General features: G+C 62.7%; 48 protein-coding genes and 5 pseudogenes (1 of these 53 running past the window's edge). 10 read left to right on the top strand and 43 right to left on the bottom strand.

Translation table 11 applies throughout. The features are described from left to right. A protein-coding gene (locus ACOQFP_RS11965) for a DNA-directed RNA polymerase subunit beta' (RefSeq protein ID WP_206486676.1) crosses the window boundary here: on the bottom strand, positions 1–363 show its start. 3,594 nt of this gene lie to the left of the window's left edge; only the first 363 of its 3,957 coding nucleotides appear in the window; it begins with the start codon at positions 361–363; its stop codon lies off the left edge, out of view. 95 nt (positions 364–458) lie between these two features. Further along, positions 459–3,965 carry a DNA-directed RNA polymerase subunit beta gene (gene rpoB / locus ACOQFP_RS11960; protein WP_135041849.1) on the bottom strand — a complete coding sequence of 1,169 codons (3,507 nt, stop codon included), beginning with the start codon at positions 3,963–3,965 and terminating at the stop codon, positions 459–461. 656 nt (positions 3,966–4,621) lie between these two features. On the opposite strand from rpoB, the gene ACOQFP_RS11955 reads away from it, so the two are divergent. Beyond that, positions 4,622–6,793, top strand: a complete 2,172-nt coding sequence (locus tag ACOQFP_RS11955; protein ID WP_421584420.1) for an MMPL family transporter — start codon at positions 4,622–4,624, stop codon at positions 6,791–6,793. Here the strand turns inward: ACOQFP_RS11955 and ACOQFP_RS11950 are convergent. The 16 genes from ACOQFP_RS11950 to ACOQFP_RS11875 all read right to left on the bottom strand — a co-directional run bounded on the left by ACOQFP_RS11950 (position 6,787) and on the right by ACOQFP_RS11875 (position 24,650). Further along, complete coding sequence (locus ACOQFP_RS11950; RefSeq protein ID WP_421584419.1) at positions 6,787–9,363, bottom strand: aminotransferase class III-fold pyridoxal phosphate-dependent enzyme; 2,577 nt, start codon at positions 9,361–9,363, stop codon at positions 6,787–6,789. The genes ACOQFP_RS11955 and ACOQFP_RS11950 overlap by 7 nt on opposite strands. A 223-nt stretch (positions 9,364–9,586) precedes the next feature. Continuing rightward, positions 9,587–10,516: a hypothetical protein gene (locus ACOQFP_RS11945; RefSeq protein WP_341244421.1), complete on the bottom strand. Its 930-nt coding sequence runs from the start codon at positions 10,514–10,516 to the stop codon at positions 9,587–9,589. A gap of 58 nt (positions 10,517–10,574) precedes the next feature. After that, positions 10,575–11,264 carry a hypothetical protein gene (locus ACOQFP_RS11940; RefSeq protein ID WP_341244420.1) on the bottom strand — a complete coding sequence of 230 codons (690 nt, stop codon included), beginning with the start codon at positions 11,262–11,264 and terminating at the stop codon, positions 10,575–10,577. An 84-nt stretch (positions 11,265–11,348) separates the two neighbouring features. Next, positions 11,349–12,596 (bottom strand): MCE family protein, encoded by a 1,248-nt coding sequence (locus tag ACOQFP_RS11935; protein ID WP_341244419.1) that lies wholly within the window; start codon positions 12,594–12,596, stop codon positions 11,349–11,351. Beyond that, a complete protein-coding gene (locus ACOQFP_RS11930) occupies positions 12,593–13,861 on the bottom strand; it encodes an MCE family protein (RefSeq protein WP_027498220.1) in 1,269 nt (422 codons plus the stop codon). Before ACOQFP_RS11930 ends, ACOQFP_RS11935 begins: the two co-directional genes overlap by 4 nt. A 29-nt stretch (positions 13,862–13,890) precedes the next feature. After that, positions 13,891–15,174 (bottom strand): MCE family protein, encoded by a 1,284-nt coding sequence (locus ACOQFP_RS11925; protein ID WP_027498221.1) that lies wholly within the window; start codon positions 15,172–15,174, stop codon positions 13,891–13,893. Beyond that, positions 15,174–16,172 (bottom strand): MCE family protein, encoded by a 999-nt coding sequence (locus ACOQFP_RS11920; protein WP_008713869.1) that lies wholly within the window; start codon positions 16,170–16,172, stop codon positions 15,174–15,176. Before ACOQFP_RS11920 ends, ACOQFP_RS11925 begins: the two co-directional genes overlap by 1 nt. Next, the gene (locus tag ACOQFP_RS11915) at positions 16,169–17,236 is read right to left on the bottom strand and encodes an MCE family protein (protein ID WP_027498222.1); all 1,068 of its coding nucleotides are present in this window, start codon (positions 17,234–17,236) and stop codon (positions 16,169–16,171) included. The genes ACOQFP_RS11920 and ACOQFP_RS11915 overlap by 4 nt, the downstream gene beginning before the upstream one ends. Continuing rightward, positions 17,233–18,588, bottom strand: coding sequence for an MCE family protein (locus ACOQFP_RS11910; RefSeq protein ID WP_008713865.1), 1,356 nt, complete (start codon positions 18,586–18,588; stop codon positions 17,233–17,235). The genes ACOQFP_RS11915 and ACOQFP_RS11910 overlap by 4 nt, the downstream gene beginning before the upstream one ends. Beyond that, the gene (locus tag ACOQFP_RS11905; protein ID WP_027498223.1) at positions 18,585–19,445 is read right to left on the bottom strand and encodes an MlaE family ABC transporter permease; all 861 of its coding nucleotides are present in this window, start codon (positions 19,443–19,445) and stop codon (positions 18,585–18,587) included. Before ACOQFP_RS11905 ends, ACOQFP_RS11910 begins: the two co-directional genes overlap by 4 nt. 5 nt (positions 19,446–19,450) lie before the next feature. Further along, positions 19,451–20,245 (bottom strand): MlaE family ABC transporter permease, encoded by a 795-nt coding sequence (locus ACOQFP_RS11900; protein ID WP_027498224.1) that lies wholly within the window; start codon positions 20,243–20,245, stop codon positions 19,451–19,453. A 5-nt stretch (positions 20,246–20,250) separates the two neighbouring features. Then, complete coding sequence (locus tag ACOQFP_RS11895) at positions 20,251–21,411, bottom strand: ABC transporter ATP-binding protein (protein WP_421584418.1); 1,161 nt, start codon at positions 21,409–21,411, stop codon at positions 20,251–20,253. A 443-nt stretch (positions 21,412–21,854) separates the two neighbouring features. Next, positions 21,855–22,241, bottom strand: a complete 387-nt coding sequence (gene rplL / locus ACOQFP_RS11890) for a 50S ribosomal protein L7/L12 (RefSeq protein WP_008713856.1) — start codon at positions 22,239–22,241, stop codon at positions 21,855–21,857. A 90-nt stretch (positions 22,242–22,331) separates the two neighbouring features. Beyond that, positions 22,332–22,913, bottom strand: a complete 582-nt coding sequence (gene rplJ / locus ACOQFP_RS11885) for a 50S ribosomal protein L10 (RefSeq protein WP_008713855.1) — start codon at positions 22,911–22,913, stop codon at positions 22,332–22,334. A 328-nt stretch (positions 22,914–23,241) separates the two neighbouring features. Next, entirely contained in the window at positions 23,242–23,718 is a 477-nt protein-coding gene (locus ACOQFP_RS11880) for a class F sortase (RefSeq protein WP_228139272.1), read from the bottom strand. A 155-nt stretch (positions 23,719–23,873) separates the two neighbouring features. After that, the gene (locus ACOQFP_RS11875) at positions 23,874–24,650 is read right to left on the bottom strand and encodes a CHRD domain-containing protein (protein WP_027498227.1); all 777 of its coding nucleotides are present in this window, start codon (positions 24,648–24,650) and stop codon (positions 23,874–23,876) included. 144 nt (positions 24,651–24,794) lie between these two features. Between ACOQFP_RS11875 and ACOQFP_RS11870 the strand changes: the two genes are divergently transcribed. Next, positions 24,795–25,328, top strand: a complete 534-nt coding sequence (locus ACOQFP_RS11870) for an RNA polymerase sigma factor (RefSeq protein WP_045840763.1) — start codon at positions 24,795–24,797, stop codon at positions 25,326–25,328. After that, on the top strand, positions 25,325–26,041 hold the full coding sequence (locus ACOQFP_RS11865; RefSeq protein WP_027498229.1) for a hypothetical protein: 717 nt from the start codon (positions 25,325–25,327) through the stop codon (positions 26,039–26,041). Before ACOQFP_RS11870 ends, ACOQFP_RS11865 begins: the two co-directional genes overlap by 4 nt. Here the strand turns inward: ACOQFP_RS11865 and ACOQFP_RS11860 are convergent. The 6 genes from ACOQFP_RS11860 to ACOQFP_RS11835 form a co-directional block, all read right to left on the bottom strand. Continuing rightward, positions 26,023–28,242 (bottom strand): MMPL family transporter, encoded by a 2,220-nt coding sequence (locus ACOQFP_RS11860; protein WP_341244302.1) that lies wholly within the window; start codon positions 28,240–28,242, stop codon positions 26,023–26,025. The genes ACOQFP_RS11865 and ACOQFP_RS11860 overlap by 19 nt on opposite strands. After that, positions 28,243–29,397, bottom strand: a complete 1,155-nt coding sequence (locus tag ACOQFP_RS11855) for a hypothetical protein (protein WP_121873415.1) — start codon at positions 29,395–29,397, stop codon at positions 28,243–28,245. Beyond that, positions 29,394–30,098 carry a phosphatidylserine decarboxylase gene (locus tag ACOQFP_RS11850; RefSeq protein ID WP_228139274.1) on the bottom strand — a complete coding sequence of 235 codons (705 nt, stop codon included), beginning with the start codon at positions 30,096–30,098 and terminating at the stop codon, positions 29,394–29,396. Before ACOQFP_RS11850 ends, ACOQFP_RS11855 begins: the two co-directional genes overlap by 4 nt. A gap of 35 nt (positions 30,099–30,133) precedes the next feature. After that, complete coding sequence (locus ACOQFP_RS11845) at positions 30,134–30,331, bottom strand: hypothetical protein (protein ID WP_027498233.1); 198 nt, start codon at positions 30,329–30,331, stop codon at positions 30,134–30,136. A 1-nt stretch (position 30,332) separates the two neighbouring features. Next, on the bottom strand, positions 30,333–31,571 hold the full coding sequence (locus tag ACOQFP_RS11840; RefSeq protein ID WP_121873416.1) for an SDR family oxidoreductase: 1,239 nt from the start codon (positions 31,569–31,571) through the stop codon (positions 30,333–30,335). A gap of 344 nt (positions 31,572–31,915) precedes the next feature. Further along, on the bottom strand, positions 31,916–32,620 hold the full coding sequence (locus ACOQFP_RS11835; RefSeq protein WP_027498235.1) for a TetR/AcrR family transcriptional regulator: 705 nt from the start codon (positions 32,618–32,620) through the stop codon (positions 31,916–31,918). Between the two features lie 204 nt (positions 32,621–32,824). On the opposite strand from ACOQFP_RS11835, the gene ACOQFP_RS11830 reads away from it, so the two are divergent. Next, positions 32,825–34,300: an MFS transporter gene (locus ACOQFP_RS11830; protein ID WP_371827903.1), complete on the top strand. Its 1,476-nt coding sequence runs from the start codon at positions 32,825–32,827 to the stop codon at positions 34,298–34,300. Positions 34,301–34,316: 16 nt separating this feature from the next. On the opposite strand, the gene ACOQFP_RS11825 is transcribed toward ACOQFP_RS11830, so the two are convergent. After that, on the bottom strand, positions 34,317–34,871 hold the full coding sequence (locus ACOQFP_RS11825; RefSeq protein WP_027498237.1) for a PaaI family thioesterase: 555 nt from the start codon (positions 34,869–34,871) through the stop codon (positions 34,317–34,319). A 572-nt stretch (positions 34,872–35,443) separates the two neighbouring features. On the opposite strand from ACOQFP_RS11825, the pseudogene ACOQFP_RS11820 reads away from it, so the two are divergent. Continuing rightward, positions 35,444–35,959: pseudogene (locus ACOQFP_RS11820) on the top strand (transposase); the annotation flags it as partial. 31 nt (positions 35,960–35,990) lie between these two features. Here ACOQFP_RS11820 and ACOQFP_RS11815 read toward each other — a convergent pair. Continuing rightward, on the bottom strand, positions 35,991–36,743 hold the full coding sequence (locus ACOQFP_RS11815; RefSeq protein ID WP_068052725.1) for a TetR/AcrR family transcriptional regulator: 753 nt from the start codon (positions 36,741–36,743) through the stop codon (positions 35,991–35,993). 133 nt (positions 36,744–36,876) lie between these two features. Here ACOQFP_RS11815 and ACOQFP_RS11810 point away from each other — a divergent pair, with 133 nt between their 5' ends. Further along, the gene (locus tag ACOQFP_RS11810; protein WP_374222385.1) at positions 36,877–37,299 is read left to right on the top strand and encodes a hypothetical protein; all 423 of its coding nucleotides are present in this window, start codon (positions 36,877–36,879) and stop codon (positions 37,297–37,299) included. On the opposite strand, the gene ACOQFP_RS11805 is transcribed toward ACOQFP_RS11810, so the two are convergent. The 5 genes from ACOQFP_RS11805 to ACOQFP_RS11785 all read right to left on the bottom strand — a co-directional run bounded on the left by ACOQFP_RS11805 (position 37,247) and on the right by ACOQFP_RS11785 (position 42,777). Next, positions 37,247–38,170 (bottom strand): alpha/beta fold hydrolase, encoded by a 924-nt coding sequence (locus ACOQFP_RS11805; RefSeq protein ID WP_027498239.1) that lies wholly within the window; start codon positions 38,168–38,170, stop codon positions 37,247–37,249. The genes ACOQFP_RS11810 and ACOQFP_RS11805 overlap by 53 nt on opposite strands. Then, the gene (locus tag ACOQFP_RS11800; RefSeq protein WP_027498240.1) at positions 38,160–39,230 is read right to left on the bottom strand and encodes a ferredoxin--NADP reductase; all 1,071 of its coding nucleotides are present in this window, start codon (positions 39,228–39,230) and stop codon (positions 38,160–38,162) included. Before ACOQFP_RS11800 ends, ACOQFP_RS11805 begins: the two co-directional genes overlap by 11 nt. Continuing rightward, positions 39,227–40,096, bottom strand: coding sequence for an SDR family NAD(P)-dependent oxidoreductase (locus tag ACOQFP_RS11795; protein WP_027498241.1), 870 nt, complete (start codon positions 40,094–40,096; stop codon positions 39,227–39,229). Before ACOQFP_RS11795 ends, ACOQFP_RS11800 begins: the two co-directional genes overlap by 4 nt. Before the next feature lie 39 nt (positions 40,097–40,135). Further along, positions 40,136–41,650, bottom strand: coding sequence for a flavin-containing monooxygenase (locus ACOQFP_RS11790; protein ID WP_027498242.1), 1,515 nt, complete (start codon positions 41,648–41,650; stop codon positions 40,136–40,138). Positions 41,651–41,808: 158 nt separating this feature from the next. Next, positions 41,809–42,777: an AurF N-oxygenase family protein gene (locus tag ACOQFP_RS11785; protein WP_027498243.1), complete on the bottom strand. Its 969-nt coding sequence runs from the start codon at positions 42,775–42,777 to the stop codon at positions 41,809–41,811. A 132-nt stretch (positions 42,778–42,909) separates the two neighbouring features. Between ACOQFP_RS11785 and ACOQFP_RS11780 the strand changes: the two genes are divergently transcribed. Next, positions 42,910–43,251, top strand: coding sequence for a DUF4873 domain-containing protein (locus tag ACOQFP_RS11780; protein ID WP_027498244.1), 342 nt, complete (start codon positions 42,910–42,912; stop codon positions 43,249–43,251). A 215-nt stretch (positions 43,252–43,466) separates the two neighbouring features. On the opposite strand, the pseudogene ACOQFP_RS11775 reads toward ACOQFP_RS11780, so the two are convergent. Continuing rightward, positions 43,467–43,718: pseudogene (locus ACOQFP_RS11775) on the bottom strand (IS3 family transposase); the annotation flags it as partial. A gap of 29 nt (positions 43,719–43,747) precedes the next feature. Here ACOQFP_RS11775 and ACOQFP_RS11770 point away from each other — a divergent pair. The 3 genes and pseudogenes from ACOQFP_RS11770 to ACOQFP_RS11760 form a co-directional block, all read left to right on the top strand. Then, positions 43,748–44,764 (top strand): annotated as a pseudogene (locus tag ACOQFP_RS11770) (helix-turn-helix domain-containing protein); the annotation flags it as partial. A gap of 118 nt (positions 44,765–44,882) precedes the next feature. After that, entirely contained in the window at positions 44,883–46,658 is a 1,776-nt protein-coding gene (locus ACOQFP_RS11765; RefSeq protein ID WP_068052714.1) for an IS481 family transposase, read from the top strand. A gap of 63 nt (positions 46,659–46,721) precedes the next feature. Next, a pseudogene (locus ACOQFP_RS11760) lies at positions 46,722–47,076 on the top strand (IS30 family transposase); the annotation flags it as partial. A gap of 221 nt (positions 47,077–47,297) precedes the next feature. Here the strand turns inward: ACOQFP_RS11760 and ACOQFP_RS11755 are convergent. From ACOQFP_RS11755 to ACOQFP_RS11705, 11 genes and pseudogenes are all read right to left on the bottom strand, one after another. After that, a pseudogene (locus ACOQFP_RS11755) lies at positions 47,298–48,578 on the bottom strand (IS3 family transposase). Between the two features lie 49 nt (positions 48,579–48,627). After that, the gene (locus ACOQFP_RS11750; RefSeq protein ID WP_155288583.1) at positions 48,628–48,795 is read right to left on the bottom strand and encodes a hypothetical protein; all 168 of its coding nucleotides are present in this window, start codon (positions 48,793–48,795) and stop codon (positions 48,628–48,630) included. After that, a complete protein-coding gene (locus ACOQFP_RS11745) occupies positions 48,779–49,474 on the bottom strand; it encodes a hypothetical protein (RefSeq protein WP_027498250.1) in 696 nt (231 codons plus the stop codon). Before ACOQFP_RS11745 ends, ACOQFP_RS11750 begins: the two co-directional genes overlap by 17 nt. A 48-nt stretch (positions 49,475–49,522) precedes the next feature. Further along, positions 49,523–50,482 (bottom strand): MlaD family protein, encoded by a 960-nt coding sequence (locus ACOQFP_RS11740; RefSeq protein WP_027498251.1) that lies wholly within the window; start codon positions 50,480–50,482, stop codon positions 49,523–49,525. Continuing rightward, positions 50,479–51,516: an MlaD family protein gene (locus tag ACOQFP_RS11735; RefSeq protein WP_032370850.1), complete on the bottom strand. Its 1,038-nt coding sequence runs from the start codon at positions 51,514–51,516 to the stop codon at positions 50,479–50,481. Before ACOQFP_RS11735 ends, ACOQFP_RS11740 begins: the two co-directional genes overlap by 4 nt. After that, positions 51,516–52,565 (bottom strand): MlaD family protein, encoded by a 1,050-nt coding sequence (locus tag ACOQFP_RS11730; RefSeq protein ID WP_027498253.1) that lies wholly within the window; start codon positions 52,563–52,565, stop codon positions 51,516–51,518. The genes ACOQFP_RS11735 and ACOQFP_RS11730 overlap by 1 nt, the downstream gene beginning before the upstream one ends. Further along, positions 52,559–53,554, bottom strand: coding sequence for an MlaD family protein (locus ACOQFP_RS11725; RefSeq protein ID WP_027498254.1), 996 nt, complete (start codon positions 53,552–53,554; stop codon positions 52,559–52,561). The genes ACOQFP_RS11730 and ACOQFP_RS11725 overlap by 7 nt, the downstream gene beginning before the upstream one ends. After that, on the bottom strand, positions 53,551–54,558 hold the full coding sequence (locus ACOQFP_RS11720; RefSeq protein WP_027498255.1) for an MlaD family protein: 1,008 nt from the start codon (positions 54,556–54,558) through the stop codon (positions 53,551–53,553). The genes ACOQFP_RS11725 and ACOQFP_RS11720 overlap by 4 nt, the downstream gene beginning before the upstream one ends. Next, positions 54,555–55,592 (bottom strand): MlaD family protein, encoded by a 1,038-nt coding sequence (locus ACOQFP_RS11715; protein ID WP_068052708.1) that lies wholly within the window; start codon positions 55,590–55,592, stop codon positions 54,555–54,557. The genes ACOQFP_RS11720 and ACOQFP_RS11715 overlap by 4 nt, the downstream gene beginning before the upstream one ends. A gap of 8 nt (positions 55,593–55,600) precedes the next feature. After that, positions 55,601–56,464 (bottom strand): ABC transporter permease, encoded by an 864-nt coding sequence (locus ACOQFP_RS11710; protein WP_027498257.1) that lies wholly within the window; start codon positions 56,462–56,464, stop codon positions 55,601–55,603. Between the two features lie 10 nt (positions 56,465–56,474). Next, positions 56,475–57,233, bottom strand: a complete 759-nt coding sequence (locus ACOQFP_RS11705; RefSeq protein WP_027498258.1) for an MlaE family ABC transporter permease — start codon at positions 57,231–57,233, stop codon at positions 56,475–56,477. Positions 57,234–57,671 lie beyond the last annotated feature (438 nt).

The following is a 57,671-nucleotide window of genomic DNA, read 5'->3' as shown; positions in this document are numbered from 1 at the left end:
AGCCAGGTCGAGCAGGTAGCCCAGACGCGACGGCACACCCTTGAAGTACCAGATGTGCGTGACCGGAGCGGCCAGTTCGATGTGGCCCATGCGCTCACGACGCACCTTGGCGCGAGTGACCTCGACGCCACAACGCTCACAGATGATGCCCTTGAAGCGGACGCGCTTGTACTTGCCGCAGTAGCACTCCCAGTCCCGAGTGGGGCCGAAGATCTTCTCGCAGAAGAGGCCGTCCTTCTCGGGCTTGAGCGTGCGGTAGTTGATGGTCTCCGGCTTCTTGACCTCGCCGTAGGACCACTGACGGATGTCGTCCGCAGTGGCAAGGCCAATGCGAAGTTCATCGAAGAAGTTGACGTCGAGCACGTAACTTCCTTTCCCCGTTATGGGTGTTGTGCTGGAAGAGCAAATGAGAAGAACGCCTCCGGGCCTACAGTGACGCAGGCCCGGAGACCACTGAACTACTGAGCTAGGTCGTCGACCGTGGCAGCTTCGTTGCGGGAGAGATTGATTCCCAGGTTGGCTGCGGCACGCTCGAGGTCCTCGTCGTCACCGTCGGCCATCGTGATGGCAGCGCCGTCCGAGGACAGCACCTCCACGTTGAGGCACAGCGACTGGAGCTCCTTGAGGAGCACCTTGAAGGACTCGGGGATACCGGGCTCCGGGATGTTCTCGCCCTTGACGATCGCCTCGTACACCTTCACGCGGCCGACAACGTCGTCCGACTTGATGGTGAGAAGCTCCTGCAGCGTGTACGCCGCACCGTAGGCCTGCATGGCCCAGCACTCCATCTCACCGAAGCGCTGTCCACCGAACTGGGCCTTACCACCGAGGGGCTGCTGCGTGATCATCGAGTACGGCCCGGTCGAACGAGCGTGGATCTTGTCGTCGACCAAGTGGTGCAGCTTGATGATGTACATGTAGCCCACCGACACCGGGTACGGGAACGGCTCGCCGGAGCGGCCGTCGAACAACGTGGCCTTTCCGTCGGAGCCGACCATCTGCTCGCCGTCGCGGTTGGGAATCGTGCTCTCCAGCAGGCCGGCGAGCTGATTCTCCTTGGCACCGTCGAACACCGGGGTGGCGATGTTGCTGTCGGCCGGAGCCGCCAGCATCTCCTCGGGCAGGCGTTCGGCCCAATCGGGCTTGCTGCCGTCCGCGGCGATCTGCACGTTCCACCCGGTCTTGCCGATCCAACCGAGGTGGGTTTCGAGCACCTGACCGATGTTCATACGACGCGGAACACCGTGGGTGTTGAGGATGATGTCGATCGGGGTGCCGTCGGGCAGGAACGGCATGTCCTCCTGCGGGAGGATCTTGCCGATGACGCCCTTGTTGCCGTGACGGCCGGCGAGCTTGTCGCCGTCCTGGATCTTGCGCTTCTGAGCCACGTAGACGCGGACCAGCTCGTTGACGCCGGGAGGCAGATCGTCGTCGTCGTCGCGTGAGAAGACGCGGATGCCGATGACCTTTCCGTTCTCGCCGTGCGGAACCTTGAGCGAGGTGTCGCGAACTTCGCGAGCCTTCTCACCGAAGATGGCGCGCAGCAGGCGCTCTTCGGGGGTCAGCTCGGTCTCGCCCTTCGGCGTGACCTTTCCGACCAGCACGTCACCGTCACGAACCTCGGCACCGATACGGATGATGCCGCGCTCGTCGAGGTCTGCGAGGACCTCGTCGGAGACGTTCGGGATGTCGCGAGTGATCTCTTCGGCACCGAGCTTGGTGTCGCGAGCGTCGATCTCGTGCTCCTCGATGTGGATCGAGGTGAGAACGTCCTCTTCCACGAGGCGCTGCGACAGGATGATCGCGTCCTCGTAGTTGTGGCCCTCCCACGGCATGATCGCCAGCAGCAGGTTCTTGCCGAGTGCCATCTCACCGTTCTCGGTGCAGGGGCCGTCGGCGAGGACCTGGCCGGACTCCACGCGCTGGCCCTCGTCCACGATCGGACGCTGGTTGGCGCAGGTGCCCTGGTTGGAACGCGCGAACTTGCGCATCCGGTAGGTCTTGCGCGATCCGTCGTCGGCCATGACCGTGACGTAATCGGCGGAGACCTCTTCGACGACACCGGTCTTCTCGGTGATGACGACGTCACCGGCATCGACAGCTGCACGCAGCTCCATGCCGGTACCGACGATCGGAGCCTCGCTGCGCACCAGCGGGACAGCCTGACGCTGCATGTTCGCGCCCATCAGGGCACGGTTGGCATCGTCGTGCTCGAGGAACGGAATCATCGCGGTAGCGACGGACACCATCTGACGAGGCGAGACGTCCATGTAGTCGATGTCGTCGGACGAGACGAACTCGACCTCTCCACCCTTACGGCGGACGAGAATCTTGTCCTCGATGAAGTGACCCGAATCGTCGACCGGGGAGTTCGCCTGCGCGAGCGTGTGGCGATCCTCCTCGTCGGCGGTCAGGTAGTCGACATCGTCGGTGACCTTGCCGTCGACGACCTTGCGGTACGGGGTCTCGATGAAACCGAACGGGTTGACGCGTGCGTACACCGAGAGCGATCCGATCAGGCCGATGTTCGGGCCTTCCGGGGTCTCGATGGGGCACATGCGGCCGTAGTGCGAAGGGTGCACGTCGCGGACCTCGAGGCCGGCGCGCTCACGAGAGAGACCGCCGGGTCCCAGTGCCGACAGGCGACGCTTGTGCGTCAGACCCGACAGCGGGTTGTTCTGGTCCATGAACTGCGAGAGCTGGGAGGTTCCGAAGAACTCCTTGATCGCAGCGACGACGGGACGGATGTTGATCAGGGTCTGCGGCGTGATCGCCTCGACGTCCTGAGTCGTCATACGTTCGCGCACGACGCGCTCCATGCGGGACAGGCCCACGCGGATCTGGTTCTGGATCAGCTCGCCGACGGTACGCAGACGACGGTTGCCGAAGTGGTCGATGTCGTCGACCTCGACCGGAACCTCGACGCCGTCGGGTGCGGTCATCGAGGTCTCACCTGCGTGCAGGCGCACCAGGTACTCGATGGTCGCGACGATGTCTTCCTCGGTGAGGGTCGACGCCACGATCGGCTGACCCGAGTTGAGGCCGAGCTTCTTGTTGATCTTGTAGCGACCCACGCGAGCGAGGTCGTAGCGCTTGTCCTTGAAGAACAGGTTCTCCAGCAGGGTCTGCGCCGACTCCTTGGTCGGCGGCTCGCCCGGACGCAGCTTGCGGTAGATGTCGAGGAGAGCCTCGTCGGTACCTGCGGTGTTGTCCTTCTCCAGCGTGGCCATGAGGATCTCCGAGAAGCCGAAGCGCTCGGTGATCTGCTCGGTGGACCAACCCAGAGCCTTCAACAGCACCGTGACGGGCTGACGACGCTTGCGGTCGATACGGACGCCCACGGTGTCGCGCTTGTCGACGTCGAACTCGAGCCATGCACCACGTCCGGGGATGACCTTGACGCTGTGCAGATCCTTCTCGGTGGTCTTGTCGATCGAATGATCGAAGTAGACGCCCGGAGAACGCACCAGCTGCGAAACGACGACGCGCTCGGTGCCGTTGATGATGAAGGTGCCCTTGTCGGTCATCATCGGGAAATCACCCATGAAGACCGTCTGGCTCTTGATCTCACCGGTGTTGTTGTTGATGAACTCGGCCGTGACGAACAGCGGAGCTGCATACGTCATGTCCTTGTCCTTGCACTCATCGGTCGAGGCCTTGACCTCGTCGAATCGTGGGTCGGAGAAGGAGAGCGACATCGAGCCCGAGAAATCCTCGATCGGAGAGAGCTCGGTCAGGATGTCCTCGAGTCCGCCGGAGACACCACTGTCTCCGCGGGCGGCGGCACGGTCACGCCAACTCTGCGCACCTACCAGCCATTCGAACGAATCCGTCTGTACATCGAGGAGACCGGGTACCTCCAACGGCTCGCGAATATTCGCGAACGAAACCCTCCTCGGGGCTCCCGGTGTTCCGACAACTGCCTTGGTCTGGCTAGAGACTGCCAAGATGCGTCCTTCCAGCACCTCACGCGGGTCGCGCCGTTCCGCCGACTGACAGGAACTGTCAGCTGACACGACATGGCGACCGCCGCTGTATCTGTTTGCTATATGTGGGGCGAATTTCGGCTGGTCGCAACCAGACCGAATCCCCATCACAGCGGCCCGAAAACGTGCTTTCGGGTAACAGCGATCGAGAGGTGGACAGGAGGCAGCCAGCGCAACGTCCAAAGGTACCCCAAATGTGCGCACAGCGCAACGGGGGCATCAAAAGTAGCACCCGAGATCGGTTCACGCGCCGAGTCGGCAACAGCGTGTCGATCTTCGTCGTCGCAACCCACCACATCAGCAGCGGCGACGGAAAGCTGTGACGAACAACCGGTAACGGTCGGTCGCCACGGGGTGCTTCTTCACGACAAGAGTGACCCCTGCGCCTTCCTTCGTCAAGAGGTCCGAGGGAATCCGACGCTGCTATGGCGATCGACCGCGGCTTCTGATTGTATTTCCTTTGTCGCAACCGGGGGGTTGCGTCGTCATGCCATCGGGTGTTCCGCACGACAGCTTTTTCTGCCTGCCACGAACCTGTCACGCAGCTCTCACACCACGTCTCGCGGGGGGACAAACATGATCACGGTGGTACTGGTCGACGCCGGATGCAGGCGTCGAGCCTTCGGTAGTCCGGCGTGACCAGGGGTTCTTTCGTCGTAGATGTCGTGATCACCCGTGCGCGCTGGGTCCTGGCCGTCGTGATCGCGACAGTTCTGCTCGCCGGCACCTGGGGACTGGGCGTCGTCGACGAACTCAGTCTCGGTGGATACAGCGACCCCGGGAGCGAGTCGGCGAAAGTCGACGCTCTCGTCGAATCCCGATTCGGCCGCGACGTTCCGGATGTCGCAGTGGTCTACACCCCGACGGATGGGCGGACGGTCGACGACATCGAGAACGCGGTGGCGGCGAGCCTGGCCGGAATCGACGCGGGAGTTCTCGCCCGCGATCCGGTCACCTATTGGACGGTGCCCGACGCCGTGGCACCGGGGCTGCGATCGTCGGACGGGAAGTCCGCCCTCGCGGTGCTGACTCTGACCGGCGACGAGGACCGGCGCGTCAAGTCCTATCAGGACCTGCGTGAGAGGTTGACGATCGACGGTGTGACGGTGCAGTTCGGTGGGTTCTCGGCCGTCGTCGACGCGTACAACGAGCAGGCCCGAGCAGATCTGGTGCGTGCCGAGATCATCACCTTTCCCATCCTGCTGGTCTTGCTGCTGATCATTTTCGGCGGAGTCGTCGCCGCGGTGACTCCGTTGGTGATCGGTGGACTGAGCGTGCTGGCCTCCCTGGCCATCCTGAGAGCACTGACCAGCGTCTCCGAGGTGTCGGTGTTCGCGACCAACATCGCGTCCCTGGTCGGACTCGGAATGGCCGTCGACTACAGCCTGTTCGTGATCACGCGGTTTCGCGAGGAGCTGCGCGGAGGTCGCGGAACGGTGGATGCGGTGCGCCGCACGATGTCCACCGCCGGCCGAACCGTGGCGTTCTCGGCGCTGTTGTTGATCTGCGGGTTCGTCGGCATGCTCATCTTCCCGCAGGCGATGATCCGGTCACTGGGTTTCGGCGGCATGGCCGCTGTGGCCGTTGCCGCGACCATCTCGCTGACCGCACTCCCCGCCGCACTCGTCCTCCTCGGCCCGCGCATCGACGCACTGAGCTGGCGCAAGGGGGCGATCGACCGCGGCGAGGCACGGGCGCAGAAGTTCTGGGGCACCGTCGCAGACCGCGTCATGCGCAGGCCCGTGCTCGTCGCCGGTGCCATCCTCGGTGTCCTGGCCGTGCTCAGCGCGCCCATCTCCGGCCTGACTCTGGGCGACCTCGACCACACCGGCCTGCCCGCGGACTCGCCCGCCCGGATGGCCACCCAGAAATTGCTCACCGAATTCACGCTCGCCAACAGCGGCGTCACCATCGTCGTCGAATCGGCCACCGATGCCCCGCCGAGCCCTGCCGCGGTCGCAGAAGTCACGGATGCCCTCGGCCGCACGGACGGCGTCGCACTGGCCTACGTCACCGGCACCGTCGACGATCTGACCGTCGTCGACGCCATCATGACCTCGGCCGATCGCACTCCCGCCGCCCTCGCGACACTCGACGCCATTCGATCCATCCCCGCTCCCGCCGGAACCACGCTGAGAGTGGGCGGCAGCACCGCGCAGAGCGAGGACGGCATCGAGGCGATCTACGCCACCATTCCGTGGATGCTGGCCGTCATGGTTCTGGCCACCTTCGCGATGACGACGCTGGCATTCCGTTCGATCGTGCTCAGCGTCAAGGCCATTGCCATGGCGATGGTCTCCCTGGCAGCCACGTTCGGAGTCCTCACCTGGATCTTTCACGACGGCCACGGTTCCGGTCCGATCGGCGTCACAGCCGGACCGTTGCAGTCCACGATGAGCATCCTCATCATGGCCGTGGTGTTCGGCCTCTCCACCGATTACGAGATCTTCCTGCTCTCGCGCATCGTCGAGGCCTACGACAACGGAGCCACCACTCGTGACGCGGTCCGCATCGGTGCCGCTCGCACCGGACGCATCGTGACGGCCGCTGCACTGCTTCTCATCAGCGTCACCGCGTTCTTCTCGTTGTCCGAACTGTCGATGATGCGCCTGGTCGGCATCGGCATCATCGTGGGTCTGGTCATCGACGCCACGATCGTGCGCATGATGCTCGTGCCCGCCCTCGTCACGCTCATGGGCAACGCGAACTGGTGGGGCCATCCCACCCCGAAACGATCGACGCCGACACAGAAGGACGGGGCCGGAGTTCCCGAACTTCCGGGAACTCCGGCCCCCGCCGACTACTGACTACCTTCGCGCCACCGGGTGGCTTCGGCGAGCGCGAACCCATGGACGTCCGCCAGCTCACCCAACCGTTCGACGCTGTCACCGTCGAGAGTGGTGCCGATGCTGCGGAGGTCGAACTCACCCGACAGGGCGATCAACATCGTCTCCGCCATGCAGGCATACGTCAGACCCGGAGCCAACCCGTAGGTCAACCCGAAATCCGAACCCGACGGCACCCTGACGATGCCGCCGTCGAACACCGTCACGTCCGGCCGCTCACCGCGTACGTCTCGGCCGATGTTCGGCGGCTGCGCAACATCGCAGACGATGGCACCCTCCATCAGGTCCGTCGGATCGATCAACGCATGCGGCGCCGATGTTGCTGCGATAACGATCAACGAATCCTGCACCGCAGCAACGGGATCGGTGAAGAACTCGAGGTGCCGCGACTTGATCAGATCATCCATCTCGCCGTTCATCTCGTGTGCAGCAACGGCAAGATTCCCCGTGCCGGACCCGCCCGTCGCACTCGCCACCATCTCCTGCGCGGCCGCCCACAACTTCGGCGCGACGACCGTGCTCTCACCCCGCCGACCGACCAGGGCGATACTGCCGACCTCGCCGGCCAACTGCTTGCCGATGGTCCGACCGATGGCCCCGGCAGCACCGAGAATCGTCACTCGGGCCTGCGCTACGTCGATTCCGCGTTCCCGGCACACGCGTCGAACAGCCCGCAAACTCGCTGCGGCGGTGAACGTGTTGCCGGTGGTGATCGGACGCGACGTCGCGCCGAGGCCCAATCCATTACCGGTGATGACCGACGAATAGCCGCCCAACCCGACGACCGTCGCACCGCGCGAGATCGCGAGTTCGACGGCGCCGCCCACCACGCGCAGCGCCTGCTCGGTCGGCAAGTGCAGCAATTGTTCCGAGGTGTAGGGCAACCCGATCAGGTCGCCGTGTGCCGTGGCGTCCCCTCCCCCGACGACCCGGCCACTGCCGATGACGAACGAGGCAGGGTCGAGCTCGGATGTCGATGCAGCGAACCTCTCCAGCAGATCCTGTCGCTCCCCGTGATCGAAGACGTCGAGCGCCGGGTCGAAGGCGGCGAAGAACTCCAGATTCAAGGGGTGCGCGATGAACGCGAACCGCCGATCGGTACGGCGAACGGCGATATCGGGGATGCGGCCCGGGCGGAGCGCCGCGAGCGACGGTGGGGTACCGACGGTCGGACGGCCGAGAAGGTGCCCGAACAATCCGTCCATGTCCCCCATCGCCGCGTAACCCAGCGCCCGGTCCAGTGCTGCAATCAGCCGCGAGCACTGCACCGCCGACACGGTCAACGGCGGTTCGATCCGAATCACCCTGTTACCGAACAGAGTCGGAGCCACCCGGATTCCTTCGACGTCGAGCAGGTACGAACAGATGACCGCCGTCAGGTTGTGTTGCTGCGCAATCGAACCCAGTAGCGACTGACGTCCCACGAAGTTCACGTCGGCGGTGAGCTCGAGGCCGAGCAGGAGCCCGCGACCACGAACACCAGTGACCACGGACGGATACTTCTCGGCCAACGCATTCAAATCCTTCGACAATTGCCGGCCGAGCACGGCAGCGTTCGTCACCACTGCGCCGTCGTCCCGGGTCAACTCGTCGATCACCGCGATGCCCACCCGAGCCGCCAACGCGTTGCCCGCAAAAGTCGACGTGTGGCGCAGCGCAAAGCTCTCGTCCACCAACTTCGGTGCACACAACACCGCACCCACCGGCACGATCCCGCCACCGAGCGCTTTCGCGACGGTCAGAATGTCGGGCACCACCCCCTCGTGTTCCGACGCGAACATCCGGCCGGTCCGGCCGAGTCCCGTCTGCACCTCGTCGAGCGCCATCAGCACTCCGTGCCGATCACAGATCTCCCGCACTCGCCGCAGATAACCGTCGGGCGGACACACCACTCCGCCCTCACCCTGAATCGGCTCCAACAGGAACACCGCGTAATGGCCCGGCGCTGCCGACAGGGCCGCGTCGAGCGCGCCCGAATCACCGAACTCGATGTGATCGAAACCCTCGACCGGTGCGCCGAACCCGGCCTGATACTTGACGTTTCCGGTCGCAGACAGTGCTCCGAGCGTCTTGCCGTGGAAACTGTTCCCGGTGGTCAACACGCCCAACCGTCCGGTATGCGCCCGCGCGATCTTGAGCGCCACCTCCGTAGCCTCGGTACCGCTGTTGACGAACGTCGTTCGCGTCAACCCGTGAGGTGCGATGCGCCCCAACCGATCCGCCAGTTGCCCTGCCGCCGTCAATACCGAGGGCTGCACGAAAATTGGTTCCCCACTGCACCGAACATCATTGATCGCCTGCCAGATCGGCGTAGGTCCGTGCCCGAACGGCAGTGCGCCGTACGCCCCCGCGAAGTCCAGATAGCGCCGGCCGGAGGCGTCCAACAGGACTGTCCCGTCGCCGCGCACGTACTCGCGATCCAAATTCAGGGCCGACAACAATCGGTACAGTTCGGGATTGACGTTCTCGGCGAAGCCCGACCGACCGGACCTCGATTCCAGCACGGACAATTCGATAGTTGTGTCAGTCATGACCAGCATGCTCCGTATTCATCGGATCCATCCCTGGCTGTCGAGCGTCGAAATGGTTGTCCCGAACAACCAGGGCTCGTCCCAAGCCAGGACGCAATCGCGATGGTAATCCCGTCGTGCACCGGCGACAGATGAGCGCCGGACGCACGAAAAAGCCCCATCCGCGCAGCTCTGCTGCGTCGAATGGGGCTGATCCGAAAAGCGGGGCCAGCGAATCCCGGTATTACTGGTCGTCGATTGCCGACAGCTTCCAGGTGCCGTCGACCTTTTCCATGTTGACCGTCAACGGGCCCTCGGCACTACCCGAAGCAACGCCGTTCTGTGTGGCGCTGATGTTCACATTGGCGATCAACTCGGCCCTGCCGTCCTCCAACCGCGAGACACCGATGTCGGTCACCATGGCCTCGGTTCCCGTCATCGTCTGCACCACAGCAGATTTGGTGGTGTCGGCAGTGGAGTTGAACTCGTCGAGCATCGACTGATTGAGGACCGCACGGGCGGCATCGAAATCGGCATCGATCGTCTCGGCCTTGTACGTGTAGAGAGTCTGCAGCGCATCGGTCGCGGCAGAGGTGACTTCCTGAGTGGCTGCAGAATCCACCCAGGCTGCATTGTCGATCGTTGCGAATGGCTTGAACGACGCCACAGCAGCGAAGGCACCGAGCACCACGGCAACGGCCGCGACGACAAACACGTGCTTGTAGCCGATTCCCGAAGTCGACCTGCTTTGCGTGGTATCCGCAGAATTCGCGTCGGACGCTCCGGTTTTGGTGAGAGCAGGCTCCGAGTCGGCCTTGCCGGTTGCGGTCTTGCCTTCGGCCGACGTGTCGGTTGCGGTGTCGTCGACGGCGGGCTTGTCGGTTGCGGCCTCGTCGACAGCGGTCTCACCGGCGTCTGCCTTGCCGGTACCGGACTTCTCGAGCGAGGGTTTCGCAGCGGAGGACTCGTCGGCGACAGGCGTGCTCGATGCCGGTGTGCTCGATGCCGGTGTGGTGGGCGCGGGTGTGGTGGGCGCAGCGCTGTCGGTTGCATCCGAACCCTTCACGGCGCTCGAATCCGCGTCGGGCGCTGCCGACTTCCCGGCTCCGGCGACCTTGCGACGGACTTTGCTGGTGGTCGTGGGTGGAACGATCTTGCGACGCTGGGGAGGCACTACAGAACTCCTTCGAAACTCACTGCACTACAGACGGAAACGACACTGCCGGGCAACGTCAGTTACCGCCGGAATCCGGCTGTGGAGCCGGCGTTGCTTCCGCGCTGGGGGTGCCCGCATTCGGGTCTGCCGCATTCGGGTCGGTAGCACCAGGCTCCGTCGGGATGACGGGGTTGGTGTTCGGGTTGTCCAGCGAGATCCGTGAACCGATCGGGTCGACCTTGTTGGTCTTCCACACCCCGTCGATCTCTTCCATGGCCAATCGCATCGTCAGCTTGCTCCGCTCGACGCGATCGGGCCAGGTGGTCGTCGTCGCGATGACAACGAGCGCCTCGGCGGTGTTCTCGTCGGTACTGAGCTCGGTGATCGCTGCGTGCAGAACCTCTGCCTCACTCTTGGCACCGGACTGACGAACCTGGTCGGTAATGCCCGACCGCGTCTGCTCGAGGTCGTTGAGCATCAGGTCGCCGGTGATGGACGACTTCATGTTGTCGAACGACTGATCGATGGTGGCCGCGTCGACCGTGTTGAGGTTGACGGCCGCTTGCTGAGCGCCGGTGAGAGCCGCGTCGCGGGTGTCCGCCATGGGCTTCTGGCTGAACAACGCCTTGCCCCAGCCGTAACCGAAGAACACTGCCGCTGCGAGCGCAACCACGGCGATCACGGTCACGACCGCAAGCAGAATCTTCGCTGTCTTGTTCTGCCCCGGAGTCGCTGGGGACTCCGAGGCTTCGGTGCTCGAGTTCACACTTTCCACCCTACTACTCGGTAATATCCGGCCGAACCACTCTCGGCCCGACGACAGTGCTGAGCAGCAGTTCCACCGATCCCGCTACCTCGGCGTGACGCCGATGAGCGGTGCCAACTGGGTGGCGATGGGGTTGAGGTTGAGCTTCTCGGGATCGACCTTGGGATTGAGATCCCACGGCTGCGGCACGTCCGGATCGGCGAAGACGATTCGGTTCGCGCTACGAACACCCGTCACGCTGCCCTGCGGTGTCGCACAGTTCGCGTCGAGGTTGAGCGGGTAGTTCTCCCGAGTCTCGTCGAAGTTCGGGTTCTTCCGCTTCTCCTCGTCGAGGATCGCCTGACTGCCCTCGTAGCCCACGGTGCACGGCGGTGGGTTGTTGGTCTCGAGCAACAGGCCCTGATGGATCGTGCCGTCGTCCGGGACGATGGTGGAGATGCCGGCACCGAGGGCAGGCAGGAACGTCAGGAACGGACGAAGCGCGAAGTACCGGGGTTCGGCCTGCGCAGCAACAAGTGCCAGGTTGTTGATATCGGTCGTCAGAGCCGGACCGGCATCGGTGATGAGACCACCGAGCTGATCGCCCGCCGCTGTGCCGGTGTCGATCAGGCGACGGATGTCCGGATCGCTGGACTTCAACTGAGCCGTCACCTCATCCAAGCTGGTGCTGAACTGCCGAATCAGATCCGACTGCTCGGACTGCGTGTTCAGCACCGGCACCGCGTCGCGCACCAGCGCGAGCGTCTGCGGCAGCGCCTCGTTGCCTGCCTCCGAGATGTTCCCGAGCGAATCGACGAGAGACGCAAGATCCGTGCCCTTTCCGTCGAACGCCACACCGAGCTCGTTGACGACTCGCGTCAACGTATCCAGCGGTACCGACCGAACCAGCGTGTTCGTGTTGGCGAGAACCTGTTCCACCGGCACGGGTGTGGTGGTGTCGGCCTCCGCGATCTGCGAACCGTCGACCAGGAACGGGCCCTGGTCGGTCTCGGGTTGCAGGTCGACGTACTGCTCACCGATGGCCGACCTGTTGGCCACGACGGCCTTGGTGTCGGCAGGGATGTCCGGGCCGCCGTCGTCGAGCATGAGCGCGACTCGGATCCCGTCTTCCGTCAGTTCCAGATCTCCGACGGTTCCCACCGGGACACCTCGGTAGGTGACCTCGGCGTTGGAGAAGATGCCACCGGAATCGGCGAGGTTCAGATCGACCTGGTACTGCCCGAAGCCGAGCATGTTGTCAAGTCGCACGTACTTGGCACCGACATAGACCGACCCCACTACGGCGACCACGACGAAGAGGACCAATTGAATGCGAACCAGTCTCGATCTCACTGTCCAACTCCGAATCGCTCGAGCAGATCGTTCAACGGTGCGAACGGATCGGCCGGTGCGGGCGCGGCGGCCGCCGCTGCCTGCTCGTTCGCAGGTGCACCCGGACCGGGAACCGGTGACGGGATGATCGGCGGCAACGGCAGCAGCGAGATCGTCGGCCAACCCGGGCGCGGTCCGTTGCCGTTGTAGTACGGATTCGACGGGTCGACGACGGGCAGCGTGTTGCCGTACTTGGGCTGGATGTAGACCGGATCGCCCTCCCCGACGCCGAAGTTGCGCAACGCAGTTCCGATCGACAGGTCGAGCGAAAGGAACAGGTTCGCCGAGTTGCCCTCGATGATTTTCTCGGTGCCGTCCGCGAACGGCAGGGTGGGGATCACCGCGAGCGAGCTCACCACGTCGTCCGCCGAATCGGCCAGGGCCTGGAGCGTGGGGCGTAGTGCCCGCAGGTCCGCGATGAGATCGTCCTTGGAACGGTCGATCACGTCGGTGCCGACGGCTCCGAGACGGTCGAGCGCTCCGAGCATCTCGGTCAGCTGCGGGCGCTGCTGCTCGAGAACCTCGGTGGCGATCGGCAGATCCTTCAGCACTGCGTCGATCTTGTCGGTCTGCGTGTTGACGCGGCCGCTGAGAGTGTCCAGCCCGTCGATGGCGCGGGTGATGTCGTCACGCTGCTGGTTGAGGCCGTCGATGAGGGTGTTCGCTTGCTGCAGAAGCTCTTTGGTTCTGCCTTCGCGACCGTCGAACGCCGTGCTCAGTTCCTTGACGATCGGCGAGAGCTGCCCGACACCGCCGCCGTTGAGCAGCAGCGAGAGCGCACCGAGTACCTGTTCGATATCGGTGGCATGGCGGGTGCGATCGAGCGGGATCGTGGCCCCGTCCTGCAGACGCGCTGCTTCCTCGTCGCCAGGAGGTGCCGAGAGCTGCACGAACTTCTCGCCCAACAGGTTGGTCTGTTGCACCGATGCGATCGCGTTGGCCGGAAGGTCGACGTCGGAATTCAAGATGACGTTGACGTCGGCGGTCCAGCCGTCGTTCGGGACCGTTATCGAGTCGACGCGGCCGACCGAGACGCCGTCGACCTTCACGGTCGACTGCGGGACGAGGTCCAGTACGTCGTCGAACTGCACCGTCAGGTTCAACGGGTTCTCACCGACGTCGGCACCGCCGGGCAGCGGTATCGCGTAGATGCCGGCCGACGAGCATGCTCCGGCCGACAGCGCCACCACGCACGCACCGGCTCCGACCACCAAAGAACGCTTCACTCGAGCTCGATTCCGATTCACAGAGGCTCTCACTGTCCCCCACCTCCGATGTACGACTGCTCCAGTCCGGGCATCGAGCTGTTTCCGAGCCTGGGCGAGACGACGCCAGGCACGGTGCCCGGCACGGACACGTTCTGCTCGATGTCGTTGGTGAGAACGCCGAACGGCAGCACGATCCGGTTCTGGTCTTTGATCGGGGCCTGGATCATCGTGGTGATGTTGGAGCACTGATCGATGATCGGCTGAATCTGCGCACCGAGTGCTTCGAAGCGCGGATCACCGGGAACCAGCTTTCCGAGATCGATGAGCTGACACAGGGTGCCGAGCGGATCCTGGGTCTCGTTCTGGAGATTGGCGCGCGTGGCGAGCGTTCCCGACTCGGCGTCGTAGGCGTTTACCAGGTTGCTGATGGCCAGCGGCAGCAACGTGAGCGTTTGCACCAGCTGCTCGCGGTTGTCGGCGAGTGTCTGCGTCGGAACCGTGAGACCGTTCGCGGCATCGGTCAGTTGGGTCCGGTTGTCCGCGACGAACGTCGCCACGTCGCCGAGCGAGACCGACAGCTGTTGGAGTGCAGCTCCGAGGTCCTCTCGCTGCCCCGACAGGAAACCGGTCAGGTCGGCCAACTGGGTGTTGAAGTTGCGTACCTGCTGATCGTTGACGGCCAAGGCGCTGACGAACGTCTGCAGGTTCTTGATCGTGTCGAACACGTCGGTGCGCGAGTCACTCAACGTTCGACCGGCGGCCGAGAGCTGGGTGATGCTGTTGCCCAACGCTTCACCGTTGCCGTCGAGGTTGGCTGCACCGGTGTTGACCAGATCTGTGAGAGCGCCGTCCTTGTTCGCGCCGTCCGGACCGAGGGCGGTGGACAGGTCGTCGATGGACTTGTACAGCTCGTCGACCTCGACGGGTGTTGCGGTGCGATCGCGACCGATCGTCGCGCCGTCGGCCATGGTGTCGCCGCCGGTGTAGGCGGGTGAAACCTGGACGTAGCGGTCGGCGACGAGCGACGGGGTGACCTGCACGGCCTTTGCGTCCACAGGAATGTCGACCCCACGGTCGACGCGGAGGACGACCTCCACGTCTTCGCCTTGCGGCGTCACGGAGTCGACCGTACCGACCTTGACGCCAAGCACGCGCACCTCCGAGCCGGAATAGATGCCGATCGACTTGTCGAAGTAGGCGGTGATCTTGGTCGTTCCGGCCCTGGTGAACAGCCACCAGCCGGCGACCGCGAGGACGAGCGCCACGGTCACGACGACGGCGATCAGCGCGAGCTTGTTCTTGCTTCTCGGTGCTGTCTGCGTGTCTGTCATCAGTTCCCCGCCAACGTATCGAGCGAGGGCTGGCGGTAACCAGGTATCAACGGAACTCCGGGCGGTGTGAGGTTTGCCAGCGTGATGTCTATCCACCGGCCGTTGCCGGTCAGGTTCGTGTACAGCCGAATGAACGGTTCGTACAGCTTCAGCGCACGGTCGAGGTTGTCGTTGTTGCGCTGCAGGATCTCGATGGTGCCGTTGAGCTGCTGCAACATCGGGTTGATGGTGGCCTCGTTGTCGCGAACCAGGCCGGTCAGCTCTTGCGACACTCGCTGAGTGCCGGTGAGCAGCTGCGAGATGGCCTGCTGCCGATTGTTGAGCTCTTCGAGAAGCGGGCCCGCGTCGGTGATCAGTTGGTTGAACTGCTCGTTGCGGTCGGCCAGCACCTTCGAGGTCTCGCCGGTGGCCTCGAACAGCTTCTTCAGTTCCTCGTCACGGCTGGCCACGGTCTGCGATAACCGAGTCACACCGTCGAGCGAGGCACGGATGTTCGCAGGCGTCTCGGAGAACGCCTCGGACAGGGTCCGCATGCTCGTCGCCAGCTGATCGGTGTCGATGTCGCTGATGGTCGAGGCCGCAGCGGAGAACGCGTCGATCACGTCGTACGGGGACGTGGTGCGCTCGAGCGGAATCGGGTCCTTGGGGCTCAACGTCTCCGGACCGCTCGGGTCGAGCGCCAGATATTTCTGCCCCAGCACAGTCTTGATGGCGATGGCCGCTCGCGACTCGTTGCCGACCCAGGCGTCCTTGACCGTGAAGTCCACGAGCACCCGGTCGCCGTCGAGACGCACATCGGTGACCTTGCCGACCTTCACGCCCGCGATACGGACCTCGTTGGGCGGCTTGAGCCCTGCTGCCTCGCTGAACTCGGCGGTGTACACCGAACCCGCACCGATGATCGGGAGCCGGTCGAGAAAGAAGACCGACATCGTGGCGAGCAGGATGATTGCGATACCTAGCGCACCGATGGTGGCCGGACTACGACGAGATTTCATTGCTTGATCCCCCCAGCTTTGCAACGCGCTGCGGAGTTCGTGTACAGCGGCTGGTTGACGGTCGGCAGCCCGGTCGGCAGATTCAGATTCGGCGAACTACCCGGTCCGGCGACGATGTCGATACCGCACAGATAGAAGGTGAACCAGGATCCCTGCTGGGCCGTGCGAATGAGCTTCTCGAGTTTGACGGGCAGAATTCCGAGGACCGTGTCCACGTCGTCGCTTCGTCGGTTGACTGTCTCGGCCAACGTGTTCAACGCAGTCACCGAACCCTGGATCGACGGCCTGGTCGGCTCGAGCAGGTCGGCGGTCGCGTTGGTCAGGCCGGCGAGCGACGTCACGGCGGAGCCGACGACACCACGGTCGGCCGACAGGCCCGAGACGAGCTGCTGCGTGTTGACGATCAGGCTGTCGAGCTGCCCGTCGTTCTGGTTCACCGTCTCCAACACGTTGTTCAGATTGGTGATGACCTGCCCGATGACCTGATCCTTGTCGGCGACGGTGTTGGTCAGGGTCGCCGTATTGGTGACCAGTTCGTTGATGGTGCCCGACTCCCCCTGGAACACCTGAATGATCTGGTACGACAGCTTGTTGACGTCATCGGAGCTGAGCGTGGTGAACAGCGGGCGGAAGCCGTCGAAGAGCGTGGTCAGGTTCACCGCAGGCTTGGTCCGCTCCAACGGAATGGTGGCACCGTCGGTGATCTTCCGACCCTGATCTCCCGAACCCTGTTCGATGGCGATGTAGCGCTGGCCCACCAGGTTCCGGAATCGGATGGTCGCCGTCGAACTGGCCGGGAGCCAATCACGACTGCTCAGAGTGAAGTCCACCTTGGCTTCGCGCTCGTTGGCGATCTCGATCTTGTCGACCTGGCCGACACGAACGCCCGCGATACGAATCTCGTCGCCCTCGTTGAGAGACGTGACGTCCGTGAACACAGCCGAGAACTTGGTGCCGCCGCCGCCGCTGGAATTGGCGATGGTGAAGGCAAGGGTGGCCGTAGCAATGATCGTAATCACGGCGAACACGACCAACTTGATGATCGGCGCGAGAAGGCCTCTCATGGCACGGTCACCTCCACTCCTCTCAGTGCCGGTGCGCCGATAGCGGCCGCCCACGACGGAATACTGTCCGGTGCAACACCACTCGCCTGTCCGTAGATCACGGCCAGAGTGTCGCGCTCGAAGTCGGAGCCCTCGTAGCTCGCCGGCTGCGCGGATGCGGAGACGGCGGGAACGATGGAACTCTGGGCAGACTTCGGTGGTCCCTGTCCTTCGATCACCTGCGGGCCCGGGTTCCGGGTCGGCACCTGGTAGGAACCGTCGTTGATCGAGCCTCCCGGATACTGCGGGAAGAACTCCCCCGGCGCCGCGGGCTCGAAACAGGTGGCTCCGCGATCGTCGAACAAGCGCGGCTCGTCCTGGTTCGGCAAGTAACGACCCTTCGGGTTGACGAACGGTGCGGAGACGTTGATGCCGGGGTACTCGTCGCCCTCACCGAGTACGACTTTTCCGCGCCTGGCACCTTCGGCGAAATAAGTGAACGTGCAGCCGAACGTCGGGGAGAACTCGGCCAGCAGCTCGAGCGCTTCCCGAGAGTTCGCGGCCAATCCGATCAGGTTCTCGGAGTTGGTCTGTAGAAAGTCCGCAGTGGTGTACGACGCCGAGGTCAGGGAGCCGTACAGCGTGTCGAGGCTGGACTGCCGCTCGACCACGGTGTTGCCCGTCGTCCGCAAGTTGTCCAGCGCCGAGACCAAGTCCGGTGCCGCGTCTGCGTAGGTCTGCGAGAAGTCGGCCAGCCCGACCAACGTCTGCTGGATGTTCGGCAACTCCGTGTTCAGACCCGACACGATGTTCGTCAGGTTGTCGATGGTCTGGCCCAGTTGCTCACCGCGCCCGCTGAGGCCCTGCGCCAACGACCCGAGGGTGTTCGCCAGATCCTGTGGCGGAATCGCCTGCAGCAGTGGAAGCAAGCCGTCGAGCAACTGCCCGACCTCGATGGCGTTTCCGCTGGTGTCCTGTTTGAGGACCGTGCCCTCGGAGATCGGCGACGCCGCATCGTTCTCGGGCACGATCAACGAGACGTAGCGCTCACCGAACAGTGTCTTGGGAAGCAACCGTGCCGTCACGTTCGACGGAATCAGCGGTGCCTTGTCCGGATCGATGGCGAGCTGCGAGGTCACGACGCCGTCGACGGTGGACGCCGAGCGCACCTCGCCGACGATCATTCCGCGCACCTTGACATCCGCGTTCATCGGCAGCGCGTTGCCGACCGAGTCGGTTTCGAGGCTGACTTTCACCACATCTTTGAACGTCTTGTTGTAGGACGTGATGCTCCACCCCAGGAACAGGATGAGCACCAGGAAGAACGCCAAACCGAGGAGTACTCGCTTCAGTCGCGACGGCGAGTCGATCATCCCGCAACCCTCACTGTGGTGGTCGTGCCCCAGATGGCGAGGCTCAAGAAGAAGTCCAGTACGGCGATCGTGACGATCGCGGTACGAACGGCACGGCCCACTGCGACGCCGACACCGGCAGGTCCGCCAGAGGCGTGGTAGCCGTAATAGCAGTGGATCATGATCAGGACGAAGGCGAATATCAGCACCTTCAAGAACGAATACAACACGTCTTCCGGAGGTAGGAAGAGGTTGAAGTAGTGGTCGTAGGACCCCGTGGACTGCCCGTTGAAAATGGTGCTGATCCCTCGGGATGCGACGTACGACGCCAACAGCCCGACGATGTACAGCGGGATGACGGCCACGAAGCCTGCGATCATGCGGGTGGTCACGAGGAACGGCACGCTGGGTACGGCCATCACCTCGAGCGCGTCGATCTCCTCGGAGATTCGCATGGCACCGAGCTGGGCGGTGAAACCACAGCCGACGGTGGCCGAGAGTGCCAGTCCTGCGACAATCGGCGCGATCTCACGGGTGTTGACGTACGCGGACAGGAATCCGGTGAGCACGGAGCTACCGAGCTGTTCGAGGGCTGCATAGCCCTGTAGACCGACGACGATGCCGGTGAAGCCGGACATCATCACGATCACGCCGATGGTCCCACCGATGACGGCGAGCGCACCGCTGCCGAAGGTGACCTCCGCCAGCAGGCGGAGCACCTCCTTCTTGTAATGCACTGCGGTCTTGGGAATCCACCCGATGGCCCGCAGGTAGAACGACATTTGCTCGCCTGCGCGGTCGAGCACGTTGAGCGGGGCGTTGCCGACGCGCTTGACGCGCATCAGCGTGCGGTCACCGCGACCTCTTGCGATCGTCATCGCGGTTACGCTCCCTTCGCTGGGACGACCTGGAGATAGACCAGGGTCAGGATGAGGTTGGCGAAGAAGAGCAGCAGGAACGTGATGACAACCGTCTGGTTCACTGCCTCGCCGACGCCCTTGGGTCCGGGGTTGGGATTGAGGCCCTTGTAGGAGGCGATGATGCCCGCGATGAGTCCGAAGATTGCTGCTTTCGCCTCGGCGACATACAGATCCGGCAGCTGGGCCAAAAACGAGAACGACGCCAGATATGCACCGGGGGTGCCGCCCTGAAGGATCACGTTGAAGAAGTAACCGCCGGCGATGCCGACGACCGAGACCAGGCCGTTGAGCAAAAGTGCGACGAGGATCATCGCGAGCACTCGGGGAACGACGAGACGATGTACCGGGTCGATACCCAGCACTCGCATGGCGTCGATCTCCTCGCGGATGGTGCGCGAGCCGAGGTCTGCAGTCACAGCAGAACCGGCAGCGCCGGCCACCAGCAGTGCGGTCACGATCGGACTGCCCTGCTGGATGACCGCGAGCACGCTGGCCGCACCCGTGAACGACTCGGCACCGAGCTGCTTGATGAGCGATCCGGTCTGCAGCGCCACGACCGCGCCGAACGGAATGGCGACGAGCGCCGTCGGCAGAATCGTGACGCTGGCGATGAACCAGGCCTGCTCGATGAACTCGCGGAACTGGAACGGCCTACGGAAGGTGTTGCGAACCACCTCGACGAACAGTTCGACGATATTGCCGGCTTGTGTCAGAGCGGCGCTCGCCGGAGCGAACGTGGACTTCTTCGATCCCCCCATGTCTGCTATTGACCCCAACCTTGTGTTGGAGCTTGGTAGCCCTGCTGATCATGACCTTGCCCGCTGTAACTCTGCTGGTCGTAACTCTGCTGGTCGTAACCCTGGTGGTCGTAACCCTGGTGGTCGTATCCCTGCTGGTCGTAACCCTGCTGCTGGTCTGCATACGCGGGGTAACGCTGACCCGGGTCGGTGGTGTCGAGGCTTTCCTGGATCGCAACCTGGGCATTGTGCGGCAGGGTGTGCATGATCTGGCGGACGCGCTCCTGCCTACGCCCGACGGCTTCGCGCACCGGAGTTCCGGGAGTGGCCTTCATCTGCGGCACGATGCCTTCGACGTCGTCGACGCCGCCGGCGTGGTGGCCGGCGTCGACCATGGCCTGCTCCTGCGCCATCTGCGCCTCGTCCTTCTCCTCCGACATGCCGATCGGACCGATCATCGTTCCGTTGAGGAACTGCTTGACTACCGGCTCGTCGCTCGTCAGGAGCACCTCGCGGGGGCCGAACATGACCAGCTGGCGACGGAAGAGCATGCCGATGTTGTCGGGCACCGTCCGAGCGAGGTTGATGTTGTGCGACACGATCAGGATCGTGGCGTCGATCTCGGCGTTGATGTCGATCAGGGTCTGCGAGATGTACGTAGTGCGAACGGGATCGAGGCCGGAGTCCGGCTCGTCGACCAGGATGATCTCGGGATCGAGAACCAGAGCGCGGGCGAGACCGGCGCGCTTACGCATACCGCCGGAGATCTCGCCGGGCAGCTTGTCCTCGGCACCGAGCAGACCCGTCAGTTCCAACTTCTCCATGACGATCTTGCGGATGTCGGACTCGGACTTCTTCGTGTGCTCGCGGAGCGGGAACGCGACATTGTCGTAGAGGTTCATCGAGCCGAACAGTGCGCCGTCCTGGAACAGCACCCCGAACAGCTTCCTGATCTCGTAGAGCTCACGGGAGGAGCACTGCAGGATGTCGGTTCCGTCGATGAATATCTTGCCCTGTTCGGGACGCAGGAGGCCGATCAAGGACTTCAGGAAGACCGACTTGCCGGTACCGGAAGGACCGAGGAGCGCACTGACCTCACCCTTCGGCAGGGTCAACGTCACGTCCTGCCAGATCTTCTGTACCCCGAAAGACTTGGTCAATCCCTCGACCGAAACCTCGACTCCCACGCTGACCTCCACAATTCGTACACATCGACCCGGATGTGGGTTGTGTCACTGTATCCCATGCACGTGTCCGCACCGACACGGGAGCTTACCGCCCAGTAAGAACTTCCCCGAGTCAGGCTGTAGAGCTTGCATCAGTGTGGCTCATCTCACGCGACACGGTCGGCGACTCGCCAGAACTGTGACAAGTCCCTGCGTCACAAAGCTGTGACACGCCACAAACAATGACCGCCGAAACCCTTCGGAATGCTTTGGACTTCGGCGAAACCGAGTAAACAGGGGCACAAGGCCGGTGTCACGCGATTTGCAGGAGTCCGTGATCGATCACAACGGTGCACCCCGTGCGGTGTCCGAGAACAGAAGAAGGGCCGTCCCCACCGAGGTGGGAACGGCCCTTCTTGCGCTCGTGCGTTCAGAGCACGAAGCACGACTGCAACGAAGCGGTCCTACTTGACGGAGATCTTCGCGCCGGCAGCTTCCAGCTTCTCCTTGGCGGCGTCGGCTGCGTCCTTGGCAACCTTCTCCAGAATTGCCTTCGGAGCGCTCTCGACGAGATCCTTGGCTTCCTTCAGGCCCAGGCCGGAAACGACCTCACGGACGACCTTGATGACCTGGATCTTCTTGTCGCCGGCCGACTCGAGGACGACGTCGAACTCGTCCTGCTCTTCAGCAGCCTCGGCGGGGGCTGCGCCGCCGCCTGCAGCAGCAACGGCGACGGGGGCAGCTGCGGTGACCTCGAAGGTCTCCTCGAATGCCTTCACGAACTCGCTGAGCTCGAGGAGAGTGAGCTCCTTGAACTGGTCGAGCAATTCTTCGGTGCTGAGCTTCGCCATGGTGGCGGGTCCTTCCTGTAAGTACCTAACCGCTGATCCGCGGCATGGTGTTGATGGTGTGGAGCTGAGCTGTACGCCAATACCAGCGGATCAGCTTTCGGCGGGAGCTTCCGCCGGTGCTTCTGTTTCTGCAGGTGCCTCGGCTGCGGCGGGTGCGCCGGCAGCCTTCTTCTCCTGCAACGCGAACGCCAGACGCGCGAACTGCGATGCGGGAGCGTTGAACAGGCCTGCAGCCTTCGACAAGTTGCCCTTCATGGCGCCGGCGAGCTTGGCCAACAGGATTTCGCGCGACTCGAGGTCTGCGATCTTGTTGATCTCTTCCACGGACAGCGTTGCGCCGTCCATGTAGCCGCCCTTGACGATCAAGGCCTTGTTGTCCTTCGCGAAGGCCTTGATGGCCTTCGCTGCGTCGACCGGCTCGCCCTTGATGAATGCAATGGCGGTCGGTCCGACGAACAACTCGTCGAGGCCGGTAATACCTGCCTCGGCCGCTGCGCGCTTGACCAGGGTGTTCTTGGCGACGGAGTACGTGGCACCTTCGCCGAGCGCACGCCGGAGCTGAGTCAGACCGGACACCGACAGGCCACGGTATTCCGTGACGACGGCAGCCGTCGAACCCTTGAACTGTTCGGTGATCTCCGATACTGCTGAGACCTTTTCGGGCTTTGCCATACTTCGCCTCCTCTCGTGGGAAGTTGTGTCGATCGCGAGAGGGCCGGAAAACGACGAACGCCCCGGCGCAAGAAGCACACGGGGCGTGAACGAGCAGGCAGTCGCGAGGACTGCAGACAGGTTCCCTACCTCGTTCTCCTGCGTGGGCCGTCCGACACGATCTCGGACCTTCAACCGCGCAACTCCCGGAAGTGAATCCTTCGAGAAGGCGGTGACCAACGGTCTTGGGTAGAACTTGATTGGGCGGTCTGGACCGGAGTGCGAGCACTCGTGATCCGAACCGTTGTTCAGGTTACAACATCCTCCGCGTCAACTCCAAAACGCTGGGCTATTGCCGCACTCCGTAGACGACGAGGTTGCGCTCGTAACTGCCCACCGAGGCGTCGAAGTCGCCCGAGCACGTGATCAGCCTGATCTCGTCGGTGGGCACCGCCCCGAAGACCTGCACCGTCGGGAACTCCACTTTGCCGTAGTCGCCGACCCGATCGATGCGGTAGTCGACTCGACCACCCGTCCCGTCCCCCACCGTCACGACATCTCCCGGTCGAAGCTCCGACAACCGATCGAACACTGCGGGACCGGTCGTGGAATCCACGTGCCCGGCCAGCACGGTAGGACTACCGATCACGCCCGGTCTGCCGCCGCCGGTGAACCACCCGACGTCGTCGTAGTCGCTCGGCACCTCCATCTCGCCGTTCTCGGTGAGACCCAGGCCGATCAACGGCTCGTCGAGGTCGATGGCCTCGACGCTGAGCCGGGTCGGTGCCTGCGCCGCGAAATCCGCCGTCGGGCCCGGTCCCGGCAAATCTCCAGCGGTCGAGGACTCGGTCGCTGGTGCGGCAGGTGGTACCGAGGTAGGTGTTGGTGCGGCAGGTGGTGATGGTGCGGCAGATGGCGGCGGTGCGGACGTACAGCCCGTCACCACCACCACTGCCGTAACAGCAACCAGGAGCCGAGATCTCAGCTGCGTGCCGTTCCGCTGCGGCGAGCAACCAACGTCACTCCCGCGATCGCCGTTGCACCCAGGACTACTGCGCCGAGGGCAACCGCGCCGACGACGGGCACCGCATTACTGGAGGCCGAATCGGACGCCGCGGCCAGAGCCGAACCGCCACCTCCGGTGGCGACGGAGCCGACCGGAATCTGCGTCAGCTGTCCGCGTACCGCTCCGGCCACGAAGTCGACGGTGTGGGTGTCGGCCGCGAAGCCCGCCGGATTTGCTTCGATCTGGTCCAGCGTGAATCCGGTTCCACTGTCGGCGTCGGCACCGGCCGGCGTCAGGCCGGTGGTGAACGGTCCCTGCATGCAGCCGGTGCTCGAACGTGGGCCGTCACCGATCGGCGTCGGGTTCGGGAACGCCAGACGCGGAGGTCCCGCAGCACCCGCCGCCGCCTCGTGAATGTGCGTGGCGGTCTTGGCCGGGCTCATGTAATCGCCGGTGACGCCGTCGAGCGCGATGTCGTAGCAGACGATGTCGAGATCGGAATTGATGCGCAGCGTGAACGTGCCCGTCGCGCCCGGCTGGCCCGGAGTGGCGACACCGTCGCCGTTCACCACCTGGTCGGGAGTTGCCATCGCGGTGAACGCGCTGGTGAACGAGTCCGGTTCGGCAACGGGGGTATCGGCACCGGCCGGGGCCGCGGTGAACAGCATCAGTGCAGCGGCCGTGCCGCCGACGACTGCGGTGGCGGTGCCGCGGACGGACATGGTCGGGCGGGTGATCGAGCGTCTGGTCATCTCGTGGGCCTTCCGTGGGAGTATCGGGCAGGCGAGCCCGTGCAGAGGTGTACGACGGTCGATGCCACGATGTTCAAAATTCGGTAAAGAAATACTCCAGTCTCGGATATGAACGTCCGGGGGTCCGTCGACGTAGTCACTGTCATGAGCATCGGGAGCGTGATCGAACTGCACTTCGACGTCGCTGCCGCGTACGACGAGCATGCGTCGGCCATGCTCGGTTTCGCCGTCAACGCACTGCGCGACCGAGCGCTTGCCGAGGACTGCGTCCAGGAGACGTTCCTTCGCGCATGGCGGGCCCGGTCCCGATTCGAGCCCAGCCGAGGAGCGCTGCGTACCTGGCTGTTCGCCATCGAGCGCAATGTGATCGTCGACGTCCAACGGTCTCTGAGCAGAATGCCGAAGCCGGCGTCGGAAAGGATCGAGGACCTCGACCGACGATCGGTCGCGATCTCGCGTGACACCAGTCCCGACGTGGACGAGCGACTGCGCATCATCGCCGCGCTCGCCCTTCTCTCTCCCGATCATCGGCAGGTCGTCGTTGCGGTGCACCTGGCGGGAACCACCTATGCGGAACTGTCCGAGTCGACGGGCGTTGCCGTACGAACATTGCGCACTCGCGCCTTCTACGCACTGAGGGCGCTGCGAGACCATCTCGACGGACAGGAGGAAGCATGAACGCCCGAGACGATCGCCGAGCCGAACTGATCGCCGCTGCCGTCGGCGACGACCTCGACGACACCGAGGCCGCCGAGCTACGCGAGCTCGCAGCATCCGATCCCACCGTCGACAGGGACATCGCCGAACTGCGCGCGCTGACCGGGACTCTCGGTCGTCGCGGTCCGACCGAACCGTGGCTCGAAGCATCGACGTCACCCGACCTCCGCGCCCGAGTTCTGGGTACGTCACCCGGCTCTGCGTGGCCACCCCAGCGGACACGTGGACCGCGCAGATCGGCCGGCCTGGCGGCCGCCGCCGCGATCGCGGGGCTGGTCGTCGGCAGCGGCGTCGTGCTCGGTATCGACGCCTCTCGACCGCAACCCGAGGATCCACCGGCCGCGATCACCGGACCTCCGGGAACCCTGGGTGCCTACGAGCAGGTCGCTTTCACCACGAGCATGCCGAGCGTGGACATCGAGGGCGGCCTCGTTGCGCACACGTGGGGCACCGAGACGTTCCTCGACATGGACGGCGTGTCCGATCGAGGCCCGTACGAGGTCGTCCTCGTCGATCGGTGGGGCACCGAACTCCCGTCCGGCACGTTTCTCGGTAGCGACGTCACCATCGAATGCCGCATGAACGCGGCGGTACTTCGCGGCGACGTCACCGAGATCGAGATCCGCGGCGCGGACGGCTCGCTGCTGGCGTCGGCTCAGTTGCCGACCACCTGACGATTCCGCGTACCGGGCCACCAGTTGCGCTCGCCGAAGAGCTTCATCATCGCCGGCACCAGCATCATGCGCACCAGCACGGCGTCGAACAGCACCGCGATGGCAAGAGCGAAGCCGAACTGTTTGAGCTCGAGCACGTCTGCGGTGAGGAAGCTGGCGAACACGGCGATCATGATTGCGGCGGCGGCGGTGATCGGCCTGGCGGTGTGTTCGATGCCGTCGACGACGGCGACGTCGTTGCTCGCTCCCCGCACGAACACTTCTCGCATACGGCCGATGAGGAACACCTCGTAGTCCATCGACAGACCGAAGACCACGGCGAACACCGTCACCGGTAGATACACCTGGATGTAACCCGGGCTCTCGAAGCCGAGAATGCTCGAACCCCAACCCCATTGGAAGACGGCGACGGTGGCACCCAGCGCTGCCCCGGTGACCAGCAGGTTCATGGCGACGGCCTTGAGCGGGATCACCACGCTGCGAAACACGACGGCCAAGTAACAGAGAGAAAAGGCCAGTACCGCGGCGACGACCCAGACGAACTTGCCGGAGATCTCCTCGGATGCGTCGACCACCAGCGCGGTGGTACCGCCCACGGACACGCTGGTGCCGTCCACGTCACCGGCGAGAACTGCCTGAGAACGCAGGGTTTCGACGAGGTCGGCGGCCTCCGTCGAGTCGATCGGGACCGACGGGACCACGATCAGCAACGACCGGCCGCCCTCGGGTTGCGCCAACGCGTAGGCGACGCGATCGTCTCCGCGCACGGAGTTCGCGAACGCGTCGACCGTGGCGATCTGCTGCGGTCCCAATGGACTGTCGTCCTCGCCGGTGAACACGATGGTGATGGGCGAGATGGTGCCGGGCGCGAACTTCTCGGTCAGGACCGTGTTGGCTCGTCCGGACGGTTCCGCGCTCAGCGCCTCGGCACCGAGATCGACCCCGTACGAGATCGAACCGATGGGAACCAGGCAGACGATGAGGACGGCGGCGGATGCGACCGTGTAACGCCAGGGGCGCTCGATGACGTGCTGCGCCCACCGCGACCACCACGTGGGAACTGCGGCGTCGTGCTCGTCGACCGAGGGAGGTTGGAATCGTCGCGGCAGCGACCAGGCCCCGATGCGCGTTCCCAGCACCGCGAGAAGTGCCGGCAGCAGGGTCCACGCGACCACGACGACGGTGGCGATGGTGAGCGCGACGACCAACGAGATGCTCTGCACCGCAGGGACATCGACGATCGCGAGGGCTCCGAGTGCGATCAACACGACCAGACCGGAGATGACGATGATGTGTCCGGCGGTGCCCATGGCCGCCCCCACCGCGCGCTCGGTCCTGTCCGAATCTTCACCGGGTCCGGCCCGCCCGATCTCCTCCCGGAACCGACTGACGATGAAGAGTGCGTAGTCGATTCCCAGACCCAGACCGAACATCGCCGCCACCGTGGTGACGAGAACATCGAAGGTCATCACGTTGGACAGCAACGCGAACATGCCGAACGCCGCCAGCACTCCGATTCCGGTGGTGACCAGCGGCACGATGCCCGCGACCACGGAACCCAGCGCCAGAACCAGCACCACGAAAGCGATGGGCAGACCGATGCTCTCGGCCCGCACGGCGTCCTCGGATTCGACGCGGGTGAGATCGACGGTCATCGGCGAGTAGCCCGTCACCGCCACCTCGACGCCATCACCGGACGCACCGCCGATCATCTCCTGCACGCGTTCGGCCACTGCGATCCGATCGCTGGCCTCTCCGCCGATGCCGACGAATGCGAGCGCCGAGGTCCCGTCGTCGGAGATCGTCGGGATGAATCCTGCGCTCTCGTAGGGGTCGACGACACGCAGTACGTCCGGTGACTGCCTCAGTGACGAGACGACCTCGGCCACCCGTGCGCGAAAGGCCGAGTTCCGGCTGTCCACCGAATCCGAGGTGAACGTGACGACGAGCTGTTCCGAGCCGAAGGACGCGAAATGCTGCTCGACCAGTTGGTCGGCGCGGCTGGATTCGGTTCCGGGAACGGAGAAGTTGGCCCCCACCAGGGAGTTCTGCAGCGCTGGGTACAGAATCGCGGATCCCACCGCCAGCAGCGTCCAGATCGCCAGCACCACCCAGCGTCGCCGCGCGACCAGTCGACCCCACCGGTCGCCGATGTTTCCGCAGCTCACCTGCGGGTCGATTCGCGAGATCGTGTCGGTCATCTACGTCAACTCCCGGCTGAAGATGCGGTACGTGCGGTGCGGAGCGAGTTTCGTCCGGGACAGGACCGAGCCCTTCATCCACGGACTGTCGTCGAGCACGGGAGCCGCTTCGACGCGCGTGAACCCGAGATCGCGCATACGCACCGACATCTCCATGATCAGCAGAGAGGACACGGCTCGATCGGGGCAATCCGGATCGACGAACAGCATGTCCACCCGCACTCCGTCGATGACCTCCGTGCGACCCGGACGCTTGACGTGCCACAGCGTCACCAGGTCTCGTGCCCAGCGCGACTTCAGGTGCGACGCCTTCGCGGCGGCCTGATTGACGTCCGGGATTCCCATCAGAAAGCCGACGGGCTTGCCGTCGAGTTCGGCCAGCAGGGTGAGCCGACGATCGATGACCGGAAGCATCATCTTCAGCAACTCGAACAGTTCCGTGTAGGACAGCGGCGAGAAGCCCCAGAAGTTCACGAACGTCTTGTTGTAGAGATCCCGCACGATGCGCGCGTCGCGTCGCAACGTCCGGTATTTCATCGACCGGAACGTCACCTCGGATCGCGCCTTGATCTTCTCGAAGATCTGCATGTGCCGCGCGTATTTGGGGTCGTTGTAGATGATGCACGGGTCGTCGAAAAGGTAACTGTAGAAGTCCTTGACCGCCATCAGACCCCACTTCTCGAAGTGGGCCGCGTAGTAGAGCGGATTGTGCGGCATCCCCACCAGGGGCAGCGCCGGGACCTCGTCGACGACGATGCCTGCGCTGTAGAACATCGACGGACCGAAGGGCCCGGAAATCGTCGCGAGTCCGCGCGCCGAAAGCCAGTGCGCCGCAGCGTCGAGCAGCGCTTCGGCGACGTCGTGATCGTCGACCGCCTCGTAGAAGCCGAAGAAGCCGATCGGCTCCCCCGTGTACTCGGTGAACGACAGATCGTGGATGGCCACGACGCGACCGACGGCAATCCCGTTCTCGCGAGCCAGAAATGCTTTCGTGACGCGGGTGGCGGCAACCGAGGGCGGCGGTGCGATGAGAATTCGGCCCAGGTCCATCGACTCGTCGGGTAGGCGGTACGGATCGCCCTGGTAGACCAGGTCCGAGACGGACTCGAATTCACGCCAACCGGCTTTGCCGTCGACCTCTTCGATCGTGATCATCGTTCCTCTTCGCTCGGTTGTCTGCCGTCGACGAGGATCGGTGAACGCACCACCGTCGTCTCGCCGGCGAACACGTAATTGCCTGGCCGGACAGTGATCTCGTCGACGAGTGCGTCGGGCACGAACACGTCGCACTGAGAACCGAAGCGGATCATTCCGTACTGCTCGCCGCGCTCGACGGTGTCACCGACGGCGACGTGCGCGACGATGCGATCGACCCAGAGATCGGCAATCTGCGTCACCGTCACCACGGCACCGGACTCGTGCTCGATCGAGATGGTGAGCCGCTCGTTGGTGAGCAGGTAGTCGCAGCCCTCGTCGTAGGGAGTGCGCCGGGTCAACAGGTTCGCACCGACTCTGGCCATCGACTTGTTGAACGGTGCCGCGGACCGATGACGACGCATACCGATGGTGCCCGATACCGGAATTCGGTTGCGGTGCACCGAGTATTCGGACATGTAGATCCCGATCAGGTAGCCGCTGTCGGTCGAGGCGACCCCAGCGATCTCGTCGAGGACGATCGTCCGCCCCTTCTTGACGGCGAACGCGGCACTGCCCGCCTCCACACGCTTGACGTACGTGACGAACCCGTCCGCCGGAGCGAGCACCGCCCGCGGATCGGCCGGCGGTTCGCGGTGCGGATCGCGGAAGAAGAACCGGGTCCGCCAGTACACGAACAACGCGAAGAGAGCCGCCGGCACCGCAGGGAGGCCGAGGGCCCACCGACACCACGACATCAGCTGTGCCGCTGTTCGTCGACGCTCTCCGACCAGGTCACGAAGGCATCCGCTGCCCAGTTCCGCACCGGGCCGGGCAGCAGTCCGATCAGCCCACACACCACGTAGAAGCCGAGCGAGAGAACGCCGTTGGTCACCTCGCGGCCGATGGGTACGTCCCGTAGGCGCACCGAGGTGGGCTCGAATCCGTCTGCCACGTCAGTTGACGGCGGCGGGCGTGAGCGTCTTGAGCTGTGCTTTCTCGAAATAGAGCTCGAACAGTCGGCGGTGGTCGCACCACGAGATGTCGTGGTCGAGTGGGAGTATCGCCTCGGGCTTGTGCACCAGGCGCATGAGCTGGTCGATGTTGTCGGCCAGCATCGTCTCGGCGAAACGAGGAGAGATACGCACGCTGACACGCTCCTTGAACTCCTCCCAGCTCACCAGATCGAGCCCGAGCAGCTCGGCGTAGAGGTCGTGCCCGTATCCGGTGGGATTGCTCGGCAACAGCCTCGTCAGAGGATGACTGCGCAACGAGTTGCTCGCCATGACGTCGCACATCACGTCGACCGGGACGTAGTTCATGCCCGGGCCGTCCCAGATGGCACCGGCTGCGATCGCCAGTTCGATGATGCGCCAGAAGCTGTACACGCGACCGGGATCTCGGCCGAGCTCCGTGCTGCCGAGGATGTACGGAGCCTCGCACAGAGTGACGGAGTAGGTGTCCGACATCGACAGCCATCCGAGCAGAGTTGCGTTGACCCACTTCATCTGCGCGTATCCGGAGTACCACCACGAGTCGGGACGACGGAAGTCCTCGGGCTTCTGATAGAGGTGGGCACCGATGCTGCCCACGTACGTCAGGTGCTTACGGGCGGAGGTGATGCTGAATTCCAGGATCCGCAGCACGCTGACGAACCAGTCGTCGCGCAGTTCGGCATAGCTCTCGGTGTAATCGGTGGAGCTGGCGCAGTTGAAGATCTGCCCCACTCCGGCAGCCAGGTCGTAGTAGGCGGCCTTGTCGAGGCCGAACCGGAACGTCGTGGGAGTGCCCTCGACGATGCGAATCTTGTCGGCGTCGACCTCGATCTCGTACTGGTCGAAGGTGCGCTGCAGGCGCTCGAACGCCGTCTCCTCCTCGGTGGGGCGCACCATCGCATAGACGACCTCGACGGCGGAATCACGAGTGAGTCGGCCGATCAGGTGCGCGCCGAGGAATCCGTTGGCTCCGAACACCAGCGCCGTGTCGGTGCGCGGCGGTGCCATGCTCGCCACCCGGCGTCGGGTGTCCTCGTCGACGAACGGCCGCAACGCGGTCGGATCACCGTTGCTCAGAGCGACGACGTCGGCGTACTTGCCGGCGAAGCGAAGCCCCGGGCATTCGCTGGTGATCAGTGCATCCGCGTGCGGCCAGACCGGACGCAACGAACCATCTCCGAACAGTGCTTCTACGTGCATTCTCGCTCCCCTGCAACGATCGGTGTCCCATGTCACTTCGGACCGGCAGAACGTAGCAATTTCGAGGGCTCGAGATCGGGTGACCGGGAAAGTCTGGTACGCCCCATAGCGTTGCTCAACTTTTGTTGAGAGGGTTCCCAACAGAACACAGTCGAACGGGCGGATTATTGGAGCAGATTACGACCGATTCGCGTTCCTCGTGTCAGTTTCAGAAGACGGCTGCACGATGTCAGAAGTGCACTGCAGTGCAACTCCGAGTTCTCGAGCACACGTCCGGCCGTATCCAGTGAGCGCTGCGATCCCTGACTGGATAGCGCATTGATGGTGAAATTTCGCATCAAGTTTTATTGGCCGTCGGTGAGCTGCGGGTCTAGCGTCGCGGCCGGCCGTGGACGGCTGTGGTCGCGCGAAGTGCTCGATCGGACACTTGCGGCATGGGCGGCGAGAAAGTTGTCGACGATTTGGATGCAGTCGTCGGCGTGGATGTGGCGCAGTCCTGTGAGGCGAGCGAACACTATCGGTCCGAGGAGCTGAATGAGGGCGAAGGTGGTGTCGATCTCGCCGAGTACAGCGCGAGCGTCAGGGGCCGTCAGGATCTGATCCAGGGACCTGCGGTATTGCTCTATGACACGGGCCCGAAGCGAGACCACCGCGCCAGGATCGAGATCGCGCCGGCTGGCGTCGCCGCTGTTGACGGGTCCCATTGCCAGCCAGGCCAGCGTGGTCATCTGCACCGGAGCTTGGTCGATGAGGTCGGCTTGGGTGGTGAGCAACGAAATCAGACGTTCACGTAGCGGACCGGTATCGATATCGGTGTCGACTGGGGGTAGTAGTCGCTCGAAGGTTGCAGCAAGCAGGTCAGTGGTACTTCCGAAGTGGCGGTACAGAGTGGCACGTGCAACCTTCGACATGCGGGTGACCGCCTCCACGGTGACCGCCTCGACACCGCCGGTGGACAGCAGCTGGCCCGCCGCTTCGAGCAACCGGTTACGTGAGCGCGCCAGCCGGGGGTCGGCCGGGCCCTCGGCTGCAACGAGAGGGTCGACCATGAACGGGCTCCGCTCCATTTTGACTGACAAAACATGTCCTCGCTTGACCATTCTGTCACACCCGCAAAGTTATGATACTAATAGTCTCGTACCGAGACGATCAGTCTCTAACTGGGAGGCTGGCCGTTGAACGAACGTAGATCCGACTCTGCCAGCGTCGCTCGATGGAGCGGTGCCCAGTGGTGGATGTTGATTGTGTCGTGCATGGCGGTCGCGTTGGTGGTGGCCGCAATGGCGGCATTGTATTCAGCGTTGCCACAGATCGCGGTCGCGACAGGGGCGACGCAAGCTCAACTGACCTGGATAGTCGACGGTTATACGCTGGTATTGGCGTGCTTCGTTCTGCCTGCCGGTGCGATCGGTGACCGGTACGGTCGCCGCGGGGTGCTCGTGGCGGGGTTGGCGTTGTTCGCTTTCGCGTCGGCCTTGCCCTTGTTTCTCGCCGACCCGGCGTGGCTGATCGCTGCTCGCGCGTTGGCTGGGGCGGGTGCGGCGCTGGTCATGCCCTCGACGCTGTCGATACTGACCGCGGGATTTCCACCGGCGCATCGCGGCCGCGCTGTAGGTGTGTGGGCCGGGGTTGCTGGATCCGGGGCGGTCCTGGGCATCCTCGGGGCTGGTGTGCTGCTCGAACAGTGGTCGTGGACCTCGGTGTTCGTCGGGTTGACCGTCGCCGGAGCGGTTCTGGCCGGGTTGGCATGCAGTATCGCGGAGTCCCGCCAGCAGGAGCATCCACCGGTCGATTGGGTGGGCGCGGTGACCGTAGTTGTCGCGGTCGGGGCGATCGTCTTCGCTGTGATCGAGGTTCCGGCCCGTGGCTGGTCGGATTCGCTCGTCGCCATCAGCACTGCGGTGGGCTTGTTCGCAGTTGTGGTGTTCGTCGTCGTAGAACTACGTTCCTCGGCACCCCTACTCGATGTCCGGTTGTTCGCCCGCCGTGGCTTCGGTGCCGGCGCACTGTCGGTCTGTATCCAATTTCTGGTGACCTTCGGGGTGTTCTTGCTGTTGGTGCAGTATCTGCAGTTGATTCTCGGTTATGGACCGCTCACCGCCGCGTTGGCGTTGACCCCTATGGTCGTGCCGCTCATCGTGATCTCGGTGATTGCACCCTGGCTGTCGAACATTGTTGGCCTGCGGGTGATGACCACTGTAGGTCTGCTCACCATCGCGGCGGGACTGGTGATGGTGAGCAGATTGACCGTCGCGGCAACTTACCCTGACCTGCTGTGGCCCTTGCTCATCATGAGTGCGGGTTTGGGGTTGTGTACCGCCCCTGCGACTTTCGCCATCGTCTCGGACACTCCTGAGGCCAAGCACGGGGTGGCTGCCGCGGTCAACGACGCAGCTCGCGAAATCGGTGCCGCGATTGGGATTGCGGTAGCCGGTAGCGTGCTCGCGGCCGGTTACGTTCAGCACATTCAGCCGGCTCTGCCCCAGCTACCCGAGCCTGCCCGTGGTCCGGTGGCCGATTCTCTGGCCGCCGCGTTGCAGGTCGCCGACCGCGCAGGACCAGCTGGTCAGCCGCTGGCCGAGTTCGCCAGAGCCGCATTCGTACACGGAAGTGGTCAGGCGACGCTGTCGTTGGCGGCGCTGACCGCCGCTGGGGCACTCGTCCTCGCCGTCTTTGCGCCAGGTAGACGCAGCCGTACGACAGCCACCGCGGGTGACGGACGTCGGTGAAGGTCGGCCAGGGTGTCTATTCTTCGGTGTGATTCGTGTCTGTGGCCCGGAGTTGGGCTCGGGCTTGGGACTGCATGAAGTGTTCGACCTCGACCACCACGAACAGGGCAGTAGCGGTGGCTACCGAGCGGCCCTGCGCATCGTCCATCGTGGCCGTGAGATCCAGTTTGCGCCCATCACGAGACCGAACGGCAGCACGCAATACGTATGGAGTGCCGAGCAGAACCGGCGCTAGGTAGTCGAGCTCGAGACGCCGCGTCACGGCGAGCTCACCCACTGTGTAGAGCAGGAAGCCGAACAGATCGTCGAGAACGGTCGCCACCGCGCCGCCGTGTGCTATCCCGGGTGCCCCGACATGACGTTGATCGAACACATGGTGAGCCACCACGCCGTTCTCGTCACGCTGGACCGACAGGGCATGGCCGTGCGGGTTCTGCGGCCCACAACCAAGACAGTCGGGGTGGTGGGGCGGTAGATCAGGCGAATCGAAACTCGTGCTCCAGAACGAGCGCGCCCAGTTCTCGATAGCGGGGCCGGCCGACCCGCTGACCTCGTCTGGAATTCTTTTCATGGTCGGACCTCTCTGTCGTGAAAACATTGTGCCGAGTCTGTCGCGTCTTCGTGCGCTCGGCCTGCACCGCTGTTAGTTTCGAAAGATAAACTGCACTATGTCAGAAGTGAACCGCACTAAAGGATCGACCAAGCCGACATAGCTTTAAAGAGAGAAGTGATCTGCCGCGAGGATTTCGGACCTGGAGATGACTATTCTGAGGCCGCGTTTGCGGACTGCCCGTAACTGAGTTCTTGTCTAGGGAACATTCCAGCCACCACGAAGGGCATCTCGCGAATGCAACTATCTCACACCCGACCTGCCTCGGCCGAATGCTGCGACGACCCCAATCTCTGCCGCTCCGCGGCGGCAGGCGAGGCCCGCGCGCCTCGCATCAAGATGACCGCGCTCTGAGGTCGATTTGTTGCGCCCAACGCTTGAAGGAGCGCGTCCAGCGCGATGTCCTCGTTATCGAATATCAAGATTGCATGGAGGTCGTCGCGGAGTGCGCAGCGGGCGCAGAAACGGGATCGGTAGCGTTCGCCTTTCGTGGTTGCAGGCGTTCGCAGCGCAGGTCGAGCGCGATGCCGGGCGCACTCTTGGCGTTGATCGCGGAGTTGAACCGTCAGATCGGCGACCTCGAAGCCGATCTGACCCGCCATTTTGAAACACACCCGGACGCTGACACACAACGCCGCCATCTACCTCTCCCTGCCAGGAATCGGTGTCATCCTCGCCGCCCGGGGCTCGGTGAATTCAGCGACGACGTCGACCGCTACACCAACGCCAAGTCTCGCAAGAATTACGCCGGTACGTCACCCCTGACAGTTGCGTCGGGCAAGAAGCGGGCCGTACTGGCTCGACATATCCGCAACCGGCGGCTCTACGATGCCATCGACCGGTGGGCGTTCTGCGCCCTCAGCCAGAGTCCGGCCGCTCGCGCGTTCTACGAACAACACCGTGCTACCGGAGACCTCCACCACCAAGCGCTCCGCGCACTCGCCAACAGACTTGTCGGGCTCCTGCACGGGTGCGTACGCCACTGCACCGAATACGACGAACACACCGCTTGGGCACACCGCACCGCGCAACAACCCGACGCAGCTTGACAAGTTACAATTATTGGATATCTAGGGTGATTCAGTCCATTTTGTGGCGGGACGCGAAACCGGGATGGCTGAATGGCAGACTGCGTGAGAAGGCCACGCCTACGGTTGCGGCCGCGCCGTCGATGATTCCCCACGTCGTCTCTGATAGGTGTGCGGCGAAGAACGTATCATCCACCCCTTGCTCACGACCGTTGTCGATCCACCACTGAGTCGCAGATAGACCAGAACCCAGAATGGACGCCACGGCCAAGGGAATGACCGAAGTATCTGCGTGAACACGCTGAAGACTTTCAGTGAACCGATCGGCGACGACCTCCATCACCGACCTCAGTTCGTCAGCAACTCCGCCATTTCCCGATCCGGAGTACTGAAACAAGTGATTCGCCATAAGGAATCTGACGACAGTGGGATACTGCCCGACGAGCGCGACGTAGCTCTGGACGGACGAGCGAACCATGTCGTCAACCGAAAGATAATCTTGGTCGGCGAGAATAGTGACTTTCGCCGAATCCCACATCAACGCACCGAGTTTCGCCGCCACCGCCGCGTTCAAGCCCGCTTTGTCGCCAAAGTAGCGATACAGCTTTGGTTTAGATACACGGGCCTCCGCAGCGATGTCGTCCATGCTGACGCCTGCACCATACCGTTCGATGATCCGTATGGTCGCGTCGACCAGCTGCGCGCGTACCTCGACTCTATGCTCATCCCAGCGGGTGCTACGGGCATCGGCCACTCGACGCTGCACCTGAGATGGAGTAAATGAAACGCGGCGGACGAATGACATTATGGGGTTAACAATACCCTGAAGGGTCCTCTCAAGCGAGTCGGGCTGGAGAGCCGTTCGCTGAAACCTCTCGGTTCGCTCGCAGCGGTTCGGCACCCTCCCTCAAGCAGCCGATCGTCCGCCGGATCGCACCGTGTCGATCACATACACCGGCGGCACGACCGGAAAGCCGAAGGGAGCCATCGGAGGCTTCGGCAATGTTCACGATGACGCAGATTCAACTCTCCGGAGTGAGAATGACCGGGTTCCCCAAATTCTCGATGTGCACCCCGCTGTCGCATGCTGGGGCCGCGTTCTTCGTGCCGACCCTGACGAAAGGCGGCCCGATGATGGTGCTGCCGAAGTTTTATCCGCCGAGGTGCTGCGCACCATCGACGCAAAAAAGATCACCGTGGCGATGCCATCGATGCTGTACGCCTCGATGGACCCCTCCCAACTCGGACACGCGCGGCCTGTCGACGATCGTGGCCGTCTCACGAGCTCATGTGTGTCCGGTCGACGGTTCAAAAGCCATCGCCTACCGTGGCTGCGTCCAATCGGGCCGCTGCTTCGTTGAAATAGTTTGGTGCCTCCATGTTGATCATGTGACCGATCTGTGGCAACGCCACGAACTCATGCAACCGGCGGCGCTGCTGCAGTCGGTCGGCGAGATCAATGGAATGAACCGCGGGTGTCAACTTGTCGGCCGAGCCCACGATCACGGTCGTCGGAACCGTAAGTGAGTCGATTCCTTTGCTCACATCGATGGTGGCCAGGACCCTGCCCCACATTCCCCGAACCGCAGGGGGGCACCGCAGTACTATGTCGGAACACTCAGCCACAACGTCTGCTGGCGCGTGTGGACCCATCGTCCCGTATTTCACCAACCGTCGGTTGAAGCGAGTGTCAAGCATCTCCGGTCCCGCGGTGGCGAGCCCGGCTGCGAATGCCCGCTCCAGTGAGGCGCGGAATCGACGTGGCGACCCAATTAGCGTCGATTTACTCACCAACTGCGAGGGGCCGGTACTCGCCAAGACGGCACCACGGGATAAGACGGGCACCGACTCCGGGTGCTCGGCAGCCCAACCCATGATGGACATCCCGCCCATACTATGACCGGTCACCAATGCCTTACGATTAGACGTGACGACAGCGCGCAAGACAGCCTCGAGATCGTCGCCGAGCACCGACGAAGAGAAGGGCGCGCGACCCCGGTCGCTCCAGCCATGCCCTCGTTGGTCGTACACCACCACACGGTGTGTGGTGGCGAAGTGCTCGATCTGAGGTCTCCAGAACCGACCTTGGCAAGCCCACCCGTGGCTGAACACCAGCAGCGGCGCATCATCACCGAGCCCGTACTCCTCGACAAACAGCCTCGTGCCGTCACTGGAGAGAACCTCCCGCGACCGCCGCGACAATAGGCCAGCTTTCGAGGAGTCAGAGGTCATCGAAACTCACCGTCACAGCGTCGGTGAGCGGAAGTGCCTGGCACGCGAGTCGCTCGCCGTCCTCAATGTCGTCGTCTACGAGGATGTTGTTCTGCACCATCTCGACATCGCCATCGATGAGCTTGCACACACACGCGCTGCATGCGCCCTCTCGGCACGAGTACGGTGCATTGTGCCCTCGCGAGAGCAGCACATCGAGCAGAGGCGTGTTACGTGGCCACTCCGTGGTGATGCACTCTCCGTTCAGGTAAACCGTGGCCGTAGCTACACCCTCGTCGTCACTGAGTCGACGCAGTGTTGCGGTGTCGAACGGGTCACCCGTCAGCGACTGGAATACCTCTCGATGTACATCCGAATGATCCACTCCGCATGCGGCGGCAGAGCTTTCCACAAGATCCATGAAAGGGGAAGGCCCGCAGGTGAAAATTGCCGATCCCTTGTGTTCACGAATAATCTTTTCTACAGCCTCTGATGTGGGAATCCCGTTCTCCGACTCAAGCCAGTCAACCAAAGTGAACCGCTCGGCGAATTCAGATCTAATCTGCTCAAGCCGGCACTTGTACATGATCGAATCGGAGTCACGGTTTGCGTAGAACAGGACAACTTCCCCACTGCCCGACACCAGAGCCGACTGCACCAGCGACAGAACCGGAGTGATGCCGCTTCCGCCAGCGAAGAAGAGCAAGTCGACGTCGAGGCTCTTAGCGGTAAACTTTCCCGATGGCGTGAGGACGGTCACCTCCATGCCGATGGAAACGTTGTCACACAACCAGTTCGACGCATACCCCCCAGCGGTGCGCTTCACCCCGATCTCGAGGCGGAAGTCATCGACATGAGGCGAACTGCTCAGCGAGTAGCATCGTGCGACGTGGCCCGTCTGGTCGGACGGGATCTTCAACGTAATGAACTGCCCGGGTAGATGCTTGAAATCGTCGACGATCTCGTCAGGCACTTCGAAGGCGATGCTCACGGAGTCCTTGGTCTCCTGCACGACCTCCGACACGGTCAGCGTTCGCGATCGCGCGGTGGTGCCCGGCCGATTCTCCTGTTCGAGGGTCATTTGATGATCCCCCGCTTACGAGCCAAGGCGTAGCCCGCGCGTGTGACAGGCGCAGAGATGTCCTGGTAGCGCGGACCGACAACGCGTGCGACAAAGTCGAAGCCACGTGCGTCTGCGCCGATCAGCACTCGGGGCTTCTTCTTGTCCATTCCCTTGAGGATGGCGCACGCAGCTTTCTCCGGAGTGGTCCTGGCGATGTTGTTGAACATCGAGGCAATGGTGGCGGTATCTGCCCCCATATCGGATACACCACGAGCGTTGTTGACGATATTAGTCTTGACGCCGCCGGGGTGAACGCATGTCACCGTGACCGGATGCCGACTGATTTTCATCTCTTGCCGAAGCGCTTCGGTGAAGCCACGCACACCGAACTTCGCGGCGTTGTAAGCGCTTTGACTGGGGATCCCGACCAGACCGAAGACGCTGGAGGTGTTTACCAGATGACCATCACCAGAGGCGATCAGATAAGGCAGGAACGCCTTGGTCCCGTTGACGACACCACCGAAGTTGATGCCCATCAGCCAGTCGAAATCCTCCCAGGACATGTCGACAACGTCGGCGCCGAGGGCGACGCCGGCATTGTTGAACACCATGTTGACGCGCCCGAAAGACGACTGCACGCTCTCTGCGTAAACCTGGAACGCAGCACGATCTGCCACGTCCAACACCGCGGTCTCCACGGTCGCACGATGCGCGGTACGGCACATGTCCGCCGTCTCCTCGAGATGCACTTCGTCGACGTCGGACAAGGCAAGGCTGGCCCCGCGTTCGGCCAGTTGGAGGGCAAGGGACCGACCGATCCCTGAGGCGGCTCCCGTGACGACTGCGACCTGGGTCGCGTAATTGCCTGCTGTCGAACTACTCACTGTCGGATACTCACTTCTCGATGACCTACGGTTGGATTGTCAGGCGATCTCGTACTCGGCGGGCTCGAAGTCTTTCGTCGCTCGCCAGTACTGCCAGGTGAACCCGGGCCACACCGTACGGTTGACACCTTGCGAGTCCAGATACCAACTCGTACATCCGCCGTTGGTCCACACGCCCTTGGCGAGCTTGTGTTGGATGCTCTTGTTGAAGTGTTCTTGAACCTCGGCCCGCACATCAACACGCTCCGCACCTCGACTGTCGACGGCGTCGATGGCCTTCATGATGTACTTGATCTGCTGCTCGATCATGAACACGACAGAGTTGTGCCCAAGACCCGTGTTAGGTCCGAGCAGGAAGAACAGGTTCGGGAAGCCCTCGGTGGTGATGCCGAGGTGGGTATTGATGCCCGTCCGGTGCCAGTGCGACGGCAAGTCCTCGCCCCGAGCGCCCTTGAGCGCGAGTTGATCGAACCCGTCCGTGACATGGAACCCTGTGGCGTAAATGATCACATCCACAGGGTGTGACACGCCGTCAGGGGTGACGATCGAATCGGCAGTGATCTTTTCGATCCGATCGCTGATCACTGTCGTGTTGGGGGCGGCGAGCGCAGGGTAGTAGTCGTTCGATCCCAGGATGCGCTTGCATCCGATGCGGTAGGACGGCATCAGCTTCCGGCGTAGCTCGGGGTCGGTGATAGAACGCTCGATGTTCCATTTCGCCACCTTTTCGATTGGTCGCATAAGGTTGGAGTGGCCGTTGAGCCCGAAGGCCAGGCTCTCTGCGCCCCAGTAGACCGACCACCGAGCGAGGCGGCGAGTAATGGGGATCTTGCTGAGCAGCGTCCGAAGTACCGGCGGCACCGCGAAGTTCTTGCGTGGAAGTACCCAAGCCGGGGTTCGCTGGAAGACCGTGAGTGTGCCGGCGTCCTTCTGCACGAACGGCACGAACTGAATCGCGCTGGCACCGGTGCCAATGACGGCCACCCGCTTGCCCTGGAGATCCACCGTGTGGTCCCACTGTGCCGAATGGAACGCCTGACCGGCGAACTCGTCGATTCCGGGGATATTCGGAAAATTCGGGATGTGCAGAGCGCCGACACCGGACACGATGTACTGCGCGACGTACTCCCGGCCCGACTCGGTACGCAGGTGCCACCGAGATTCGGACTCGCTCCAGTATCCGGAGACCAACTTCTGCCCGAAGTGGATCTTCTGAGTGACACCACGCTTGTTGGAGATATCTTTCAGGTACTGCTCGATTTCGGGCTGCGAGGACCACACCTTCGACCAGCTACCGCGACTCTCGAACGAGTAGGAGTACATCAGTGACGGTACGTCGCACGCGCATCCCGGATAGGTGTTGTCGCGCCACGTCCCACCGACGGAGTCGGCCTTTTCTAGAACGATGAAATCACTGTACCCGCGTCGGCGGAGCTGGACGGCCATACCGAGGCCAGAGAAGCCGCTGCCGATGATGAGAACTTTGGTAGTGATGGGCTCGGTTATTCCCGGGTCTGTCGCCGTGGCGGCGGACTTGGCGTTGGAGGACGGCATTGTGAAAATCTCCTGATCGAATGCAGAAAACGGACCCGCACGGCGCGCCGTGACGCGTGGCAGGTGTGGGAATGTCATCCGCCCAAGCCCACGAACCGAGGAATCCGGTCGTGGGGTCGAGGAATGGGCTGTGGGACGCGCGGACCGGGCCGGGCGTGTTAGCGCAGATCGTCGGGCAGGCTGCGCGTTGCGCGCCACATCGCCATCGTGAACTTCCCCTCCATCATTCCGGCCTCGTGGAAGAATCGGATCATCGGCTCGGACATGAACTGCAAGTTGACGCGATAGTTCGGGCTCGTCTGCTGCGCCCACAGGCCGCGCAGACGGCTGATTCCGACATCGGGATATACCTTCGGATTGATGAGCAACGGGTATGCAAAGTTCGCAATGGCCGCCAACGTGCCTCTATGCCAGGCGCGCGAGATGCGTCCGCGACGCTGCATCCCTTCCACCATTTCCAGCCGCGCGAACGTGATGTGACGGGCCTCTTCGAGAACGTGGATCTTCATGAGCTGGCGCAGCTGCGGCTGCATTTTCGGGTCATTCATCGCCTCGCGCTGAGCGCGGTCGAGGATCTCCTCGATGAGCAGAGTCGCGCCGGACACGGACGGGCCGAGAGGCACAAAGTGCAAGATCTTCGCGATGCTCAAGAACCCCTTCGGCAACTTGTACGGTGCCAGGCCCGTCTTGTTGATCAGTCGGGCGAACATCGTCGAGTGACGTGCCTCGTCGCCGATCTCGTTAAGGGCGTAGAGGGACCTTTGATCTGTCAGGGCGCCTTTGGCGGATGTTCGGAGCAGCGCCGAGCTGAGCAGATTCTCCGCGTAGATACCGAAGCTGAGGATGCTGACGATTTCGTGGCGCCCGAGTTCCGCCTTTTGCTCGTCGCTCATTCTCTCCCACAGCTTGGTGCCGTAGAGCGAGACCCGATGCTCTGGCAGGTAGTACTTTCCTTCCTCCCAGGGTGAGTCCCAATCGATGTCGATCTCCGCGTCATAGAATTTTTCGGCCGCCGCCCGCAGCAGTCGGCCGGCAGATCTCTGCATGTCGACGGGCTTGCGGGCGCTGACACGCGCAGCGCCTTCCGTTGAGACGTCGGGCTTGGTCTCCACATTTTGAACGGTCATGTGACACCTCCGTTGCGTTCCGGGCCGAGCTGAGTCTCGACTTCATACCCGTACTCCGGGTACCAGATACTGATAGTGTCTGCGCCAATGCGTTCTTTTGTCAATGTTTGATGTGAAGAAAGTGAGCCTTGCGTGTCTGACGACCACGATCTCGACTACTCCGGCGAGGGCACCTTGGTGTGCCGTGGCAAGGAGATTGCTGTCGGGGTGAAGATCAAAGGCTATTTCCAGCCCCTCAACGGCTTATACACCTGGTACGGAAGGATCGACAAGAATGATGCGCTCCACGCCGCCCTCTCGGGAAGGCGCACGGTTGCCGTCTTTGCGACACCAGAGGGACGCGCCGAGTGCGTCGTGGGCGACCCTGATTTCTGGGACCGCTATCGCATCTCGGGCACGAGCAGACCGCCGTACCACATCCCCACCACGCTCGAGGAAGTTGAGTCGATAGCAGAGAGTGAACATCAGGGTTGACCGACCCGCTTTGCGCCCTGGGGCGTTCCCCAGCATCCAGTCCGATAGCGCCCAGGCGGGTGAAGCAACGCCACCAGACGGCGCGCCGTGTCAGTGAACCGTCCCGGGTTTCTTGCCGCTCCTACGCTTGCAACATCTCCGGGCGGAGAGCCGATTCTTGACTGTGGTAGGCCTTCTCGAATTCGTCTGGTGTGAGGTAGTCGAGGGTGCTGTGGGAGGCGGCGTTGGTTGAACCAGTCGACCCATCCCATCGTGGCGAACTCGACATCGTCGATGGTCTTTAGCGGGCCGTTCAGGAACGGGCCTCTCTTCGATACTCCCTCGGTCTTGAACAACCCAATTGTGCTCTCGGCCAACGCATTGTCTTACACATCCCCGACGCTGCCGATCGGTGCCGCAATCCCCTCGAGCGCAAGCGTTTCCGCGAACGCGATCGACGTGTACTGACCAGGTTCAACCGGTCGACGCAACACCTCAAGGGATGGAGGGTGTTTCGATGGGACGACCACCAGAATGGGCGGCGACGTTGACTGGGCGGGCGGTGATGAAATCTCCGGGTCGTCCGCCGGTACGCCGAGATCTCGAACGCGAGTTCTGGGCGCAGATCGCGTTGGGGTTGACCAGTGAAGACGCGGCACCGCTTGCGGCGTGTCGGGGCCGGTGGGTTCACGGTGGTTCCGTCACGCTGGAGGTATGCCGCCGATTGACTTGGCCCCGCCCACGGGGAGGTATCTGACCTTCACGAACGTGAGGAGATTGCCCTGCTTCGCGCGAACGGTATGAGCATGCGAGATATCGCAGACCAGATCGGGGCGATCACCGTCGACGATCTCGCGAGAACTCCGCCGCAACGCTGCCACCCGCGGCGGCAAGGTCGAGTACCGCACATCAGTGGCGCAATGGAAGCCGATCTTGCGGCAAGGCGACCCAAGGTAGCCAAACTCGTTGAACACGAACCTCTTCGAGAGTACGTACAGGAAGTGCTCTCGGGCGTGATCCGCGACGAAAACGGTGAGGTTGTCGGCCCGTTCGCATCGTGGAAGGGACGCAACAAGGCACGGAGAGCGGACCGACGATGGGCCAGCGCATGAGCCCGGCACAGGTCGCCAACCGCCTGCCGATCGACTTCCCGGACGACGAGTCGATGCGCATTTCCCACGAAGCGATCTACCAATCCCTCTGCATCGAAGGACGTGGAGCGCAGGATAGAGAGTTGGTGGCGTGCCTGCGCACCGGACGAGCATTGCGCGAGCCGAGGGCGCGAGCGAAGAAGCTCCGCACCGGATTCATCACCGATGACGTCACCATCGGCTCGCGGCCAGACGAAGTCGCTGATCGCAAAACGCCAGGGCATTGGGAAGGAGGTCTGATCATCGGGCTGGGCAGGTCCACAGTGGGTACGCTTGTCGAACGCACCAGCAGATTCACCACGTTGCTGCATCTGCCACGTAAGGATGGGTACGGGGATGCGCCCCCGGTGAAGAACGGGCCGGCGTTGTCCGGTTACGGATCGGAGTCGGTGACGTGTAAAGGTTCAACACATCTTTGACGGAACGTCATCGGCACATATCTGACGCTTCACCAGCTTTGGTGATCGTTGGGTGTGCCTTCCCCTCAGCCCCTCGAATCCGATGCCAACATCGCCGAACGACTCACTGTCCAGGTCCGCTTTCCGAGCAATTACCGAGGTCAACGACGGCTCACCGGTCAGCGACGTCGCCGAGCGATTCGGCGTCTCCAGACAGACCGTCACAGCGTGGCGCAAGCGATACGAAAACTCGGGTATCGACGGACTTGTCGACTCGTCGAGACGACCGCATGCGAGCCCGAACCGTATCCAGCCCGACATCGAAGCCCTCATCTGCGAGATGCGACGACATCACCGGCGGTGGGGCGCACGCCGCATCTGCTTCGAGCTAAGCAAAGAAATCGGAGACCGAACCCCATCTCGCGCGACCGTCCACCGAACGCTCGTCCGCAACGGCTTGGTCAATCATCAAGAGCAACAACATAAACGAGTCTACAAACGTTGGCAGCGCGAAGCGCCGATGCACCTATGGCAGCTCGACCTCGTCGGCGGAATGTTCCTCGTCGGCGGACGCGAGTGCAAAATGCTGACCGGAATCGACGACCACTCACGATTCATCGTGACCGCAACCGTCCTCGAGCACCCCTCCGGGAACGCAGTATGTGAAGCATTCATCGCTGCCATCCACAAGTGGGGTTCGCCGTTCGAGGTACTCACCGACAACGGGAAGCAATTCACCGGTAAACACACTCGGCCGCTGCCGGCCGAAGTGCTGTTCGAGCGAACATGCCGAGAATTCGGGATCACCGCACGACTGACCCGACGCCATTCACCCACCACAACTGGCAAGATCGAACGATTCCACAGAACCCTTCGTCGTGAATTCCTCGATGAGGCAGGCGCATTCGCCGACATCGCTGCTGCCCAAGCCGCCCTCGACGAATGGGTGCACGCCTACAACACCCTGCGGCCCCACCAGAGTCTGGACATGGCAACACCCGCGAGTTTGTTCCGTGCGCGAGCCCACCACGAGCATCACGACGGAACAACCGACAACGGCCAGTCCGATTCGTCATCAACTCTCACCGCTGCAAGCTCCAGCCTGACAACGGTGGGCCGTGAAAGAAGCAGCAGTGCAATCGAGCTCGACACCCAGGTACCACCGAGCGGCGTGACCAATGTCGCTGGAGCGCAACAATTGTGGATCGGAAGCAACCACGCCGGACGGACCGTCACCCTGTGGATCGACCTGGTCAGCATTCATGTCATCCTCGACGACACCGTGATCAAGACAGTGCGCTCGCGACTGACCCACACCGACCTCGAACGCCTCGCCATGCGCGGCACACGCCAGGGCCGACCATCTCCGGCAACAGCGGCAGTAGACACCGCAGTCCTGCCCACCAAACCGAGACCGATCGAGGTCGACCGAACCGCAGGACGAGACGGAACCGTCATCCTCGCCGGTCACCGACTTCACCTCGGAGCCGACAGAGCGGGAACACGAGTGACGCTGCGAATCGCCTCAGGGCTGATCCACGCCAGTGTCGACAACGTCCTGCTCGCGACACTGCCGAACCCGCTCGATGCCAGCCAGCTCGCGGGTCTGACCGGCGCACGGGAAGCTACGGGAACGTTGCCCGCGCCGCCGCCGGCCGGACCGCAGACCGTACAGCGACGCGTCCCGAAAGACGGCCGGGTCATGGTGACCGGTCAGCTGCTCAAGGTCGGCCGTACCCATGCCGGAACCATCGTGACTGTCGTGGTCGAAGACAACTACTTTCGGGTCCTCGACGGAACCACCGAGCTCGGCGTCTACGCGCGAACCTCAACCAAAGCCATTCGGAACTTCAACGCCCACCGCCCCAGAAGCGGGTAACGATGTGTCGATGACAATCGGTCAAAGATGTCCTGGGCCCATACATGTCAGTCGGTCTGCGATGCACTCCAGGCTGCGATGACACCGCTGCCGGAGCACCTGCGCAGATCGGTGACCTGGGACCGCGGCGGAGCTTGCACGTCATGCGGAGTTGACCGCAGAAACCGGGATCCGTGTGTACTTCTGCGACCCGTACAGCCCCTGGCAGCAGGGAACGAACGAAAACACCAATGGATTGTTGCGACAATACTTTCCGAAGGGAACCGATCTCGCTCGATACCGTCGAAGTGACGTTCAGGCCGTGACGGATGCACTCAACAACCGCCCGCGCAAAACACTTGGGTGGCGAACCCCAGCGGAAGTGCTTGCAGAGCAGATGAACTCGGCTTCACGGCACTGTGTTGCGACGACAGGTTAAATCCGCCCTGACTGCCGGCATCGCTGTGATGGATGAGCCCTGAGCCGACGCGGTGTCCACCGTGATCTCGTCGCCGCAACGCCGTCTTCAGCGCCGTGGTGACCATCGCTGTGTCTTCGACCGTCGGCACGGCGAGGAGGCCTGCAAAATCCCGACATTCCCGATTCTGTCGGTGTTCGACCACTCGCAAACTGTGATCCGTCCCGGCATTTCCGGAGGGCTCACTGCGTGAGTGCCTCCTCCGGATTGAGGGTGCGCGTGCGATCGTAGTGGAGTTGCTCGGCGTGGTCGGGCGTGAGGTCGTGGCAGTAGCTGTGGGGGCGTTCGCGGTTGTAGAACGCGACCCACTGTGCGGTGGCCAACGACAATTCCGCGGCACCGGGGAAGCGAGGGCCGTTGTCGACGAGCTCATTCTTGTAGTCGGCGTTCACCGATTCGGCAAGGGCATTGTCGTAACTGTCGCCGACCGTTCCGATCGACGCCGCGATGCCCTCCTGCGCCAAACGCTGCCCGAATGCGATCGCCGTGTACTGGGATCCAGCGCCACTGTGGTGGATCAGATTACTCAAAGCAGTTACACCAGAACGTTTTCGGGAATCAATCGCGTTAGTGATGGCGGTGTCGACGAGGCTGGTGGTCATCTCCGATGCGACCTTCCACCCGACGATCTTCCGGGCGAACACATCGACGACGAACGCCGTGAACGCCCACCCCGACATCGTGCGGCATTAGGTGAAATCGGCGACCCACAGCCGGTTCGGTGCCACCGCGGTGAACCGGCGCTTCACCAGATCCTCGGCCCGCGGGTGGGTCGGATCGGCGACGGTGGTGCGGACCCGCTTTCTTTTTGAGCGCACCGTGCCACCTCATTTCCCGCATCAGTCGTTCGACGGTACATCGAGCTACCTCGATACCGCTGCTGCGCAACATAATCCAGGTCTTCCGCGAACCGAGAACCCGTGCGAGCGGTTGCCGCGTCCGGAGCATGTGAATGGCATCGATGACATGTGCATCGGACAGTATTCGGGCACACGGCACCCGAGTGACATGGTCGTAGTACGTGGACGGGGCGATGTGCATACCGTGCTCGGAGAGCACCGTGCACATCGAGTCGACACCCCAGACAAGACCATCGGCACCCACCCGGTTTCCCTGGTGAGTGCCGATGAAGTCCACAATTATCGGTGTGGCCGGTCGATTTCGGCCGCGAAAAAAGCTGACGCCGCCTTGAGTATCCCGTTGGCCCGTTTGAGTTCGGCGTTCTCCTGACGCAACTTCCTGATGACCTCGGCGTCGGCACGTAACTCGACAGTGCTGCCCGGGCCGTCGACGGGTACCTTCCGAACCCACTGACGAACGGTCTCAGCGGCGCCCACACCGAGCAAATCCGCGGTCTTGCGCATCGCCGCCCACTCGGTATCGCCCTGCGCCACCAACCGAGCCACCATGTCGACGGCATCCTTCTTCAACTCCGCCGAGTACCGCTTCGATCCTGCTGCCATGAGGTTTCATCTTTCCCTGAGACGAACCCTCCGGAAACACCGGGACGGATCACTGACCCGATCGAGGGGGCACCCGCCACCCGAAGAGATCACCCAACTCCTCACCGGCGTCGACCCCGCCGACATCTGCGACCGCGTCGAAGAATGAGTACCGTCCTGCATCTTGCTCTTCGTGGAACTCCTTCTGCGGAGCAGCCGTCTCATTCAGCTGGGCCATAGTCCTGAATCTGCCAGCCCTGGGCGGTTTTCGTCACGACCACCTTCAACAATGTCGGCAGTTCACTCGGTTGTGGATTCTGCACGTTCTGCGTCTTCTGGCTCGCGAAGACCATCACCGTGTATTCTCCGTCGGCGTCACCGGTTTCACCGGTGACGCTGGTGGCCAGAACGCGTCCCGACGCCTGCACCTGGGCCTGCTGGATAATCTGGGTCAGCGTCGGCCGAACCTCGTCGTACCGCTTGACTAGAGCCTCACCCGCGTCCTCTTTGACTGCCGCGAAAAAGGCGTCGGTGTTCTGGTAGCTGTAGGTCAGGGATCTGGTCGTGTAATCCGAGGCGGCCTTCGCCGCGGCGGCCCGTTGCGCGGCGTCGTTTTCCAATACCGACTTCGCTTCGTCGGCCTCGAGGTAGAGGTAGGCGAACACGCCGGCCAGCACAGCGAGCACCACGATCACGGCCGAAACCACCACGGCACGTGATCGCGGCGATGCTGACCAGCGGTGCCCACCTGGCGAGGGGGGGTCGACGTCGCTGTCTCCAGCCCCAGCCGTGGCTACGGCGGACGCGGCTGGGGCGTTTTCGTCCATCAGTAGATCGCCATCCGGCGTCGCTGCGGCCGCGCTGTCCTCGACTTCAGTGGGCTCGGGGTGCGGTTTCGTTCGGTCGTCATTTGTCATGTGGGACCTTCTGTGTAATAACGGTGACAGTCGCTTGCGGACGGGGCGTCACCGTAGTGGCGGCGACACGGTGACGGGGACCTCGGCGCGACCTGGTCGCGACGCCGGGAAAGTCCGGCCGAGGAGGTCGCCGATCGACCCGAAGTCGACGTATGTGTCGGCAACTTTCTCGGTCGCCGGTTTCACCGCCCGGGTGATCGTCAGCAGATCCGGCTGCAGGATCTGAATATAGCCGTTGAGCTTTTCCACAAGCTTCAACACGGGAGGCCACTTGTCGTACGAGGTGGTTGTGAACCTGATGAACGCCCGTTGAATCCGCGCCAGCCCGTTCACGGCGTCAGGGGTGCGTACAGATGCCGTACTGAGGACGTCCCCGGCATCGGCCAAGAGGCCGAGCAGGAACTCGGCGTTGTCTGCGGTCACCCGGACGGACCCATCTTTGCCGACGAAATCGACTACACGGTGCATCATGTCGCCGATCGTGTCGAGGTCGTCCTGCCGTCCGGCGACGGCCTCGGCGACGGTCTTGTTGATGGACTCGATCGATTCCGGGTCGAGCCCATCTGCCACTGCAGCCAACTTTGGCAACACCTGGGGAACCGATTGCGACACGTGCACCGCGTCCGCGGGCACCACGTCTCCGTTATCGAAGTACCCACCGGTTGCCGTGCCCGCGGGCACGAAGTTGATGTACTGTTCCCCCGCGAGCGACAGATTCTGGATAGACATCTCGCTGTCCTGGGGGATCTTGTGGTCGGAATCAATCGTCATCTCGACCTTAATTGCCGAATCCGCGACGTTGATCGAGGACACCTTTCCGACGGGTACCCCCCGCACCATCACCGGCGATGTGTCCAGCAGACCGCCTGAGCTGTCGATGATGGCGGTTAAGGAGTACTCGGAGCGGGTGGGGTTGATGTGTGCCACGCCGACGACGAGGTAGCCGAGCCCTACGACGAACACGACGGCGAGAGCCAGTATCGATATGAGCGTGCTGCTGCGGTTCACGGCATCATTCCGATTGATCTCAACACGGTTATGAAGGATTCGGCGTCACGCCGCGCTAGGTCCCGACCATCGATGGAGATGTCCGAGAGGTTAATGTCGGGCGACCGCACGAATGGAATGAGTTTGTCGCGGATGACGCTCGTTGCCTGCTCCGTGACGGACTTCGAGTAGATGTCGGAGTTGGCGATCGAATCGATCACCGGGGCGATCCCGGCCACTGACTCCTTTATCCGTAAGTACTCCGGATCCACGATCCTGCCCGCGGACACTGCGAAATCACGCAAGTTGGCGATGAGTAACGCGACCTCGATCAGGGAGTAGCCGAGGCCAGAAAAGTTGCGTCCGCCCTTGGTCAGCATCCGGTCGATTCCCGACGGATCGTCCAAGATCACTTTCAGAGTCTGATCCGCCGACCTCAACACTACGTCGAGTTTGTCGGTATTCGAGGAGACCTCCGAGACGGTCTCCAGCGTTGTCTGGTATAGGGCGTCGAATTGCTGCAAGTCCTTGGGGAACGTGGTGTTCAATGTCGAGATCGCGGTGTGGATCTTGTCGAGCTCACCGCCCCCGAGGACATTCGACATCCCGCGCATGACGTCCTCGACATTTGCTGCCGGCTCGGTCCGTGCCAACGGGATCACCGAACCCGACCGCAGCAAGGCACCCGTCGACGGCTCGGCTGGGGGAAGGATGGCAACGTAGATCTCACCAAGGAGAGTGTCCTGACGCAGCTCAGCCCGCGATTCCCCCGGCAGCTGAGTCGTGTTGTCGATGCGAGCTTTCACGACCGCATGCCCGTTCTCGTACGTGACATCTTCGACGAACCCGACGCTGATTCCCCCCGAGAGAACTTTTGCGAGGGCAGGCAAGTTGAGTGCGCTGGTGAACTCCATCTGGATGTCGTAACCGTCCGCGTCGGAGGTCGCTATCGTCGGCGGATTGTCGGCGTTGATCCCACACGATGTCACGAAAACTATCGTTGCCATCAGTGCGACCACCATGGGTCCGAGGCATGCGCGATTGACCGAGATCATCAGGCCCCTCCCCCCATCATCCCTGCGATCGTCCTCGATACATCGCTGGACCCGCAGACTCCGTTTGCCACCGGCGCGGCGCAGCCACCGACCAGGCTTCGCAAAGGCAGCGACACTGCGAACGCCTGCACAATTGACTTGGCATCGGGGTGTTTCACGATGAGGTCTGCCGTGCGGGCTGCGATCGCTACCACCATGTCCGGCTGCTCTCCCATGTCGGCGATGAGCGGAACGGCAGCATCACCGATCGCGAATATCGGGGGACCGAAATCTGTTGCGAACCTCGAGAGGATCGGAACGAACGTCCCCGCGTACTCGACTGCCGAGCCGAAGGTCTGGCCGAACGCGATGATGACCTCGATGGCACCTACGAAGTTGTCGAAGAGGGCGGTCACCTCTTTGTCGTTCTCGGTTGCCACCCCCGTCAGTGCGGCGAGGTTCCCGACGATGCTGCGAATCTGCATATCCCGCTTTGCCGGGTCGTCGATGAGCGTGGCTGAGTCCTTGATGATCCCGGCCACGTCACCCTGCGTTCCTTCTAGATTGCGGGAGACGAGCTCGAGGGACTGCAAGATCGCGTCGGTGTTCCTGCCGTTGTCCTTGACCAGGTCCTCGGACAAGTTGCTGATCGAGTCGAGCGTCTGACTGATTCCCAGCGGGGTTCTCGTCTTACTCAACGGAATGCACTGATCCGTCTCGTATCGGGCTCCATCAGAGTACGGCTTGGTGAACTCGATTTGACGTTCGGTCACGATGGATGTCGACACCAGAGTCGCGCCGACGTCGGCGGGCAGCGGAACGCTCTTGTCGATCCGCATGTCGATCCTTACACCGGACTGATCACTATTCTGGTGCACCCCGACGACGCTGCCTATCTTCTTGCCGAGCATGGCTACTGTGTTGCCTTCGAAGAGGCCCGATGCGTCGGTGAACTCGGCACACAGGGAGCGCGTGTCGTCGGACACCCTCCCCCCTATTTCCACACTAGCGACCACCACAACCACCACGGCGATCAGGAGCAACAGTCTTCGGATCCATGTAGTCAACATTTGTCGTCACCACTCGGAATGCACACACGAACCTCTGGTTCTGTGGTAGTCGACGCACCGACCGGCGCCTGGAGGAGGACGCCGAGGCGCTGAGTGATCTGATCAACCTGGGCCAGGGCATCGGAGTAGCCTGGCAGCTCTGACGACACCTTGTCGAGGAGCGTCTTGTATTGTTGGACAGACGGTTCGATTCCATCGCTGTAAGCCACGAGCGGCCTCGTGAGAAGTTTGAACAGACGACTGAGAAGGTCGAACCCGCCGCGGACGTTATCGATATCAGGTCCCAGCGTACTGGCAAGGAAGCTGAGTTGACGGAGAAAGTCGACCAGCACCTGTTTTTGATCGGCGAAAGCGTTGACGTATTCATCGGATAGAGCGACCGCTTTGTCGAGCTGACCGTACTGTCGCTCTAAGAGTTCCATCAAACTGCTGGTGTTCCTCAGTGCGTCGGGAATGTTTGTGTTGCCGTCGGAGAACGCATTCTGCAGCAGCGACGCAGTCTGACGGAGATCGACGCCCTTTACATCGCGGAACACCGGCGTCGTCGTCTCGAGCGTGTCCGAAATGTCGTAAGTACTCGATGTCTGAACAAGGGGGATCGCCCCCGACAGCGAGGTCGGTCCTGACCCTGGGTCCAGATCGAGAACTCGCCCGCCGATCGGCGTGATCAGGCGAACCGCTGCGGTGGCATCCGAACGGACTGGCACTGAGTCGTCGAGTCGAAATTCGACTGTGATAAACGTTCCCGCGAGGTCCACCGACGACACCGTTCCCTGTCTTATCCCCGCTATACGCACCTGATCACCCGACTCCAGCCCTCCGGTGTTGACCAGTTGAGCCGAGTACACCTTTTGGCCGGGCGGTGCGATATACACGGTCCCGGCGATTACCAGACCGACCACCACGGTCACCACCACCACAGCGGCGACGATGAGGTCGCGTCTGCGTTCGGACTGGTGATGCGGTCGATTTCGACTGAACAACCTCACTTACACACCACCAATCGTTGCCCCATAAGCGCAATCGTGGCTGTATCCGGCAGGGGCAGAAGGCCTTTCGAACATCGTGCCTCACTCGGCGTGGAATTCGTCGAAGCGTTCAGCGAGTCCATAAGGGGCTTGAGCAGTACCGCGCCATTCAGCAGCCCCTCCAACTCCCCGGGTTCTCGCGCCAGACGCTGATAGATCGTCGCGAAACTCTGGTCGTACGTTGAGTCAAGTTGCTCCCCGGCGATGACAGTTTTCTCCATGGACCGGTTGACCTCGCCCAGCGACTCCCGCAACCGGTCACTCACGCGGCTGAAGGCGTCGACGATCGATCCCAGCTGGTCGACGAGTTCGACCAGCTGCGCCGAGCGGCCTTCGAGTTGGTCGGAGACCTGGCCGAGACTCGTCACGATATTCGTGATGATCTCAGACCGCTGGTCCCCGTAGGCGGTGATGTTGGCGACCTGCTCCAGAACAGGCGATATACCCCTCCCATCACCTTGAGCAACGCGCAACAAGTTGGACTGCAGTTCATTGATCTCGTCGGCGTTAAGCGTGTCGAACACCGGCTTGAACCCGTTGAACAAGGTGGACACATCAAATGAGGGAACGGTCTTGTCGAGTGCCACCTGTGTGAGCGCCGCCCCCTGTGTCTTTCCCTGTGCCGCACCGATCAATTCGACATATCGCTGTCCGAGGAGATTCTGATAACGCACGGCGGCGGTGGTGCTCGACGTGATCGCGACGTCGTTGTTCAGTTGGAAATGAACGACCGCGGTGGGCCCTTTCAGGCCGATCGCCGTCACATAACCGACCTTTACTCCCGCCAAACGCACACCGTCGCGAGGCTTGAGCCCAGATGCATCGGAGAAGACCGCAGACCGTTCAGAACTCGCTCCGTCCGAGCTGGGTTCGAGGATGGCGATGATCACGTAGGTGAGAACGCCGATGACTGCGGCGAACGCGACGATCTTGACGATGGTGGGAATTAACGACTTGAGCTTCATCTTCTTGGTCCTCCTGCTGCAAGCGCGCTCTGCAGCGCAGGTGACGTCTGCACTACCAGGGCGACCTGAAGTTGTACTCGCTCGCCGACTTGCGGCGTGGCGTTGTCGATGCTGTCCAGGATCTGCGGGATGGTGTAAATGGTCTGCGCGAGTCCCGATGCCGATCTGGCGACCGGCCTCGCCAGATCGAGGCCGACGTCCAGTACCGAACTCAACGCCGGGTAGTTTTCGCTCAACAGTCCTCCCAGTCCCCCGAACAGAACCGCGCCGGTGCTGTTGAGGTTGCCTGTGGCCTGATTGATGGCCTCGTCGGTGGCGAAGAAGTCAGCGACGTCGACGTTTATGAGGATGCCCGGAACGAACGGCGTCATGAAGTCGGCAACGCCCTGGGACAGGTCTGCCGCGATCGCCAAATCCTGGCCCACTGGCCGCTGTTGAACGTCCCGAGTGAGCTGCGCGATCTGGAACATGAGCTGGCCGGCATCGGCAAACGTTTGGGAATCATCGACGACAAACTTCACCACAGAATTGAACGCCGGCTGATCGAGAGCATCGACCAGCTTCGAGAGTTTTCGAATCAGGGTCGATACCGAAGTGTGTTCGGACTGCAGCTTGCTCACATAGACGCTGCCGCCATCACGGATGAGGACTCCCCGCCCGGGGTCGACAATCTCCAGTGCCGTCGGCCCCAGCGCGCTGGCGGACGTGTAATTCACGGCCATGCCCTGACGCAACCGGATGTCGTCGTTCACTCCGGTGAGCTCGATTTTCACATTTACACTTTGGTCGCGCCCCGACACCGAGGACACCTTGCCCACCGTGAAGCCCCGATACTTCACCTCCGATCCGCCCTTCAACCCGTCACCAACCGCGTCGGTGGTGATCGTCACTGTCGTGTTGTCTTCATATTTTCCGGTCGCGTTGCCCGCCAGAAGATAGCCGGCAACCGTCACTACGACGAGAACCCCGATCCCGCGCAGGGTCAAGTTCGCCAGTGAGGGCGCGCGTCCTGATGGATCTTGAAATACAGCCACTTGAACTCCTAGCCCGAAATCTTGACGCCCGAATCGAAACCCCACATCAACAGGGTTAAGATCATGTCCTCCACGACGATGATGATGAGACTGCTGCGGATCGCTCGACCAGACGCGCGGCCGACGCCTTCTGCTCCGCCGCTGGCGTAGTAACCCTGGTAGCTGTGGATGATGACGACCGACACCACGAAAACGAGGACCTTGATTACTGAGAACGCCAAATCCTGCGGTTTGAGGAACGCATCGAAATAGAAGTCATAGGTGCCACCCGACTGGCCGTGTAAAAGGATGACGACCAGCTTGGCCGCGCCGAAACTGAGTATCAGCGTTACGATGTAGAGGGGGATGATGGTAGTGATCGCCGCGACCACACGCGTGCTGACGATGTACGGAATCGGCCGCACCGCCATCGACTCGAGCGCATCGATCTCTTCGGCGATACGCATCGAACCTATTTCCGCAGTGAGGCGACAGCCGGCCTGGGCTGCGAAACCGATCGCGGCGATCATCGGTGCCAACTCTCGAGTGTTGGCGTATGACGAAATGAATCCCGTAAGAGACCCCATCCCGACCAGGTCTAGCGAGGCGTAGCCCTGGATGCCGATGGACGCCCCGACAGCCATTCCGAGAATCACAAGCACGATCGCGGTACCCCCGCCGACCAGTACAGCGCCTCGTCCCCAGGCAAACTCCTGTATGAATAAAAACGTCTGTCGTCGATAGGTGGTTGCGACGTGCCGAATTCCGGCGACGGTGTCGATGGTGAATGTTGTAATGTGCCCGAGCTGCGCGGGGACCTCAGCGAGGGGTGTCACAGCACGCACGATCGGACGAGTAACAAAACTATAACGGGTGGATGGTACTGCGGTCACGTGTTCTCCGTCATCCGATGGTCTGCGGGACGAACATGATGGTCAGTTGGGTGATGAACACGTTGATGACGAAGCACGCCACTACCCCTAGGACCACGGTGGCGTTGACAGATGTGGCCACACCTTTGGGGCCACCTTTCGTGGACAGGCCCCGATGACACGCGATTGTCACGACCACGAGACCGAACACCACTGACTTGATCAGCGCTACAAGGATGTCCGCCGATGATGCGAACGATGCGAACGATGCGACGTAGCTCCCCGGCGTGATGCCCTGGACGTTGACGCTAAGGATGTAGCCGGCCACGAGACCGGTAAACACGATGAGCATGCATAACATCGGAGCGACGATGAGAACCGCGACGAATCGAGGTGCGACGAGTCGACGTGTCGAATTTAGTCCGAGCGTCTCCATGGCATCGATTTCTTCACGGACGGTGCGTGCGCCAAGGTCAGAGGCGATGGCCGACCCTGCCGCACCACCGAGCAGGAGCGCGGTGACGATCGGTGCCCCCTGCTGAATGATCCCGAGTCCACCGGCGGCTCCGGCGATAGATGTGGCCCCGACCTGCTGGGTTAGACTTCCGACCTGCACCGAGACGATAACGCCGAACGGGATCGCGACCAGGATCGCTGGCAACGTCGTTACGGTGATGACGAACCACGTCTGTGTGACAAACTCCCGAAACGGAAACCGTCCGGTGACAATATCGCGCACGGCCCACCGCAATGCCTGGCCGGCGAGGGCAATCGAATTTCCAAAGGTCACAAGACTGGCTGTCGCTCGACCAGCAATTTCTGTATAGATACCGGTCTCTCCTCTTCTGTCTGCGCAGCTCGTCGCGATAAGGTGTTCGCACAGTATCAGGTACGTGCAGTACCTGGTACATGGTTTCGGGTAATCCCCGTCGGATTAATCACCTGAGAGGTTGGCGTGTCCCCAAGTGAACGGAGCCATCTCGATTTAGAGCCTTGACCCGGATCGAGCCGGGAGCGATCTTCCACTCCGAACTTGCCGTATGTACCTCGCGGGCTTACCGGGCTTACCGGGCTCTCGTGAGCTCTCTGAATCACCCTAGGTTTTGTGCCGCCTCCAGTTGGTGCTGATCCTCGGTGCCGAGGCCAGAGTAGTGGAGCGTTTCGTATTCGATCGGGGGCATCTGGCCGATGCTCGAATGCAACCGTCTGTGGTTGTACCACTCGACCC

Source organism: Rhodococcus sp. MALMAid1271 (genome assembly GCF_049195265.1).
In the GTDB taxonomy this organism is placed as follows: domain Bacteria; phylum Actinomycetota; class Actinomycetes; order Mycobacteriales; family Mycobacteriaceae; genus Rhodococcoides.
This window is presented reverse-complemented; position numbering and strand designations above follow the sequence as displayed.

Bases quoted from the DNA above. Each gene is read 5' to 3' on its own strand.
- ACOQFP_RS11950 (WP_421584419.1), bottom strand. From the start codon at position 9,363: ATGACTGACACAACTATCGAATTGTCCGTGCTGGAATCGAGGTCCGGT.
- ACOQFP_RS11925 (WP_027498221.1), bottom strand. From the start codon at position 15,174: ATGACAGACACGCAGACAGCACCGAGAAGCAAGAACAAGCTCGCGCTG.
- ACOQFP_RS11920 (WP_008713869.1), bottom strand. From the start codon at position 16,172: ATGAAATCTCGTCGTAGTCCGGCCACCATCGGTGCGCTAGGTATCGCA.
- ACOQFP_RS11915 (WP_027498222.1), bottom strand. From the start codon at position 17,236: ATGAGAGGCCTTCTCGCGCCGATCATCAAGTTGGTCGTGTTCGCCGTG.
- ACOQFP_RS11910 (WP_008713865.1), bottom strand. From the start codon at position 18,588: ATGATCGACTCGCCGTCGCGACTGAAGCGAGTACTCCTCGGTTTGGCG.
- ACOQFP_RS11905 (WP_027498223.1), bottom strand. From the start codon at position 19,445: ATGACGATCGCAAGAGGTCGCGGTGACCGCACGCTGATGCGCGTCAAG.
- ACOQFP_RS11900 (WP_027498224.1), bottom strand. From the start codon at position 20,245: ATGGGGGGATCGAAGAAGTCCACGTTCGCTCCGGCGAGCGCCGCTCTG.
- rplL (WP_008713856.1), bottom strand. From the start codon at position 22,241: ATGGCGAAGCTCAGCACCGAAGAATTGCTCGACCAGTTCAAGGAGCTC.
- rplJ (WP_008713855.1), bottom strand. From the start codon at position 22,913: ATGGCAAAGCCCGAAAAGGTCTCAGCAGTATCGGAGATCACCGAACAG.
- ACOQFP_RS11875 (WP_027498227.1), bottom strand. From the start codon at position 24,650: ATGACCAGACGCTCGATCACCCGCCCGACCATGTCCGTCCGCGGCACC.
- ACOQFP_RS11870 (WP_045840763.1), top strand. From the start codon at position 24,795: ATGAGCATCGGGAGCGTGATCGAACTGCACTTCGACGTCGCTGCCGCG.
- ACOQFP_RS11865 (WP_027498229.1), top strand. From the start codon at position 25,325: ATGAACGCCCGAGACGATCGCCGAGCCGAACTGATCGCCGCTGCCGTC.
- ACOQFP_RS11860 (WP_341244302.1), bottom strand. From the start codon at position 28,242: ATGACCGACACGATCTCGCGAATCGACCCGCAGGTGAGCTGCGGAAAC.
- ACOQFP_RS11855 (WP_121873415.1), bottom strand. From the start codon at position 29,397: ATGATCACGATCGAAGAGGTCGACGGCAAAGCCGGTTGGCGTGAATTC.
- ACOQFP_RS11840 (WP_121873416.1), bottom strand. From the start codon at position 31,571: ATGCACGTAGAAGCACTGTTCGGAGATGGTTCGTTGCGTCCGGTCTGG.
- ACOQFP_RS11835 (WP_027498235.1), bottom strand. From the start codon at position 32,620: ATGGTCGACCCTCTCGTTGCAGCCGAGGGCCCGGCCGACCCCCGGCTG.
- ACOQFP_RS11830 (WP_371827903.1), top strand. From the start codon at position 32,825: ATGGCGGTCGCGTTGGTGGTGGCCGCAATGGCGGCATTGTATTCAGCG.
- ACOQFP_RS11825 (WP_027498237.1), bottom strand. From the start codon at position 34,871: ATGAAAAGAATTCCAGACGAGGTCAGCGGGTCGGCCGGCCCCGCTATC.
- ACOQFP_RS11815 (WP_068052725.1), bottom strand. From the start codon at position 36,743: ATGTCATTCGTCCGCCGCGTTTCATTTACTCCATCTCAGGTGCAGCGT.
- ACOQFP_RS11805 (WP_027498239.1), bottom strand. From the start codon at position 38,170: ATGACCTCTGACTCCTCGAAAGCTGGCCTATTGTCGCGGCGGTCGCGG.
- ACOQFP_RS11800 (WP_027498240.1), bottom strand. From the start codon at position 39,230: ATGACCCTCGAACAGGAGAATCGGCCGGGCACCACCGCGCGATCGCGA.
- ACOQFP_RS11790 (WP_027498242.1), bottom strand. From the start codon at position 41,650: ATGCCGTCCTCCAACGCCAAGTCCGCCGCCACGGCGACAGACCCGGGA.
- ACOQFP_RS11785 (WP_027498243.1), bottom strand. From the start codon at position 42,777: ATGACCGTTCAAAATGTGGAGACCAAGCCCGACGTCTCAACGGAAGGC.
- ACOQFP_RS11765 (WP_068052714.1), top strand. From the start codon at position 44,883: ATGCCAACATCGCCGAACGACTCACTGTCCAGGTCCGCTTTCCGAGCA.
- ACOQFP_RS11750 (WP_155288583.1), bottom strand. From the start codon at position 48,795: ATGGCCCAGCTGAATGAGACGGCTGCTCCGCAGAAGGAGTTCCACGAA.
- ACOQFP_RS11745 (WP_027498250.1), bottom strand. From the start codon at position 49,474: ATGACAAATGACGACCGAACGAAACCGCACCCCGAGCCCACTGAAGTC.
- ACOQFP_RS11735 (WP_032370850.1), bottom strand. From the start codon at position 51,516: ATGATCTCGGTCAATCGCGCATGCCTCGGACCCATGGTGGTCGCACTG.
- ACOQFP_RS11730 (WP_027498253.1), bottom strand. From the start codon at position 52,565: ATGTTGACTACATGGATCCGAAGACTGTTGCTCCTGATCGCCGTGGTG.
- ACOQFP_RS11720 (WP_027498255.1), bottom strand. From the start codon at position 54,558: ATGAAGCTCAAGTCGTTAATTCCCACCATCGTCAAGATCGTCGCGTTC.